Genomic DNA, 57,671 nt, shown 5'->3' with positions numbered 1-57,671 from the left:
TGCAGCGACAACCTGCGACGGTCGCGATGAGGGCTACTCTCCACTGCAGCACCAAGGCTGGAAAATGGCGCGGGCCATCGCGGCTCTCTTACAATAGAGATAGTAGGGGGTGCCTTGCCGGAAAGGAGGAACGCCGCATGCGGCACGATTTTTTTGTCGACGAAAACGGGCTGGCCGAAAGCCATGGCCAAACCAGCAATTATATTTTGATGGTCACGGATGATAAGCGCGAAATGACCGCCGTGCGCAAGCAATATGCGCTTCCTGAAGCAATTTTTCTCGGCGCCGATGCACCTGAGGAAGCCTTGCGCTACGAGGACCTGCCTGGCACCCGGTTGACGCACGCCAAGGCGCTGTTGGTCATGGATCTTGATGAAAATGAGGGTGAGCGAATCGAAAAACGCCTTCAGCCGGTGACGATGGTGGTGGCCAAGGAAGGGCTGCTCATGCATCTGGTACCAAATTCGGCGCTTGAAGGGGAGTTGCTCGCAAAAAATGACCGCCATCTGCTTCGCTCGCCAGCTCGGGTGATTGGGGCGGTACTGCAACTGATCGGCCACCATTTTGTGCATGTCTTGAAAAGTCAAAAAAAGGCGATCGACCATCTTGATCAGGCGGCGCGCAAGACCACCCGCAATCAGGAGCTGTTTCAGCTAGCCGACCTGTCCCGCGATATGGTGTATCTGGAGCACACGCTGGATGATCAGCGGGATGTGCTGGATAAATTGCTGGCGGATGCGGATTTTTCGGATGCGCTGGGTGATTCACGCCTGGCGCAAAATATTCTTCAGCGCCACCGGTACGCGGTGAAAATGGTGACCATTTACCGCGATCTGTTGGAGACCTCCAGTAGCCTGTTTTCCGCGATGATGGACAACCGGCTCAATCATCTGATGCGGTATCTGGATTCGGCAGCGCTGGTCGTGTCGGTGCCGGCGATGATCGGCGGCCTGTGGGGGATGAACGTCGGCGGTATCCCGGGCGACCGCTCCTGGTGGGGATTTTTGATCATGACGGGTTTTGCCCTCTTGATGGGCGGGTTGACCGCGCTGCATTTGATGCGGAAGGATTTTCATACGAATTAAAAGGATTTTCATACGAATTAAGATGAGGGACTGTCAGCGGCGGCCTAGGTACTGCAAGTCGGTCACAACTTGATAGTTGCAGTTTTCCTATTAAGATCGACGGCTCATGGCGCAAGAGGTAATTGAGTGCTTTTCCTGCCTGCATTTGTTATGCTTATGGCAAATAAAATAACGAGGTGATCGCGATGCAACGAGCGGCGAAACGGCATGCGACCGGGCGCACGCTTTCCTTTGGCAGTGTTTTGTTGTTAGGCATCAACGGCATTATCGGCTCGGGGATTTTCCTGTTACCAGGGACGCTTTATCAGCAAAGCGGCAAATGGAGCGTTTTGGCCCTGATCGCGGCGGGGTTGGTCACGACGATGATCGCGCTGTGTTATGCGGCTATGGCGTCAAAGATCGACGATGATGGCGGGGCGTGGGTCTACGCGGACCGCGCGTTTGGCCGCTTCCTCGGCTTTCAGACGGGCTGGTTCGGCTGGTTTCTCGGCGTCATCACCATCGCGGCTGAGATTACGGCATTTTTGACCACGCTGGGCGGGTTGGTCCCGGCGGTCAAGACGCGGCCGGTGTATCTCGCGGTTGCGCTGGGCATTTTAGCGTTATTGGCGATTCTCAACCTAGTCGGGTCATCGCTTCTGACATTTATCGATAATCTTTCCAGCGTCCTGAAAATCGGCATCATCGTCGTTTTCGTGGGGGCCGCCGGATTTTTCATCAGCCGGCATTCCTTCGAGTTGCCTTCAGCAGGGTCAAATGGCGGCGGGTTCAGTCAATCATTCGCCGCAACCTTTTACATGTACACAGGCTTTTCGTTCTTGCCGGTCGCAGCCAAAAAGATGGCGAATCCGGAGAAGACGTTGCCGCGTGCCTTACTGATCGTGATGGCGATCGTGATGGTTGTGTATACGCTGACGGATTTGGCCACGATGGCGATTCTTGGCGGGGCATTGAGCGGAAACGCCTTGCCGGTCGCGAATGCATTCGCCGCAGTGGTTGGCACTTGGGGAAAAATCGTTGTGCTGCTGGGCATGTTGGTGTCGATTCTCGGTGTCGCCATTGCCGTTTCCTTCGATACACCGGTTGAGATGGCGTCGTTGGCGACGGAAAAAGAATTGCTGCCCGCTATTTTCGGTCGCACCAACAAAAGTGGCACACCAATCATTGCTGTTTTGGTCACGATCGGTTTGGCAGCGCTCTTGATTCTTTCAGGAAGCTATTTATTCCTGGTCAATCTGATTGTCCTCGCCGCGTTTTTGCAATATATCACGACGATCTTCTCTTGGTTCAAGTTGCGCCACGATCCGACACTGCCGGCGGGAATGAAAATGCCTGGTGGGATGCTTTTTCCAATCATCGGCCTGCTTGTGATCTTGTATCTGATGACCAGCTTGGCGTGGACGACTTGGTTGATCGCCGTCGGAATGGCGGCGGTTGGGACTATTGTCTATGCGACGGATGATCGGCGGAACAAGCCGAAGAAGAAAATTGCGGGTTGATGCTGAACATGAACGCGCGGCTCCGCAGCCCTTCATAGTTGCGCTCCGCGGGGCAGGTTCGGCGCAGCTAGCTACGCCACGTCACTCGGGTCCAAAGAACGGACCCAAGCGCCATGGCTAGGCTACCTGTCCGAACCTCGCGCCCCGCTCCGCAGCCTTTTCTAGTTGCGCTCCGCCGCGCATGTTCGGAACATCTAGTCAAGCCAGCACTCGGGGCAAAAAACAGCCCCAAGCGCTGGCTTGAACTATCTGCCCGAACATGATCGCGCGGCTCCGCAGCCTTTCATTTTATGGTACACTAGCCATGCATTGTTTAAATAAATGGAGGCGTAATGCATTGGCAGATCGACCAATTCGGGTGCGGTATGCACCTAGTCCGACCGGGCATCTTCACATCGGGAATGCGCGGACGGCCCTTTTCAATTACCTTTTCGCTCGACACAACAACGGGACGATGGTGCTTCGAATCGAAGACACGGACACGAAGCGCAACATCGCCGACGGGGAAAAGAGTCAGATCGAGAACCTGCACTGGCTTGGCATCGACTGGGATGAAGGTCCCGATGTCGGTGGCGATTTTGGCCCGTACCGGCAGTCCGAGCGTAAGGATATCTATCAAAAGTATATCCAGGAGCTTGTCGAGAAAGGCGACGCCTACGAATCCTACAAGACCGAAGAGGAATTGCAGGCAGATCGTGATGCGCAAAAAGCCGCACATGAAGCCCCTCATTACGTTTATGAATATGAAGGCCTGAGCGCCGAGGACAAGCAAGCGAAGATCGACGAAGCCAAGGCAAAAGGACTCAAGCCGGTCATTCGTTTCCACATTCCGGCCGATCATACCTACGAATGGGATGACATTGTCAAAGGCGACATCTCGATCGATGGCAATACCATCGGCGGCGATTTTGTCATTCAAAAAGCGGACGGCATGCCCACGTACAACTTCGCGGTCGTCATCGATGATCATCTGATGGAGATCTCCCATGTGCTACGCGGGGATGATCATATCGCCAACACGCCAAAGCAGATTGCAATCTACGAAGCGCTCGGCTGGGATGTGCCGGTGTTTGGCCACATGACGCTGATCATCAACGGCGAGACCGGGAAGAAGTTGTCCAAGCGCGATGAGTCTGTTTTGCAGTTCATCGAACAATATCGCGAGCTCGGCTATCTGCCGGATGCGATGTTCAACTTCATCACCTTGCTTGGCTGGTCGCCGGTTGGGGAAGACGAGATCTTCACCAAGAAGGAATTCATCGAGCAATTCGACGAGAAGCGTCTGAGCAAGTCGCCGGCCCGTTTTGACAAGAAGAAGCTTGAATGGGTCAACAACCAGTATATTAAAAAGGCGGACGTCAACGAACTGACCGCGCTGTCCTTGAACAACCTGATCGAGTCTGGCCGCATCCAAAAAGATCCGGATCCAAAGACCATCGAGTGGGCACGTCAGCTGATCAGCTTGTACATCCCGCAGATGAGCTACACGGGCCAGATCAGCGAGCTCTCCGACATTTTCTTCACGGAGCCGGCACCGCTTGATGACAAGGAACAAGCCGAGCTTGAAAAAGACGGTGCGCGTCCGGTCATCGAAGCCATCCAAACAAAATTGCAGGGGCTGGACACCTTCTCTGCGTACTTCATCAACCAATTGGTCAATGACGTCCGGCAGGAGACTGGGGTCAAGGGCCGCAAGCTCTACATGCCGATTCGCATTGCGACGACGCGTGTGATGCACGGACCGCAATTGGCCGAGACCATCGAATTGATTGGCCGCGATCAGACGCTCAAAAACATCGCCTCTGTATTGAGCCAAATGAACTAACACTTGAATCATGGGAGCCGGGACACTTGTCTGCGGCTCCTTTTTTTGTTTGGCGCAGCCGGCACTCCGGGGCAGCGGCGGCCGCGTGCGCCAAGTGGCCGACCCCGCGGTGTCTTTTCCCTTCTGTTTGCGAAATCTACTCCATGGACAGCGACTCGTTTCACACGTACAATTGATAGAAGCGAATGGAGGGTGTTACATGGATGCGGCGCTTGCAGTCTTAAAGGAAAAATTCGGCTACGACAGTTTTCGGCCCGGCCAAGACACGGCGGTGAGTCGTGTGCTTCATGGCGAAAACACGCTGGTCATTATGCCCACTGGCGGCGGGAAATCGCTGTGTTACCAAATTCCGGCGATGCTTTTGGATGGATTGACGGTGGTGGTCTCGCCGCTGATCGCCCTGATGAAAGATCAAGTTGATGCACTGAATGATAATGATATTCCGGCAACTTTTATCAATTCAACGCTGGATTATCAAGATGCTGATGAGCGATTATCAATGGCGGCGCGAGGGGAAGTTAAATTGCTTTATGTTGCGCCGGAGCGCCTGGCAATGAGCGGCTTTCAGGCGGAGCTTGCGGATCTGAATGTGCAGGTCCTGGCGATCGATGAGGCGCACTGTATCTCGCAATGGGGCCATGATTTTCGCCCGAGTTACCTCGCCTTGCAGGAGGTCGCAAAAAGTCTGCCGAGTCACCCGACTGTGGTGGCGCTGACCGCAACGGCGACGGAGCGGGTGGCCGACGATATTTGCGAGCGCCTCGACATTCCGGCAGAAGGGCGCATCAACACCGGCTTTGCTCGAGAGAATCTGAGCTTTCAGGTCGTGCGGGATCAGGACAAGGACAAATTTCTGATCGACTACCTGCGCCTAAATCCGGATCAGTCGGGCATCGTCTATGCGGCGACGCGCAAGGAAGTTGACCGGCTGGATGCGCTTTTGACCAAAAAACATCTGCCGGTGACGAAATACCATGCGGGGCTTTCGGAAGAGGAACGCAGTCAAAATCAGGAGGACTTTCTGTTTGACCGCAAGCCGGTGATGATCGCGACCAACGCGTTTGGCATGGGTATCGATAAAAGTAATGTCCGGTTCGTGATTCATGATCAGGTGCCAGCGGACCTGGAAAGTTATTACCAAGAGGCTGGTCGTGCCGGGCGAGACGGCTTACCGAGTGAGGCGATTCTGCTTTTTTCTCAAGGCGACCTGCACATCCGCCGGTTCTTCATCGATCAATCGGAGGGTGACGAGGATTATAAGCAGCGCGAATATCAAAAACTCCAGGTGATGAATCAATACGCCAATACGGGGGAGTGCTTGCAGGCGTATATCCTTGCGTACTTTGGCCAGGAAAGCGTGCCGTGCCAGCGCTGCTCGAATTGTTTGGACCAGCGTGAGGCGGTGGATGTCACCACGGATGCGCAAAAGGTGCTGTCCTGTGTGGTTAGGATGCGGGAGCGTTTTGGCAAGGGGCTGGTCGCACAGGTGTTGGGCGGCTCGGCTAATCAGCGCATTCGCGAGCTCCATCTGCAGGACCTGCCGACATATGGCATCATGGCCAGCATGCCGCAGAAGCGGATCACGGAGTTCATCGATTTTCTGGTGGCCAGTGAGTACCTCGAAGCGTTGGGCGGCCAGTACCCGATCTTGCATGTGACGGCCAGCGGTGCAGCGGTGCTTCGCGGCGAGGAAAAGGTGATGCGGAAGCAGGCCATTCAGGCGCGCGCCGCGGTGCCGGTGGACGATGCCCTGTTTCAAAGACTGCGGGCGGTTCGCCGGGAGTTGGCGGAAGAGCAAGGCGTCCCGCCGTTCGTCATTTTCTCGGACAAGACGCTGCGGGCCATTTGCACGGCCCAGCCGCAGACGCTGGATGAAATGGCAGAGGTCAAAGGGATTGGCCAGGCGAAGCTGACTCGATATGGCGAGATCTTTTTGACGGCGCTGCAAGAGGCAGTGGCCTCGTGAGCGACGGGTTTGATGCAGAAAATCTGACGCAGCGGGGCAGGCGGCTGGGCGATCAGCCGCGGCCTTGGCTTTTTTCTTCTATTATAATGGGGACACGCCTCATGTTTTTTCGCCCGGAATTCGGGTATGATACAACTGATAGCACACAGAAAGGATGATGGGGATGCTTGAGATCTATAACACATTGACACGGACCAAGGAACCGTTCAAGCCGTTGGTTCCCGGTGAGGTGCATATGTATGTCTGTGGCCCCACTGTCTACAATTATATTCATATCGGCAACGCGCGGTCGGCCATCGCGTTTGACACGGTGCGCCGTTATCTTGAAGACCAGGGTTATAAGGTGACTTATGTCTCTAACTTCACGGATGTCGATGACAAGATCATTAATGCGGCCAAGGAAACAGGTGAGGCCCCGCTTGAGTTGGCGCAACGCTTCATTGATGCGTACATGGCCGACACGGCGGCGCTGAACATTGAACCGGCGTCGGCACATCCGCGGGCGTCACAGATGATTCCGGAGATTGTTGCGTTTGTCGCGGATCTGATCAAAAAGGGTTACGCATACGAGGCGGACGGGGATGTTTATTACCGGGCCCGGAAATTCAAGCATTACGGCGAGTTGTCCAACAAAAATGTGGATGAGCTGGAACTAGGCGCCAGCCAACACGTCGATGCGGCGGAAACGGCGCGCAAGGAGGATCCAATCGATTTTGCCTTGTGGAAGAACGCGAAGCCTGGCGAGATCTCTTGGCCTTCGCCTTGGGGGCAGGGACGGCCTGGCTGGCACATTGAATGCTCGGTGATGAGTACGACGCTGCTTGGCGACACGCTGGATATTCATGGCGGCGGCCAGGACCTCGAGTTCCCGCATCACGAAAACGAGATCGCGCAAAGCGAAGCGGAAACGGGCAAGCGATTCGTCAACGTGTGGATGCACAACGGGTTTGTGACGGTCGGCGAAGACGATGAAAAAATGAGCAAGAGCCTCGGCAACTTCGTGATGGTCCATGACCTGCTGAAGACGGTCGATCCCCAGGTGCTCCGCCTCTTGATGGTGGGTACCCAGTACCGCCGGCCGATTCGGTACTCGCAGGCTGGACTCGATGAGGCCAAGCGTGTGCTGGAGCGGCTTCAAACGGCGCATGATAATTTGACTTATCGCCTGAAGGACGCGCAGGCCGGCGATGATCCGGCGATCGATGCCGCACTTGATGATTTACAAGCCCGCTTTGTGGCCGCGATGGATGATGATTTTAATGTTCAAAATGGACTCGCGGTCGTTTATGAATTGATGAAGCAGATGAATACGTATGCCGCGGCTGAAACGGTTTTTGCCGGCGGGATTCAGGCGCTGCTCGCAAAGCAGGCGCGCTGGCTCGCAATCTTTGGCGTGGTGTTGAAGGCAGCGGACCAGCTGCTAGATGCGGATATCGAATCGTTGATCGCGCAGCGCAATGCGGCGCGGGCGGCCAAGGATTTTGCCCTGAGCGATCAGATTCGCGACGAGCTGGCCAGCAAGCACATTATTTTGGAAGACACAGCGCAGGGAACGAGGTGGCACCGCGATGACGAATGAGAAAACAGATCCGCAGCAAGTCAATGGCATCGCGCTGGCCTATCTTGGGGATGCGGTGTATGAAGTGTACATTCGCGAGCACCTGCTGGCCCGGGGATTGACCCGACCGGCGCAGCTGCAAAAAGCGGCGAAGAGCTTTGTATCGGCCAAGGCCCAAGCGGCATTGATCGAGGGCATGACGGAAGCGGATTTGTTGACGACGGATGAACTGGACTATTTTAAGCGTGGGCGCAATGCGAAGAGCTACACGCACGCCAAGCACACGGATGTGGTGACGTACCGCATCTCGACAGGCTTTGAGGCGCTGTTCGGCTATCTGAAGCTGACGGGTAACACCGCGCGCATCGACGACTTGGCGACCTGGTGCATCGCGTATGTTGAAAAGGGGGAGACTGGGCATGGCAAAGCCAAACACACCGAAGAATAATGATCGTGACCGAAGCGGACGGCCGACGTCAGCCCGCGGTAATCAGCAAGCAGGCGGCCGGTTCAGTGAGGCGCGAGGCGGCCAGCGGTCTGACGCCACAGGCAAGGGCGGTCGGCCTAACGATGCCCGGCGCGGCCGCCGTCCCGGCAAGGTCGCCAATGTTCAGTCAACCCCTGGGCAGCCAGAGGATACGGATGAAGATGCGAGTGAGTTTGTTTTTGGCCGGCACGCCGTTGAAGCAGCCTTGAAAAATGGCAGCAGCCAGACCATCAACAAATTTTTCGTTCAGACAAAACTGGGCGGTGAGGCGATCAACACACTGGTCGGCCTAGCCCGCAGCAAAAAGATCCTTGTGGCCGAGGTGCCAAAGACCAAGCTGGATCTTTTGTCAGATGGTGGTAATCACCAGGGCGTGATGGTCGCCATGACGCCGTATGCATACGCGAGTCTAGATGACCTGTTTGCGCATGCGGAAGAAGCCGGCCACGAGCCATTTTTCCTCATTCTTGACAATCTTGAGGATCCGCATAACCTGGGGTCGATTCTGCGGACGGCGGATGCGATCGGCGTCGATGGTGTGATCATTCCCAAGCATCGGGCGGTTGGTCTGACCAGCACGGTGGCAAAGGTGTCGACCGGCGCGATCGAGCATGTGCCGGTCGCCCGCGTCACGAATTTGGCGCAGACAATCAAGACGCTGAAGGACCGCGGACTGTGGATCTTTGGCACGGCGATGGATGGCCAGGATTTCCGCCAGTGGTCCGCGCAGGGCAAGGTGGCGCTGGTGATCGGCAACGAGGGCAAGGGCATCAGCCCAGGCGTGGCGAAATTGATGGATCAGACCTTGACGATTCCGATGGTCGGCCATGTGCAGAGCCTCAACGCCAGCGTCGCAGCCGGCATTTTGATGTATCAGGCGTTCACTAGTCGCCAGGGAGGCCACTAATGCGGCGGCATCTGACGATCGTCGATGCCTATAATGTGATCGGTAATTGGCCGGAGTTGGCGAAGCTCAAGGCGACCGGTCACTTTGATGCCGCGCGCGATCGCCTGCTGGATATTTTGGCTGAATACCGGAGCCATGAAAATGCCGAGATGCTGGTCGTTTTCGATGCGATGTATGTGCCAGGCATCGGCCAGCGCTATGATAAATGGGACTTGCAAGTCGTTTTCACCCCGCAGGATGAAACGGCCGATAGCTACATTGAGCGGCTTGCAGACCAGCTGAACACGCCGCTGGTGCAGCTGACGGTGGTCACGTCCGATCAAGCCGAGCAGTGGACCGTCTTTTCCCGCGGGGCGTTACGGATTTCCTCCCGCGAATTTTTGCAGGAGGTGCAGCGCTCGCACCGCGAATTCACGAAGGGCACCGATCCGTTCATCATGCGCGAGGCCCCGCGCAACACGCCTTGGCGCGGTGAACAGCTCGACCGGCTGGAAAAAATGCGCAAGAGTTTGGAAGCCCCCAAGCCAAAGTGGCAACGGCCCAATAAAAAATAAGTTGGTCATATTAGTCGATGTCGCCTTTCAGGCATCGACTTTTTTGTTCACTCAGGGCAGGTAGCCATTCAAATGTGGCGCACGCTGTGTCATACTTGCCACTAGTTTATTTTGTTGGAGGCGGTCGGCGTGGATGATGCGATGCGGGAAAAGGGACCCTGGCGGCGTAATTTGTCGGTCCTCTGGTTCTGTACGTTTGTGGCTGGCATGGCATTTTCCGAGATGTCGCCATTCTTGTCGCTGTTTGTCAGCCAGATGGGCGATTTTTCCAAGTCGCAACTCAGCTTGTGGAGCGGCATTATCTACGCGGTGGCGTACCTAGTGACGGCAATCGTGTCGCCGCTTTGGGGTAGGCTGGCGGATCGCACGGGGCGCAAAGTGATGCTGGTGCGGGCAAGTCTGGGCATCGGCTTTGCGACCTTATTGATGGCGCTGTGTACGAATGTTTGGGCACTGCTTGGCGCGCGCATCGTGGAAGGCATTTTCGATGGGTACATTCCAAACGCCCAAGCGCTGGTCGCCTCACAGACACCGCGTGAGCACTCCGGGGCGGCGCTGGGCACCTTGGTCACGGGCTCGGTGTCGGGCACGCTGCTTGGCCCGGTGATTGGCGGGCTATTGGCGCAGGCCTTTTCAATTCGGATGACATTTTTTATCACGACGGGCCTGTTGATGGTGGTCGCGCTGATGTCCGGGTTATTGGTTCAGGAATCCTTTGTGCGAGTCGATCCGGCTAAGCAGAAAAATCAGCCAGGGTTGTTGCGGCGCCTGGCCGACCCGAAATTGATCGTGATTCTGTTGCTCTCGACGATGGTGGTGCAGATGGGAAATTCCTCCATTTACCCGATCATCAGCCTGTACATTCAAGAGCTGATGCATGGACAAGGCGCGATCACCGTCGTGGCAGGCGTGATTGCGGCCTTGCCTGGCCTCTCGAACATCCTGGCGGCGCCGCGGCTTGGCCGTTATGGGGACCGCCGCGGGTCTGGCCGCGTTTTGATGGGCTGTTATCTCTTCGCGGTGCTCGTCTATTTGCCCCAGGGGTTCATCGGCAGTGTGATCGGCCTTGGCGTGTTGCGCTTATTGGTTGGGGTCTCCGATGCAGGACTGTTTCCGACCATTCAGACCTTGTTGACGAAAAATGCGCCGGTGGATGCCACCAGCACGATCTTTTCCTGGAATCAGAGTTTCCAGGCCCTCGGCAGTATGTTCGGTGCCTTTTTCGGGGGCTTGCTCGCTGGGTGGCTGGACTACAATGCAGTGTTTATCGCGACCGCTGTGATGCTTCTGGTGAACTTATTATTGCTCAGATTTGGCGCGCCAGAATTAATAAAAGATGAGGCGAAAAAAGCAAATTGACCGGGTCCGCAAGTGCGCGACGCCGGTTTTTTCTTACGCAAAGATTGAACCGCTGGCGTCAGGGTGTTAGAGTGGACGCTGTAAAGAATTTGTAACATGAGAAAATGGGGTGTTTCTGCACTGCCTGCGTTAGGACGGATTTTGGGTGCAGAATGACTGCATTTCGCAAAAGAGCTTTTGCGAAGTACCTATCGATTGCATGAGCCAAGTTAGCTGTCCCGCCCCTAAGCGCCCCGCTTCTCACCCTGTAGTTGGGCTCAGCCGAGCAGGGGTGGGACTTCTAGCTGACTCGTGCACTCGAGGCGAAGCCCGCCTCAAGCACCCGAGCCAAGCTAGCTGCCCACCCCTAGACGCTCGGCTTCGCACCCTGTAGTTGGGCTCAGGCCCGCATGGCGGGAACATCTAACTGTCTCCTGCGCTCGATGGCCAAGTGCGCCATCAATCGCATGAGCCAAGTTAGCTGTCCCGCCATCCCGCGGGCCTTCGCACCCTGTGTTATAATGCTTTGACGGCTTTTGTTTTGCTTAAGGAGAGATTTATTAATGACTGAATTACCCGCTTTTACCCCGATCCTGTTGGGCAGTGATATGAATGTTTATGGCATGGCGCGGTCTTTTCATGAATTGACCGGTAAGCCGGTGGCCATTTATGCCCGTGAACAGCTGGCGCCCACGCGTTTTTCCAAAATCGTCGATGTGCATCTGATCGAGCATTTCGATGCGGATCCATTTTTCATTGACGCGATGCGCAAGTTGGTGGATCAGTATGCCGCCGTGCCTGGGCCAAAGCTCCTGATCGCATGCGGGGATACTTATGCCGAGCTGGTCTCCAAGCATAAGGATGAGTTGAGCAAGACGTTCATCTGTCCGTATGTCGATTATGACCTGCTTCGGCAGTTGAATAATAAAGAGAATTTTTATAAGGTCTGTGATCAATATCATCTGCCATATCCGGACACGATGATCGTGACCCAGGCGATGTATGATAGCAAGGTGCCTGTCACCGCGCCGTTTGCGTTTCCGCTGGCCCTCAAGCCGGCGAACTCGGTCGAATGGCTAAACATCCATTTTGAGGGCCGCAAAAAGGCGTTCACGATTCACTCGCAGGTCGAGCTGAACACGATCATCGGCAAGATCTACGACAATGGGTACACGTCGGATCTAATTTTGCAGGACTTCATTCCGGGCGATGACAGTAATGACCGCGTCGTGAATGCCTATGTTGACCAATACCATCATGTGAAAATGATGTGCTTGGGCCATCCACTGCTGCAAGACCCGACGCCTTATGCGATCGGCAATTACGTCGCAATCTTGCCGGAATTTGATCAGGCGCTTTACGACCAGCTGAAGACGTTTCTTGAAGCCATTCAATTCACTGGGTTTGCCAACTTTGATCTGAAGTATGACCGCCGTGACAAGACCTTCAAGCTGTTTGAGATCAATATTCGCCAGGGCCGTAGCTCATTTTACGTGACGCTGAATGGCTACAATCTGGCGGCGTGGCCGGTGCAGGATTATATCGCTGGCACCCTGGCCGATCAGCCGACTGTTTTCGCCAATGAGGATGCGGCTAAGCGCCAACTCTGGCTGGGTGTTGGCAAATCTGTTTTCAAAAAGTACGCGGCTGAAAATCCAGCCAAAGACGAAGCGCTGGCGCTGCTTGCGAAAGGCCAGTCCGGCACGACTGTTTTTTACAAGCATGATATGTCGCCCAAGCGGTGGCTGCTGTTGCGCTATATGTGGCACAACTATGCGGTGCGGTATAAGCAGTATTTTGCGGAAAATAGTGCCAAGGCGTAGTAAACTAAAGGCGTTGGAATTGCCTCAACAGAAAGAAGGATCATCGCATGGCAGAAGAAACAGAAGAAGATTTTGTCGTCGAGTCGATGCATTATTCCCGACTGCTCCTTGCAGTTGACGATGACGACGATGATTCGTCCCACAAGGCTTTCAATTATGCATGTACCGTTGCAAAGGTCTATGAAGTCCCGTTGGGCATCGTCTCAGTCCTTGAGACCGGCGATCTGAACATCTATCAATCGCTGTCACCGGACATGCTGAGTGATCGGCGCAGCGAGATCGTGGCCCATCTGAACACATATGTTGAAAAAGCGCAGGCGTTTGGCGTCCAAGACGTGCAGCCACTGATCGGCGAGGGCAAACCGGCCCGCGTGATCTTGGAAGACATCGCGCCAAGTTTCAATCCAGATCTGATCATCGTCGGCTCGCACACAGCCCGTGGCCATTTGCATATTGGTCATGTCGCAAGCGAGATTGCACGTGAGGCCAACGCCTCGGTCATCATCGTTCGCTGATATAAGAAAAAAGTCGCTGCGGCGGCTTTTTTTAGTGAGATAGCTCCTGGTTTGCCGAGCCGAGACGAACCCGACATCGATTTAGGTCAAAACTACCAGCCGGTTTGCTTCGCATCAAGCGGTTGATATTGCTATACTTACTTATGACAAGCAATAAGTCGTTATCACATCAAAGGAGACAGCATATGACTGAATTGAATGGTATGACAGACACGTTTACCCTGAACAATGGGGTCGAGATTCCGGTCGTCGGGTTTGGCACATGGCAAACGCCAGATGGTGATGTCGCGCAAAAGAGTGTGGAAGCTGCGATCGCGGCTGGTTATCGCCACATTGACACCGCCGCCATGTACGGCAATGAGGAAACGGTTGGCGCGGGCATCCAGGCATCTGGCATCAAGCGCGACGAGCTGTTTGTGACCACCAAGCTGAATAACAACGCCCACAGTTTTGACCTGAGCCAACAAGCTATCGATACGTCCTTGACCAAGCTGGGCCTCGACTATGTGGATCTGTATCTGATCCACTGGCCGAATCCGGTGAGCGCGCGTGACAGCTATCCGGACAGTCTCGCGGACACCTGGCGCGGGATGGAAGCCATTTACAAGGCTGGCAAGGCCCGGGCAATCGGCATCTCCAATTTCCGTCAGGCGCACCTGGATGTGATCACCGCGACTGGCTCTGTGATGCCGGCGGTCAACCAGATCTTCCTGAACCCGTCTGATCTGCAGCCTGAAGTGACGGCGATGAACGACAAGAACAAGATCTTGAACGAAGCCTACAGCCCGCTTGGCACCGGCAAGTTGTTGGGCGATGAGCGCCTGGCGACAGTGGCGGGGCATTATGACAAGTCTGTGGCCCAGGTCCTGTTGCGCTGGTCCTTGCAGCACGGCTTCTTGCCACTGGCCAAGTCGGTTCATGAAGACCGCATTCGGCAAAATACGGAGTTGTTTGACTTCAGTATTTCGGCCGAAGACATGAAGACCTTGGATGGCCTGCGTGGCGTCGCGGGACTGGCCACGGATCCAGACACCACGACCTGGTGATCTTGCGGCTAACAAAAAAGCTGGGCGGAAAACTTCCGCTCAGCTTTTTTGGCAATTGGCTTGGCGAATGCCATGCAGGAGCCGCATCACCAACAGTGTGAGCAGAACGCAACCGATAATGGCCCAGAGCCACCAAGGCCCGCCAATCAGCAGGAAGAGGCCTGCATATGCGACGCCGCCCAGAAACGCAATCACAAATGTCTGGCGAATGATTCGCGGGGGATCGGGGAGGCGTCGCAACAGGCGCTCACTGCGGTCGATGTGGGCCATGATAGCTAGGTCAAGGATAATCAGCGCATCGATCAGCCACGAGCTGATCTCGCCCATTGCCATGCCCGGCCAATGCAACATGTCACCAAGAATCAAGATGAGAAAAATCAGATCGACGATAAGGCTCAACCGCGACACCTTTTTGATGCGGTGCAAAACGGCCGATTGTCTATGAATGTCTGTGACTAGGTCGGCGTCCTCATTGAGCAGCGTGTCCAACGAGAGCTGGTAAAGTCGACTCAAATCGATCAAACTGCCTGCGTCCGGATAGCTGTGGCCGGTCTCCCAACTGGAGATTGTTTGGCGGGTGACGCTTAATGAGTCGGCGACTTGTTGCTGCGTGAGTTGTTGGGTCGTGCGCGCATTTTTCAATTGTGGTCCGATCGACATGGTTGTTTCCCCTCGCTTTCGAAAATTAATTTACGCGGCGGCTGGCGGCAATGAAAGACGAGTTCCTTTGCGCGGGTTATTGCCCGGGAAATTATCCATGGTATAGTGAGGCGGGAGGTGCGTGATGCGCTATCAGAATGTTCAAGTGGGCCATGTCATCGAGCGTGTGAGCCGGTTTACGGTGATGGTCGCGCTCAACCATCAGATCGTGGCCACTCATCTTAGCAATACCGGCCGGAACAAAGAGCTTTTGCGGCCCGGTGCGCCGATCAGCGTGGCGCCCGCGGCCAACCCCGAGCGCAAGACGCATTGGGATGTGCTTGCGGTGCGCCGCGACGGCCGGTGGATCAATATCGATAGCTTAGCGCCTAATCGTGTTGTGCGGGCGGGGCTGATTGCGGGCAGCCTAAAATTGCCGGGGATGGTTTTGCCCTATGAGGTTCATCCGGAGACAGTCTTTGGCGATTCACGCATTGATTTTGCCGGTAAAGATGCTCGCGGGCGCGCGTGGCTGGCGGAAGTGAAGGGCGTCACATTGGCCAATGGCAAGCACGCCGCCTTTCCGGATGCGCCGACTGAACGCGGGCTCAAGCATGTACACACGTTGACCGGCGCGGTTCAGCAAGGTATCGCAAGCTATCTCGTGCTGGTGGTTCAACTTCCGGGTATCGCAAGCTGCACGATCTATGATCAGCGGTTCCCAGAGCTGACCACTGCCGTCGCCCAGGCGCAGGCCGCAGGGGTCAAGGTGCTGGCAATCGGTTGTCAGACGGGACCCGGCTTGATCGAGTTGGATCATCGCATCAAGTTCGATCTGGCGCGCAAGTTTATTGAAGTCGAAAAATAAGCGTCAGCGTCGCCTGTCACGCCTCAATGTGGCAGGAACGACGCTGACGCTTTTTCCTTATCGTGCCTTGACCTGGTTACCTGGCATCGTCAATCCGAGTAAAAGGCCCGCCGCGCCGACGATGGCAAAAACCAAGAAGGTGACATGAAAACCAGTGATCAAACTGCCCGACAGCGCTTGGACCTGTTGGAGAATCAGGGTCGCCACGGCCACGCCTGTTGAGCCCAGAAGCTGGCGCACGGTGGTGGTGACGGCGGTGCCATCTGAGATCAAGCCCTTGGGCAACGCGTTTGCACCTGCAGTGACGGATGGCATCATGACAAACGCGTTGCCGGCTTCGGTGATCATCGCCCCGATGATCGCCATTGGGAGGGTCATGCGCCCAGCAAGGAGGGCCATCAGCGCAAATCCAACAGTGATCAAGCCCATGCCGGTGGTCACGACGAGCCGTGGTCCCAGCCGGTCAAGCATTTTGCCCGCTCGCGGATTAAGCAAACTGAGAAGGACCGCGGCCGGCACCAGCGACAGGCCAGAGACCAGCGTGTTTTCATGAAGCACCCTCTGAAAATACAGCGGCATCACAATAGTCGTGACGATCAAGCCGATATAGGAGATGCCGGTCATCAGGACTGATTTCGTAAACATTGGCGTGGCAAAAACGCGGAGCTGAAGCAGCGGCTGTGTGGCTCGCAATTGACGCAGAATGAACCAGATGCCCGCAAGCACGGCCACGATGAGCAAAAGCGCAAGCGGCCAGGAGAACCCGCGGCTCGTCGCGACGGTCAGCACATAGAGCAAGGCCGGAAAACTGGCGGCAAGCACCACTGACAGCCAATCCAGTCGCGAGACATGAAGCGGCATGACATCGGTGATGGTCACAGTCGAGGCGAGAAAGACGCCGAGCGCGACGAGGAGAAAGACGACGAACAGCGCCTGCCACGCAAACCAGTGAAGCAACACACCCGAGATGATCGGGCCGACTGCCAGGGCCGAGCCCATGACCAGTCCCGCCGTTCCCATGACGGCCCCGCGCTTTTCCTGCGGCGTGATCGTCAACATCACCGTTTGGTAGCTGGGAAAAAGAATCCCGACCGCCAGCGCCTCCAGCAACCGGCCAACCAATAGGACGGTAAAACTGGGTGCCCAGATACAAAGGGCGGTGCCGAGGCCGAAAATGGCGACAACGATCTGAAACAACCGTTTAAAGGGCACATTGTTGAGTAGCCACGGGGAGACGGGAATCATCAGGCTCATGACTAGCATGAATCCAGTGGTCAGCCAGGCGATCGTGTCCGCCCCGAGCCCAAATGTTTTCATGAAAGTGGGATAGGCGGTGCTCAGCGATGATTGAGAAATAGACATTGAAAAAGTGCCGGTCAGTAAGGTCGCGATGAAGGCACGATGCGACGATGGTGCGTGTGTTTCGGTCAAACCACTCAACTCCTCTTAGTCATTAGGTCGCCCTAACATTAACTTTAATTATAATCATTCTAGTTTGATGCACAAGGTGGCGGTGCAATGTAACCGGTTCAAAATCAAAAATGCCAGACGCTTGTATTTAGTAAGCAAACATGCTAGTTTATAGACAACAAGGGGTACGCGAATTCCGCGTCCGAACATGGGCTACAAAGTTGTTCAAAGGCGGCCGCACGTGTACAATACATTTACGAGAGGACGGTGGCCCGGATGGTGGATCGCAAGAATAAAAAACACACGCGCGGCAAGACTTGGCTTTGGCGCACACTGCTTGTGCTGGGGCTGGTCGTTGGCCTGGCGCTGGTGTTCAACGAGCAGATCAAATTGTTTGTCGTCAACTGGATGGGCCAATCGACGATGAAGACCATTTCCAAGGAAACGGTCAAGAAGAATGAGAAAAAAGAGGGCAACTTCGATTTCAAATCGGTCAAGGCCCTCGATGTTGCCACCGTCGGCAAGGCGACGACCAGCAAGGTGAACGGCATCGGTAAGATCGCCATTCCATCCGTGAAGATGCGCCTACCGATCCTGCTTGGGCTGGCCAACGAAAACTTGTCGCAAGGGGCAGGCACGATGAACGCCGGCCAGAAAATGGGCGAAGGCAATTATGCGTTGGCGGGCCACTACATGACGGCCAGTGGCGTCCTATTTTCCCCGTTGAAAGGCGTTGAGAAAGGCGACAACATGTACATCACGGACATGTCCAAGGTCTACACGTACCGCGTGACGACGAAGACGGTGGTGTATGAGACGCAGGTCCAGTGGATCGAAGACGTGCCTGGGAAAAAGCTGTTGACGCTGATCACCTGTGCCTCGCCGACTGAAGGGGAGACGCACCGCATTGTGGTCCAAGGCGAGTTGACTAAGACGACCAAGGCCACCAGCAGTACCCTTCGCGTTTTCGATTGATGAGGCGTTCACAAATAAGCTTGGATACATCCCGCACTCCGGCGCAGGATGTATTTTTTTTGGCCGAAGCTCTGCTATAATAACCGGGTGTCAAGGGAGGAGTCCGAAATGACTTATCGCAAATTCATCAGTAATATCCCATTGCGGCGGGCGGTCGTGCTTGCTGGGGTGGCGCTGATCTTGTGGCTCGCACGCAGCGTGATGAGCATCATCTTATTGACGTTCATCTTTGCCTTTCTGTGTACCCGCTTGGTCAACGCGATTCGCCGGCACGTCCACATTCGCCCAGTCGTGGTGGTCGGGCCGCTTTATCTCGCGGTGCTGCTCGGGTTGTCGTACGCCGCGGTCCATTATGTGCCGGCGATCATCCGGCAAAGTGTGGCACTTTTCAATTCGGTGCAGAAGTTTTACTACAGCGATGAATTTGCCCATAATCAGGCGATGCAGTGGGTGTTGAAAAACGTGCAGTCACTCAATCTGCGCACCCAGCTGGAAGGCGGGGTCAAAACGGTCCTGGAATATGCTAGCAACGTTGGGGCCATGGGCGTCACGCTGTTGTTGGCCTTTTTGCTCAGCTTCTTTTTCACCGTGGAGATCGATGAGCTGAAGCGCTTCGGCAACCTCTTTATCAAATCCCCGTTTGGCTGGTTGTTCGCGGATCTGCACTATTTTGCGACGAAATTCATTGATACCTTTGGGGTGGTCATTGAGGCGCAGATCTTCATCGCCATCGTTAATACCGTCATCACAACTGTCACACTGCTGGTGATGAAGATGCCGAATGTCCCAAGTTTGGCAATCATGGTCTTCCTGCTGTCGCTGATTCCGGTGGCCGGGGCGATCATATCGGTCGTGCCGCTGGCGATCATCGCGTTCACCGTCGATGGCTTGCAAGGGGTGATCACGATCGTCATTATGATCATCGTGATTCACATTCTGGAAGCGTACGTGCTCAATCCGAAGTTCATGAGCAGCCGCACCAGCCTGCCCGTGTTTTTCACCTTCGTCATCCTGCTGGTCGCCGAGCGCTTGTTTGGCACCTGGGGCCTGATCGTGGGCATCCCAATCTTCACCTTCTTGCTTGACATCATTGGGGTGAAAAAAGCTTCAGGAAGCGAGTCACTGGTGGAGGACCTGCCGCGCCCGGCGGAGGATCCGGCCACCGAAGTGAATGCGCAGACGGAAAATGCGATCGCAACTGCCCCTGAGTCGCAGGACGTGTCGCCGGAATCAAAAACGCCCGCCTCGGCGAAACCGAAGACGGACGAAAAAGAATCAAAGTAAGTCAATCACCAGTTGGTTGGCAAAATCGGCTGAGGCAGGTGTGTTGCTGCGCTCGGCCGATTTTTTGATTCAATCGTCATGGTGCACAAATTTGCGGATGAAGTGAATGATCAAGGCGATGCCGCCGCCGATCAGCGCAAAATCAGCCGCCACATGGACCCCGGCCCACAAGCCTGTCGTATCAACGAGGGTGCGCAACGCAGGGTTATTCACGTAGATCAGAAAATAAACAATGCTGGCCAGCCACAAAACGCCGACCCCGAACCAGATTTTTCGCATAATGATCCTCCGGAAGTAACTATATCATGGAATGTTGACGGGGGGACGCGTTTTTGCGAAGCGAAGTGCGCTGTAGTGCCCAAGCCAAACTAGCCGCTCATCCCTATGCGCCCCGCTTCGCACCCTTCCCTGATTCTCAATGCAAAGTTTTCTGAAATGATGTATTATAAATAGATGTAAAACCGTCAGCAGACTGACAAATCTTAAAAGCGAGGTAATTTCTAAGATGGCAAAATTGGTACTGATCCGTCACGGCCAAAGTCAATGGAACTTGTCCAACCAGTTCACTGGCTGGGTCGATGTTGACCTGAGCGACAAGGGTGTTGAGGAAGCAAAGCACGCCGGTGAATTGATCAAGGCTGCAGGGCTTGAATTCGACCAGGCTTACACTTCTGTTTTGACCCGTGCGATCAAGACGCTGCACTATGCACTGGAAGGCTCCGGCCAGCTCTGGATTCCTGAAACGAAGACCTGGCGTTTGAACGAACGTCACTACGGCGCTCTGCAGGGTCTGAACAAGAAGGAAACTGCCGACAAGTATGGCGACGAGCAGGTTCACATCTGGCGCCGTTCGTACGATACTTTGCCGCCACTTTTGTCCGCTGACGACGAAGGTTCTGCAGCTCAGGATCGTCGTTACGCCAACTTGGACCCACGCATCATTCCTGGTGGCGAGAACCTGAAAGTCACCCTTGAACGTGTCATTCCTTTCTGGGAAGATCACATTGCGCCAGATCTGTTGGCTGGCAAGAACGTCATCATCGCCGCGCATGGTAACTCCCTGCGTGCCTTGACCAAGTACATCGAAAACATTTCTGATGATGATATCATGGATCTTGAAATGGCGACTGGCGAGCCTGTTGTTTATACCTTCGACGACAAGCTGCAGGTCACCGACAAGACCAAGCTCGACTAATTTCAGTCAAGCAAAAACGACCGCGAACTTTGGCGGTCGTTTTTTTATTCCTGAGATCAGGGCGCCTTTGGCAGATCGTTTTCCACGGCAAGCTTAAAACTGGCGGGAATCTGGTAGTCCTGCACGCGCTGTTTGCCCCATTGATACATTTGATCAATGATCGGTAGGAGCGTTTGTCCGAGGTCCGAGATACGATAGACGACCAGCTCCCGGTTGTTTTCCATGTAGGCGTCGCGTAAGATCAATTGATCGGCTGCGAGCTCCTTGAGTTGGCCGGCCAACACTTTTTTCGTCACGCCATCGATGACGCGGAACAGCTCGTTGAAGTGCATGCTTTTGACATGGCCGAGCTCCCACAGAATCACCAGCTTGTATTTGCCGCTGAACATCGCGAGCGTGAATTCCTTTTCACAGTTGTAATCGCCGTGAGTCAGCTTCGTCAGCACCTGTTTCCGTACAACATCTGTCATGAGCGTCTCCTTAAGGTATCCTGAAAGTGCCTTATTGCAATTCGTCGAGATGGTATCATAATGATACCACAGACGTGAGCGCCGGCTGCGAGAGAGCCGCGGGGTGGCCACGATTTTTGTGTCAACAGGTAGAGGAGGGACGACATGACAGAGCTATTTGCAGATGGCGCCATTAATATTCATGGCGCACGAGAAAATAATTTAAAAAATATCGACTTGGCGATTCCCAAGCATCAGACGACGGTGTTTGCGGGCTTGTCAGGCGCGGGCAAATCCTCGCTTGTTTTCGACACGCTGGCGGCGGTTTCGCGGCGTGAGCTTAACGAGACGTTTCCGAGCTTCACGCAGCAGTATTTGCCAAAATACGGTCAGCCCGATGTCGATCAGATCGATCATCTGCCTGTCGCAATCGTGGTCGAGCAAAAACCGATCGGCCGCAATGCCCGGTCGACGGTGGCGACATACACGGGCATTTACTCGGTGCTGCGCCTGATGTTTTCTCGTGTCGGAAAGCCTTGGGTCGGGTACTCCGAATGGTTCTCCTTCAATTTGCCGCAGGGGATGTGTCCAAACTGTGAGGGCTTAGGCTTTGTCGATATGGTCGACGAACGACAGCTGATCGATCCGGAGAAGTCGCTGAACGAAGGCGCGATGACGTTTGCTGGGTTTCAGCCAGGCACATGGCGCTGGAGTGAATATGGCGACAGCGGCCTTTTTGATCTCGATAAAAAGATCAAGGATTATACGAAAGAGGAATATGACCTCTTCATGCATGCCCCGCGCCAGAAACTCAAGAATCCACCGGCGGAGTGGGGCCGCACTGCGCTCTATGAGGGCCTTGTCCCGCGGATGATGCGGTCTGTGATTCACAGCGCTTCAGGTCGGCATCATCAAGCCGCGTTGGCCAAGATCGTCAGTCGGCAGCCTTGTCCCGTTTGCCACGGGTCGCGGCTCAACCAAGACGCATTAAAGGCGACGATCGAAGGCAAAAATATTGCGGAAGTGGGGGCCATGGACCTGGTCACTGTTTTGCAGTATTTGGCCACGATCAAGGACCCGGTCGCTGTGACAATGGTTCGTGAGCTTCGCAGTAAGGTCCAAGCGCTTGTGGACATTGGACTCGGCTATCTCTCGCTTGATCGCGGTACGGACACGTTGTCGGGTGGTGAGGCCCAGCGCATCAAGATCGCCAAGTTTTTGACGAGCTCGTTGTCGGATCTGGTCTATGTCCTCGACGAACCGAGTGTTGGCCTGCATCCGCATGATCTTCAGCTGATCACGCGCTCGCTGGCCAAGCTCAAGGCGCAGGGCAACACGATCGTTTTGGTTGATCATAATCCGGCGATCATTCGCGCGGCGGATTATGTCGTCGAGATCGGGCCAAAAGCCGGTCAGGGCGGCGGTGAGGTCACGTTCACCGGCACGTATCAGGCGCTATTAGCCTCGGATACTATCACCGGCCAAATGCTGCGGGAGCCCTTGACGTTACAAAAGCCGCGAGTCGCGCGGGATTGGCTTGACGTCGCACATGTGACCAACCACAATTTGCACGATGTCAGCGCCCGCATTCCTGAAGGTGTGATGACCGTGATCTCCGGGCCGGCTGGTTCTGGGAAAAGCACGCTGGTTCGGGCGATCAAAGACAAAGTCGCTGATCAAGATTATATTGACCTGAGCCAAGACGCGGTGGGCATCAACATTCGGTCGACGCCAGCCACGTATCTTGGCATCTTGAATCCGCTGCGCAAATTGTTTGCGGATGCCAATCAGGTCTCACCCCAACTTTTCAGCTATAACGGCAAAAACGCGTGTCCCCGGTGTAAGGGCAAGGGCGTGACCATCACCGAAATGGCCTTCATGGATCCGGTCATCCAGCGTTGTGAACTATGCGGCGGCAAGCGGTACAGTCAAGAAGCCTTGCAGTACAAGTATCACGGCAAGGACATTGCGGAAGTGCTGGGGATGTCGATCAGCGAAACGCTCAACTTTTTTAAGGACGTGCCGGCAATCGATAGCAAGGTTCAGCTCCTGGAGCGGGTCGGGCTTGGTTATCTGAATCTGAGCCAAGGCATGACGACGCTATCAGGGGGTGAGGTGCAGCGGGTCAAGCTGGCGATGGAGCTGGATCACCAAGGGTCGCTGTATTTTCTCGATGAGCCAACGACGGGGCTGCATTTGAACGACACCAAGCGTCTGATCGACTTGTTTGAGACATTGGTCGAACGAGGCAATACGTTGATCTTGATCGAGCACAATTTGGCGTTGATCAGTCACGCGGATTGGCTTGTGGATATGGGCCCGGACGCCGGTAAATACGGCGGGCAGATCTGTTTTGAAGGGACTCCCGAAGCCAGCATGCAGCACGAGGACTCCAGAACCGGGGTGGCGCTGCGCCAGCAGTTGGCTCAGCAGGAAGCGGACCGGGGAAATGCGGCGCGCTAATGGGCGCATCGGGCCGCGGAGGTGCCGTTCGCATGGCACGGAAAAAATGAGAGGTACTAAAAAGTCGGACCTATGCGCAACTGTTGCGCAGCGGGTCCGACTTTTTTGAATCCAGCTCGCGTTCTTGGGCGGGGCATACTTCGACGATGACCTAGTTGCGCACGCAAATAAATCAGACTATAGTGTGGGCGTTGAGAAAGGTTGTGTTTACATGCAAGAGACCGACGAGACTGCCATCAGCAAATGGCTGGTGATCGCGGGCCGGCAAATCAGCCAGCATCTTGGCCAACAATTGGCCGAACTAGGAATCAGCGCGAGCCAGTACATTTTTCTCCTGAAGATTCATGAGATGCCTGGCATCACGCAAAAAGATCTGGTCGCCAAGGAGTTTCTGGATCCCAGTAACGTCACCCGGGCAATCAAGCAACTGGAAGCGCAGGAGCTGGTCGCGCGAGTCCCCAATCCCGGCGATAAACGGGCATTTCTCCTAACGCTGACGGCGAAAGGTGAGGTGCTGTATCCCAAGATTCGGGCGCTGCTCGATGCGGAAGAACGGCTGCTTCGAGAAGAAGTTGGCCCAGCGGTGCCTGGCTTTGACGCCCAGCGCTTTTTGGCCGCGCTACAGAGCATCAGCCGTTTGCATGGCGACACAGATAAGGAGTCTTAATATGAAGATCATCACAGTTGAAGAGCATTTTGATACACAAGCCAACGTCCAGAATTTCAAGAAGTATTCCAAGGTGCCGAACAACAACCCGCACCAAGACGCGCTGAATCACGACCTGACCGATTTTGCCGGCCGTATTGCGTATATGGATAAAAATGGTATCGCGATGCAGGTCATTTCGGATGCCGGCAACTCCCCGCAAGTGTTGCCCGACAACATGGTGGTGGCGGCGAGCCGCGAGCAAAATGACACGCTGGCAGAAGGACTTGCGGCGTATCCGGATCGTCTGGCCGGGTTGGCTGTGTTGCCCGCGGCGTTGCCGGATGCGGCCGCAGACGAGCTGACCCGTGCCGTGACCAAGCTGGGGCTTAAAGGCGGACTCATCAGCGGCTCCGTGAACGGGGAGTTTCTGGATGCCCCGCGGTTTGACCCGATTTTCGCGGCAGCTGAGGCGCTGGACGTCCCGCTGTACTTGCATCCGGGCGTGATCACCGACACGCAAAAGGCGACGCTGTATGACAGCAACAGCTATTCTCCGCTGATGGCGACGATGCTGGCGGGTGCCGCGTGGGGCTGGCATCAGGAGCAGGGCATTCAGATGGTGCGGCTGATCTTCGGTGGCGTTTTGGAGAAGCATCCGAAACTGAAATTGGTGTCCGGTCACTGGGGCGAATTTGTGCCGATGTTTCTTGAGCGGCTCGACGAATTTGGCAAGGTCAGTGGCTTAAGCCAGCCATTTTCCACGTATTATAAGCGCCAGGTCTATGTGACGCCATCGGGAATGTACACCGCGCCACAACTCGCGCTCGTCAAGGCGGAAATGGGCGCTGATCATCTGCTGGATGCCGAGGATTACCCATACATCAAGCGAGAAGGCGGCGTTGCGGAATTTGTCGCGAATGCTGAACTGAGCGCGCCTGAGCGTGAGGCCTTTGCGCACGGCACCGCCGAAAAATTGTTCAAGTTATAATCCACGAGGGAGGTCCTAATTCATAAAAGCAATTGTCATTACCAACGCCGGCGGGCCAGAAGCGCTGCAGCTCAAAGACGTGCCAACACCGACCGTGAAGCCGGGCTGGAGTTTGGTTCAGATCAAAGGATTTGGCATCAACCGCTCGGAGTTTTTTACCCGCAACGGGTGGTCGCCGTCTGTCATTTTTCCGCGGATTCTGGGCATCGAGGGGGTCGGTCTCATCGCGGCGACTAGCGATCCCGCGCACTTGCCGATCGGTCAAAAAGTGATCTCGCTGATGGGCGGCATGGGGCGCGACTTCGACGGCAGTTACGCGGAATATGCGCTACTGCCAAACAAGCAGCTCTATCCAGTTCAGACGAATCTGCCTTGGCCAGAGCTGGCGGCGATTCCTGAGACCTTTTTCACCGCGTACGGGTCGCTGTTGAATATGAAGATCACGCAGGCGAAAACGCTGCTGGTGCGGGCGGCCACAAGCGGTGTTGGCGTGGCGGCCTTGAAGCTAGCCAAAGCGATGAACCCGGGAATCGTTGTGACTGGGTCGACCCGCAAGCCCGAGAAGCTGGCAAGGTTGCGTGAGGTCGGCTTTGATGACGCAATCTTGGAAACGGCGGGGCAGCTGGCCACAGATGGGCACTTTGATGCGATTCTTGAGTTGGTCGGCCCGAAGACCTTGATGAACTCCTTGCCACTGCTCACGGTTGGCGGCATTTGCTGCATGACCGGTGAGCTGGGCGGCGAGTGGACAGTGCCAGATTTTGAGGTCTTCTCGATTCCAAGTGGTGCCTATTTGACCAATTTCAGCTCGAACTCGGCCAATGCCGAAAATGTACAGGCGATGCTGGACGTGATCGCGACACACCACATCGACACGACGCCGACCAAAGTCTTTGACCTGGCCCATACAGGCGAGGCACAAGCATTTTTGGACAGTCAGGAGAGCTTTGGGAAAGTTGTTGTTTTGCCTTGAATAATTGTTGGCCGTGGCGCCTGCGAAGACTGACGCGACAGCCTTGATCTCTGTGCAATCAATAAGATAGTTTTTTTCTCCGGGCACAAATCCTCTGCTGACCTTTGTGTCGAGGCGTTGAAAAATTGGAAAGTCCGCTGAATTTTCAATGTGTCAGCGGTCGCCTTGCTTTCGGTATCTGTTCATGGCCAGCTTCAAGCATTTGTTGAGGGCTGTTGGATCTGCCCAGTAGTGTTGAATAGTTGTTGAAACAGCGCAAAAAAGCAGGCCCCTCAAATGAGGCGCCTGCCTAACAATGAGACAATCATTCAGCACTACTTGGCCCAGAGCCACAAAGCTGTGATCTAACCGTATTGATTGTCACCAAAGCTTTCTTGAACGATAAAGAATCGCTTGAGTGTCTTGGACTGTAGTGTTCAATGATAGGTTCCGAGAATCACGGCCTTGAGTGCGCGATGCCACCGCCCTTTTTTCTCCATATCCAGTCTGGCGCGTATAACAACCTCCCCTATCGCAACGAAGCCGTCAAAGTCTATGAAGAAAGCGCCTATGACGACGATAAAGCCCGCTACATACCATTTAATCAAATTCATAGTGCCCCTCCTTTCGTTATTACCCATCTACGCGACATTGAGCACCCTTATAATGCTCTCACAAGAAAAGGCTTACAACGGACGGCGGCATTTGTCTTTCCAAGATTGTTGGTTTCTTTAACGGGACATGATTCGCAAGGCAAACGAACGGAGACGTTCTACGCGCAATTGCACAATTTACCTAGTCATCCCAAATTGGCCAGGCTTCTGAAACAGAAGGCGTTATCTGCGGTCGATTTGACGCAGGCAGCGCCTTTCGCGTATCGTAAAGATAATTAACTGCCTGAGGAGGCGCACGCAAGATGGAATACCTCAAACTACTCGGCATTGTGATCATCGTCGTCGGTTTTGCCCTGAAATGGGATACAACGGCGGTGGTCGTGGTGTCGGCGATCGTCACGGCCCTTTTTTCCGGGATGAGCGTGATGGAGCTGCTCAATACCCTAGGGACCGCGTTTATGACGAACCGGCCCGTGTCATTATTTTTCCTGACGCTGCCGATGATTGGGTTGGCGGAGCGTTATGGGCTCAAGGAAGTGGCTGTCAACGGCATTCGCAAGCTGAAAAAAATGACGCCGAGCCGGATCCTCAATTTGTATCTGGCGGTTCGCGAACTCGGTGGGGTGTTTGGCATCTCGCTGTCTGGCCAGGTGCAGTTCGTCCGGCCGCTGATCACGCCGATGGTGACGGCCGCCGCTGAAGTTCGGCGGAAGCTGACGCCAAAAGACATCGACCTGATCAAGGGGCGTGCGGCAGCGGTCGATAATTTCGGGAACTTTTTTGCCCAGAACCTGTTCGTGGCGTCGGGGTCGGTCCTGTTGATCTCGAGCACGATGGAATCGTTGAAATACACGGTCACGCCGATTCAGGTCGTGACGCGGTCGATTCCGGTGGCCTTGGTCACTTTGGTCATTGTCTATATTTATAACGTCTTATTCGATCGGCGTTTTAAAGCGACGAAGGGGGCGGCATAATGGTCGACAACTTATTGATCGTTTTGTATGCCCTCATTGGGATCTTGATGGCTGTCGCCGGTACCGAGGCGTTCAAGGCCAAAGATAATCCAACCCGCTATGGGACTGGCACATTTTGGTGGCTACTGGCGCTGATCTTTGCGCTGGGCAATTTCATGCCGCATTGGCTGATCGGCGCGATGATCATTGTGATCGGGGCGCTCGCGCTGTTCAAACAGATTCAGGTCGGCAAGTTGCCGCAGATCGATGATGAAAAGGCGGAGGCGGCTGCCAAACAGTTTGGTTGGCGCATTTTTCTGCCCAGCATCGTGATGGCGGTCGTCTCGATCTGCGTCGCCCAGTTCACGGCGCTCGGCGGCCAGGTCGGCATCGGGATCGGTGCGATCACGGCGCTTTTGCTTGTGATCGTGATGACCAAGGCGCCGGCCAAAATGGTGTACACGGACACGCAACGGATGGTGCGCTCAGTGGGGGCCCCTGGGATCTTGCCACAGCTACTCGCGACGTTGGGGGCGGTGTTCACCGCGGCCGGCGTTGGCGATTTGACCGCGAAGCTGATTGCCGGGATCTTACCGGCCGGCAATCATTTGGTCGGGGTCGTGTTATACTGTGTCGCGATGGCACTGTTCACAATGATCATGGGCAACGCGTTTGCGGCGTTTGCCGTGATCACCGCGGCGATCGGGATTCCGTTTGTCATCGCGCAAGGCGGCGACCCGGCGACTGTTGCGGCGATCGGCATGACCGCGGGCTATTGCGGGACGCTGCTGACTCCGATGGCGGCGAATTTCAACAGCCTGCCTGTCGCGCTTCAGGAAATGGAAGATCCGATGGGCGTCATCAAGCAACAGGCGCCAATTGCGATCATTTTACTGGTGGTGCAGATCGCGCTGATGTATTTCCTGGCATTTTAACGAAAAGAGGACATGATCATGAAAATTCTTGTGACGGGATTCGATCCGTTTGGCACGGATAAAATCAATCCGGCGATCGAGGCTGTCAAACGCCTGCCCGATGAGATTCACGGCGCCCAGATCGTGAAGCTCGAGATTCCCACCAAGTTCAACATTTCGGCCGATGTGGTAAAGGCGGCAATCGAAAAAGAGCAGCCGGATTACGTGCTGGATGTTGGCCAGGCAGGCGGGCGGTTTGGCCTTACGCCGGAGCGGGTGGCAATCAACCTCGACGACGGGCGCATCGCTGACAACGCGGGCTATCAGCCATTCAATCACACGATTCACGAGGATGGAGACACGGCCTATTTCACCCAGCTGCCGATCAAGGCGATGGCCAAAGCAATTCGCGAAGCTGGCGTGCCATCTGCGGTGTCGAACACGGCGGGAACGTATGTCTGCAACCACATCATGTATCAGGTCCAGTACATGCGCGACAAGTTCTTCCCAGGCATCAAGGCGGGCTTCATCCACATTCCATTCTTGCCGGAACAGGTCGTGGCTCGGCCCGAGACGCCTTCGATGGCGCTTGAAGACATGGTGCGCGGGCTGACCGCAGCAATCGGCGCCATTGTGGACCGCGATGGCAAAGGCGACATCGAGACCGTTGAAGGGACTATCGCATAGGACCCGGACCCGAGATCCATTCAGCTCAAAAAAACGCGCACCCCCAAATGAGGATGCGCGCTTTTATTTGCCCAGCCGTGCAAATTGCTGGTGAAATAGAAAATATTTCCAGCCTGCATATTTCTTGGTCAGGTCACGATATTCATCTGGACTGACCCGACCCGGCCGACACATCAGTTCATAATCGACCCCGAACTCTGTCACCTGCCAGCCGCTGGAGACAAAACCATTATTTTCATAAAATTCCCGGCGGCGCTGGCGCGTCAACGCGTTTGGCGCATCCGCATCGAGCACCTCAGTATTGAGCAAGAGGCGGGCAGTGGGACGACCAGCCGCCACGGCCTCTAAGATCTGACTGCCATAGCCTTTGCCGCGCAGTTTGTCATCCACAGCCAAAAACATCAGGTAAGCCAGATCGCCAGATGTGACCAGATAACTGAAACCCACAAACTGATGGTCGTGGTAATAGGCGAAAAATTCTTTGCCGGGCCGTTGCGCCGCTCGCAACAAGCTGCGCAGAGGGGCGCGCTCCGCCGCGGGGAAAGCGCTGAAGTACAGCCGCTTGATCAGCGGATAATCCTTCATTTGCCGAATGACTGGTGCGTATGTCAGCCGCATTCTCCCACGTCCTTTCTCACGGCACATATTGGCTTTATTATAAACGATTCCAGAGCCGCGATACAAAGTTCCTTGATATCTGGGTACTTTTGACAAGCCAGCGTGTAGAGAGCAGTGCAAGCACGCGCATGTCTTTTTTCGCCAGGACAAGGGTAAGCGATGAGCGGATCGCCGCCCCCGCGCCGGCTGCCTCCCATCAGGGAAACCTCGGCTCAAACTAATGGCGGTTTCCGCAGCGAAAGGCTATACTTTGTTTGCTTTTTCAGTTCATTTCACATTGATACTAGGTTATAATCATTATGAATGCGGTTTCGTGTTTCGTGAAATGGAAGGGATCAACGTCGTGAGTCTACCAAAATATCAACAGCTCGCTGCCACCATGCGCAAGCGAATCAAAGAGCATGCGTATGCGCCGAAGAGCCTGTTGCCGGATCAAAATACATTAGCCAAGGAATTTGGCGTCAGCCGCCTGACAATCAAAAAGGCGCTGGACGGCTTGGCTCAGGAGGGCTTGATCTACAAGCAATCCGGAGTCGGGACTGTGGTGCTTGGTATCGCCCTGGAAAATGGGGAAGACTCGCCGGCCGAGCGGTTTGATGGCCTGACCAAGTTGGTGGGAAGCGCCCATGTCCGTTCGAAAATCTTGAAGTTCGACATCACTTTTCCTTCGCCGAAGGTTCAAAAACAGTTGGTGATCGGCCCGGATGATCCTGTGTATGACATTCGCCGGTTGCGCCTGATCGATGGTGAGCCGTGGATCATTGAGCACACCTATTTTCGCGTGAAAATGGTGCCTAATCTTACCCACAAGATTCTCGAGCACTCGATCTATGCCTACATCAATAACGACCTGCACCTCAAATTTGGCGGCGCCTATCGCCGAATTGGCGCGACTCTGACGACCCAAGAGGATATCGATAATCTGGGCGGCAAAGCAGGCGAGCCGGTCCTTCAAGTGGAACAGGTGGTCTGGTTGACGACGGGACAAAACATCGAGTATTCGATCAGCCGCAATCTGGCGCGAAACCGCTCGTACACGGTGCTGGATATCAATCAGAACTAAAATGAGAGCTGGCGGCGCCGAACCCCGGCTTTTTTTGCTGGACATTATTCGAAAGGAGGCGCGCGGTGAATATCTTTGTGTGTTGTGCAGGAGGCGGCTCATCTAGCCTATTTTGCCAGCGAATGGCGACGGGGTTTCAGCAGCATGACCCCAATCTCTCAGCTAGTTTTACCGATGCGCAGGCGATGTTGACGCGGCCGACGGATTTTCGCGCCGACCTCAACTTTGCGTATGGTGGAGAAGGGGCGATTCGCCCTGACACGGCGTTTGAGATGGGGACGGTGTTTGATGCGGTGCTTGTGGCGCCACAGGTCCGCTACCGCACGCCGTTTTTGAAGCAGATGCTCCATGATTATCCCATTGTGGTCGCGGATATTCCCGGCCGCCTGTTTGGCATGATGGATGCGGTCAAGGGCGCCGATCTGTTGCGCGGGGTGCTGATCACGCTGGATCTGATGCACGGCTATCAGTCCGGTTTCGCGTTTGGCAGCAAGCGCGGTGATAAGGACCTGGAGCTGCTGGTGTACGGCACCGCGAGCCAAAGCAAGAAGCTCCAGCAGGCCCTCACCCTGTTGAAAAATCGTGGGATCATGCCGCTTTGTGAGCGATTTGATATTGATGCACTGTATGATTTTCACCCGCAACGTGACTTTGACGTGCGGATGCTGTTTGGCGCGGTCTTCAAAAATGATGCGATCGCCAAAGTCGCGCGGCGCGTTGATGGCGTCGTGCTGTTTGAGCAAAATCCGCACGCGCGCCGGCAGCCGCAATGGTATGACGATTACCGCATTCCCAGTCGGCGGTTGGCCATGGACTTGTTGAACGACAAAGCGGATCCACATGTGTTGGCTGATCAGCTGCTGGATTTTCTGCTAGAGGTGGACCTTGTCGCCGAGGCGACCTCTGGCGTTTCGGTGGCGCGCTTTGAGACGCCACCGCCGCCGCGGGTGCGCAAGCATTTTGGCATTTTCAGCTGGTATGCCTGATGCGAGTATTGATTGGTGTTTTTCCCGGCGTCCTCAGCTATACTGAAAGAGAAAGGAAGCCGCGAAGATGAGCAAGCGAAATGATGAGCGAATGGCACTGGTCCAAGATGTGTTGGACCGGCTTTGCGAAAAAATGCGTGTCCATTCCAGCTCGCTGGTGTACTTGGACTATGATTTCACGGCCGATGAGATCGACCAGCTCAACCAGTTCATGCTTGGTCAGACCGTGGCTGAACATGCGGTCTCGGTGCGGACGCTGGGGCGGTTGATCCAGACGGTGAAGCCCGCGCTGGACACTGATTCGGGTCAGCTGGTCGCCGGACGGTTGATTGCGGCCTGGCTTGAAGAAGGCATGTTTCAAGGCATTTTGGGCTAACGCAAACCAAGTGACTCTTTTTTTCCGGCATGCGCCAGACAATTTTCTGGCGTATGGCGGCTTTTTTTGCGCTTTGCCAGGCCGTTGTGCCAAAGCCAAAGTCGGGCGATGCGCAGGGCCAACGTTTGGTATAGTAGAGATAACGAAACGGGGGCACGCTGATGAAAAAACGACTCACTTGGCTAATGGCAGCAGTCTTGCTGCTACTCTTGACCGCATGCGGCGATCCGCAAGCCCAAAACGGCAAAATGACCGTCGTCGCTACGCTGGATTTTTATGGTGAGGTTGCAAAAGCGGTTGGCGGCGATCATGTGCGCGTGGTCTCAGTGATCGATGACCCGGCCATCGACCCGCATGATTACGAACCGACAACGGCGGTGGCCAAAGAGGTTGCCGGCGCGAAGTTGATCTTGGCAAATGGGCTGGGTTATGACAGCTGGATGGACCGGGTCGTGGCAGGGGGCGATAAAACCGCCGATTATCTGAAAGTCGGCGAGCAGCTGCTCAAGAAAAAAGACGGCGCCAACGAGCATTTGTGGTACGACCCGACCACGATGCCGAAACTGGCAAACGCGCTGGCCGCCCGTTTTGCGAAGCTGGACCCCACGCATGCCAATGATTATGCGGCCAACGCCAAGGCGTATCTGAAAAAATTGGCTCCGCTTACGGCCTTGGTGGCGCGTCTGAAAACACAATTGAGCGGACAGGCTGCGGCGCAGTCGGAACCGGTTTTGGGCTACAGCCTGGACGCCCTCGGTATTCGCGAGGTCGCCGGCCATTTTGCCAAAGCAATCGAGGATGGCACCGACCCGTCGCCGCAGGATGTCGAAGGGCTTCAACGCGCGTTTACCCAGCATCGCGTCGCCTTTTTTGTCATCAATACCCAAGCCGACAGCCGCGTGGTCGATGAAGCGACCGCCAGCGCCAAAAAAGCGGGCGTGCCGGTCCTCAAAGTGACCGAGACATTGCCCGCCGGAAAAACTTATATCAGTTGGATGATGAGCCAGTACGACGCATTGGCTGATCTGAAACTTCTTTGAGGCCGGCAAAAGCGTGGCCTTTTTTCCTGTGGCGCGTCACAGCCCCAGCACTTGCATCATGTCGCTGAGTACGCCTTGATCCTGATTTGACGGGGCGATCACATCGGCGTGGCGCTTGACCGTTTCGCTACCATTGGCCATCACCACCGCCCGGCCAGCGGCATCGAGCATGGAAATGTCATTGCCGCCATCGCCGTATGTGCACATCTCGGCCTCGCGGATGCCGAGCGCCCGCCCCAGCTCCCGCAGTCCGCTTGCCTTGTCGACGCCTTTGGGGATGATGTCGATGTCGCCGCGCCCGCTTGAGGTGGGATTGGCAAACGCCGCCATTTCGCGCTGCCATCGCGCCATCAGCGGCTCCGTGTCTTCTGCGCGGCAGTTGACCATCACCTTGACCACTTGATGCGCGACGGGGAGGAAATCATCGACCACCGTCAAATGCGGGCACCATTCATGTTGCCCCGCGATCACCTCTTCCGGCTCGCGGCTGAGCATATAACTCATGTCCGGCGTCGCCAGCAGTAAATGGCAATCCGGCAGCGGCATCACGATCTCGATCAGTTTTTTCGCGATGTCGTCGGAAAACGCGTTGATGGCAAAGGTTCGCTCAGGCCCGGCAACCACCCCGCCATTTTCGGCCACGAAGTAAGTCGCCGGAAAGTTTTTGAAAATACGTTGAAGCCGCGGCTTTTGATTGCCACTGGCGGCGACGAAGATCTGTCCGTTTTTGCGCATCGCGTCTTGAATGCGGGCAAAGCGGGCCTCGTCGAAGTCCTGGCTGGGGCGCAAAAAGGTGCCGTCCATGTCAGCCGCAAATAATTTGATCATTGGTTTCACCTCGGGCACGATGATACCACAAGGCGAGAGCGGTTTCATCATTAGTGATAGAATAGCAGTCAAAGTCAAACACAAATTGAGGAGCTGATAAGGTGGATGCACTTGAGCGGATTCTGAACCAGGCGGCACTGGATGAGAACGTGGTGGCGGTGGGCACGGAAGGGTCGACCAATGATGGCCAGGTGGCTGGCGACCGCTGGACGGATCTGGATGTGACGGTGTTTGTCGACAAGTTGGACTCAACGGCTGGCTGGCAGTGGCTCACGCTGCTTGGCGAGCCGACAAATGTGCAGTATCTGAAAGATGAGGCCATTTTTGGACCCAACACGAGCACCTGGTATAGCTGGCTGACGCGTTATTCCGGAACCATGCGCATGGACTTTAAGATGGCCCCGGCCGAAGACGAGGCGGCGTATTTGGCAGATGACACGCTGAACGCGATCGTCTGGCGGCGCGGGTTGGGCAAAGTTGCCCCGCGGCCGACCAGCGCGGCGAGTCATTTTATCGGCCTGCCGGATCAGGCGCTGTTCACCGACCGCATCATCGAGTTTTATTGGTGCGCCGGGAATGTGATCAAGGGCCTGTCCCGAGGCAACTTGATGTACGCCAACGAACAATTCAACCACTATGTGCGCCCAGAGCTCATTCGGCTGTTTGCCTGGCGCGCCAGTCTTGCCCGCGGGGGACGCTTCGATGCGGGGGTCTCTGGAAAATTCGTGTGGCACAGCCTGAGTCTTGCGGAGCAAAAAGCGGTGGCTGCCACGTATCATCAGAACAGTCTGGCCAACGCGCGCGCCAGCTTGATCCACGCCATCGCGCTGTACAACAGCGAATTGCCGGATCTGGCCGCAGGTTTGGCGCTGGACCTGCCAGAACGGCTGCCCGCGACCCAGCATCAATTTGTCGATTGGCTTGCGGACGAGACACTGTGGGAGAAGTTGAATGGTTGAAATCGAGATCAAGGAAACGGCGGTCCTGACGCCGGCGGAATTATTGACCATCATGGCCGCGCGGGTACGTGTTTTTGTTGTAGAGCAAAACTGTCCGTATCAGGAAGTCGATGACAAAGACTACCGGGCGGTCCATGTCATGCTGCGCGAAAATGGGGCGCTGGTCGCTTATGGCCGCATCGTGCCACATGACGATGCGGAGGCCATTTCGTTTGGTCGGGTGCTGGTGGTACGTTCGGCGCGCGGTCGCGGGCTTGGTCGCTTGCTTGTGGGGACGCTACTCAGTGAGCTCGCGACACGCTATCCCGCGCGGCCGGTCAAGATTCAGGCCCAGGCGTATCTGCAAGCCTTCTATGGCTCATTTGGCTTCAGGGCCGTTTCCGATGTTTATCTGGAAGACGGTATTCCGCATGTGGATATGGTGCTGGACAAAACAGCGGCCGCAGGATGACGGCAGGGCGACGCGCTATTTTTCGCGCGCAATGCGGACTTCATTCAGCCGATTTTTCCGCAACTGGTAAAGCGGCGCCATCTCACGTATAATCGGTTTGTATCCGGCGCTCGGATGCCGGGAAGGAGCATGTCGATGTTCATGTATTTTTCTGGGCTGGGACATGCCCTCGTAATGCCGCTTCCGCCGCCTGTAGTGGGCAGTGTGTGCGGACAAGACAAGTGAACGTGGGCGCGGCCCACAAGAAAGGAAGTTTCATCCAATGACGACAGCAATCGACCTGCGTGCAGGCATGACTTATGAAAAAGACGGTAAATTGATCAAGGTCCTTGAAAGCAATCACCACAAGCCAGGCAAAGGCAACACCTTGATGCAGCTCAAGCTTTACGATATTCGCAGCGGCTCCACCGTGCAGACCACGATGCGTCCAAGCGAAAAGATCGAGCTGGCCGAAATGGTCACCAAGACTGTTCAGTACCTGTATACCCAAGATGACCTGGCCTATTTCATGGACATGGAATCTTTTGAGCAATATGAACTGCCAACCGCCAGCATCGAGCACGAGGCAAAATACCTGCTGGAAAATATGCAGGTGGAAATCGAATTCTACGGCACCGAAGTCATCGGCATCATTTTGCCGGGCACGGTCAACCTGAAAGTCACCGAGACCCAGCCAAGCATCAAAGGCGGCTCCGTGACAGGCGGCGGCAAGCCAGCCACCCTTGAGACTGGCCTGGTCGTCAACGTGCCAGACTTCATCTCAAACGGCGAGACCATCACCGTCTCAACCGCAAACGGCACCTACCAAAAGCGCGCATAAGAGACTGGTTTTGCAAAAGAGCTGCCAAGTGCGGCTCTTTTTTTGTAGGGTGCGCAGTGCCCCCGGGGAACTCGCCACGCAAGTCTTTCGCTGCGGTATAATTGGCGTCAGGAGGCATGATATGACTGAATTTTATTTTGTGCGACACGGCCAAACCACGATCAATCGGCGTAAGGCATTCAACGGTGGCCTCAGCGACTCGCCGCTCACCAAACTTGGCGTCACCGCGGCGCAGGAAGTCGGTCAGGCGCTTTCGTCTGTCCAGTTTACCCAGGTGTTAGCTTCGAGCATGCCGCGTGCGGTGGCGACCGCCAATTGGATCATGGCCAGCAATCAATTTCGCGCGCGGACCCCGCTTCAGCCAGTTGCAGGCCTGCGCGAGATGAAACTCGGGCAATGGGATGGTCGGACTGTCGCAGAAGTCAATGATGACGCGCGCGTTGCGATCTACATGACCGATACCGTGCGCTTTGATGCGGAGGTCGCTTCGGTGATCGGCAGCGAGACCTATCGCGCCGCCTTGACGCGGAGCCTGGCCGTGATTCAAACGGCGTGCGCGACCTATCCGACTGGCAAGATTCTGGTCGTGGGCCACGGCATCATCTTTTTGCTGCTACTTAACACGCTGGTCGGGGTCCCATTTGCCGACCTACGCCACCACAAGATCGTGAAAAATGCGACCGTCACGAAACTCGTCACGCTGGACGGGAAAAATTTTGAAAGGCGCTACTGGGGCCTGCCTGCCGCGGATTTGTCTGATTTTATTCAAAATAATTCGAAAAAGTGAGTTGACAGTGGGCGAAGGTCCGTGTATCTTAGTCCACATACCAGCGCAACAGCGCATGGCAAGGAGTGTTGATGATGAAAAACATGAAACCAACACAGTTGAATTCCGTTTATTACTACGGCTATTACGGATAGCGGCTTGCATTCGCCGATTGGATGCAAACCGCGCGCAGGTTTGCATCCATGATGGTCGTAGCATTTAACATGCATACGAAGGCCACATGGATGAGGATTTCACCCATGTGGCCATTTTCTTTCCGGAAAGAATCTGTTGGCCAGCTGCAGGGGTGAAACCTTGCAACTGGCCTTTTCTGTTGCCACAGACATTTTTGGAGGAAAAAATCATGAAGTTAACTCACCTTTTGACCACTTTGACCGCATTGTCCCTCGCCGTTGTGTTGGGGGCCTGCTCAAGCAGTAGCGCCACCGCCGCCAAGAAAGACGGCACCGTCAAGATCGGCATTCTGCAATTGATCAATCAAAGCGCACTGAATGATGCGCGCAAGGGTTTTGAAGAAGAGCTCGCGGCAAATGGCTACAAGGGTAGCAAGATCAAGATCGATTACGTCAATGCCCAAGGCGATCAGTCAAATCTCCAGTCGATGAGCCAGCGCCTTGCCGCCGACAAGAATGACTTGAACCTCGCCATCGCGACCCCAGCGGCTCAGGCTCTGGCCAAGGCTGATTCAAAAACGCCACTCCTGTTCACCGCGATCACCGATCCAACCTCGGCCGGCCTGGTGACCGACACGAAGGCCCCAGATAAAAACGCAACGGGCGTGACCGACATGGTGGACGTGAAGGGCCAGATCGATTTCACCCACAAGCTGTTCCCAAAGGCTAAGAAAATCGGGTTGCTCTACAATGCGGCGGAGCAGAACTCTGTTTTCCAGATCAAACTTGCGGAAGCTGAGATCAAAAAGTTGGGGCTGACGGCCGTTGTGAAGACCGCGGCGACCACCAATGATGTGCAGCAGGCGACTGAAGCGTTGGCTGCCCAGGCGGATGCCATCTACATTCCGACCGACAACAACGCCGCAGCCGCGATGCCGACGATCGGCAAGATCTCCCAGAAGCTCGCGGTGCCAGTCGTCAACGCCGACGCCACGATGATTCCGATTGCCGGCGTCGCCACACAGGGCATCAACTACGAAGACCTCGGCCGGCAGACGGCGAAAATGGCGATCAAGATCCTCAAGGGCAAGAAGGTCTCCGAGTTGCCAGTTGAGGCGCCGGCGAAAGTGCGCCTGGTCACCAACAAGACGCGCATGGCCCAGTTCAACCTGACAGAGGCTGATGTGACGGCCGCCGCCAATTAATTTTTCCAGGCGGAGGCGAACGCTGGCGCCCGCGTCTGCACTGGAAAAGTTCCTCCTGACCGAACAAGTTTCGCGGAAAAAGTTGTGTGGTTCCTCAAAGTTAAGGTTGACATGAGAAAACAGTCACGTTATTCTCATTCATGAACACCGCTATTGGTGTAAAGGAGTGCTGTTCATGAGAAACCTAATGTCAACACAACTAAATCACAACTTTTTCGCCGGCTTTTTCGGATAGCGGTTTGCATCGTGGGATGCAAGCCGCGGCTTGCATCCATGATGGCCGGCACTCATTAAAGTGCAATCAACTCGCCACATGGACAGGGAATGTTCCATGTGGCCTTTTCTTTTTCCGGAAGAAGATCAATTGGCCAGCCACATGGGCGCATTTCCCCCAGTGGCTGGCTTTTTGCCATTCTCAGGAGGAAAAATAATGAAAACAAAGCTTTTGACACTGGCAGTTGCGGCGGCGGCCGCACTAAGTTTATCAGCCTGCAGCAAAACGGCTCAGGCTAAGGATGACACGGTGAAGGTCGGTATTTTGCAATTGATCGACCAGACGGCGTTGACCCAGGCGCGCAAGGGGTTTGAGGACGGGCTGGCGCAGGCTGGCTACAAGGGCAACAAGATCAAGATCGATTACCTGAACGCGCAAGGCGACCAGGCGAACCTGCAGACGATGAGTCAGCGGCTCAAAAGCGATCAAAACGATCTGAACCTCGCGATCGCCACCCCGGCTGCCCAGGCGTTGCAGAAAGACGATCCCGACACGCCACTGCTTTTCACGGCGGTCACGGATCCAGTTTCCGCGAACCTGACCAAATCAAAGGCGGATCCTAGTAGCAACGCCACTGGTACCATCGATATGGTGGATATTCCGGAACAGATCGGGTACATGCACCGTCTTTTTCCTAAGGCCAAAACAGTCGGCATGATCTATAACGCCGCTGAACAGAACTCGGTTGTGCAGATCAAATTGGCCAAAGCCGCGGTGAAAAAACTCGGCCTGAAAGTCACGACGACGACGGTGGCCAGCACCAACGATGTGCAGTCGGCGACCGAAGCACTGATGAACCGCTGCGACGTCGTGTATGCGCCGACGGACAACACGGTGGCCGCCGCGATGAAGACCGTTGCCAAAGTGTCCTTGAAGATGAAGGTGCCGGTCGTTCCAGCGGCGTCCACGATGGTCGAGGACGGCGGGGTCGCCAGCATCGGCATCGATTATTACAAATTGGGTGTGCAGACCGCGAAGATGGCCGTGAAAATTCTGCAGGGCAAAAAGGTCCAAGACTTGCCTGTTGAAAGTCCGGCGCAGACCTCAGTGATCAAAAACAAGACGATGATGAAGGCGTTTGGCCTGACAGAGGCCGATGTCGCAAATGACTGAGCGAAACTTGGGCACTGACTGAGTGCGCAATGGTGACTGATCAATGCGATCGCCGCATGACGCGGTCGCGAATCGGCCCAGCCGGTTGACCGCAAACGGCTTTTGCTACGCACCACATCTGGGCTAGGGGCTGTCTTTTTTCACCCACAAGCCTGACAAATTATTGGAGGATCGAACATGACCGTAGAGACACTGGTTTCAAGTTTATCGCAGGGGATGCTGTGGTCGCTGATGGCGATCGGCGTTTATCTGACATTTCGCATCTTGGATATTGCCGACATGACGGCAGAAGGGAGTTTTCCCTTTGGCGCCGCCATCACAGTCCGGGCGCTGGCCGGCGGGACCAACCCGCTGATCGCCACACTGTATGGCTTTCTCGGCGGGGCACTGGCTGGACTGGTTTCCGGCCTGCTGCACACGAAGCTGAAAATTCCGGACCTACTCACCGGTATTTTGACGATGACGGGCCTGTATTCGGTCAACCTCTTTGTGATGAAGGGCGCTGCCAACATGCCAATCAGCGTGAAGACAGTGTTCAATATGGTCACCTTCGCCAATAGCGACTTGGATGTGATCGTGGTTGGCGGGCTCCTGCTGGCCGTTGTGATCGCGCTGCTGGTCCTGTTTTTCCACACGGAGATGGGGCTGTCTGCGCGGGCGGTTGGCGACAACCAGGCAATGAGCGCGGCCAACGGGATCAATGCCGATAACATGAAGATCATTGTGTACATGGTCTCAAATGGCTTGATCGCAATGTCTGGGAGCTTGATGGCGCAGATGAACGGATACGCCGATGTTTCGATGGGGGTCGGCACCTTGGTCATTGCGCTGTCCGCCATCATCATTGCGGAGCTCTTGCTTCGCCATTTGACGTTTGGCCAGCGCCTGCTGACGATCATTCTGGGCGCGTTCATCTACCGGCTGATCATTGCGTGGGTCCTGTCGATGGGCGTCGATCCAAGTTATCTGCGGCTTTTCTACTCGCTGATGCTCGTCTTGTTCCTGGCGCTGCCGCTGATCAAGAAAGAAACAGTCGGCGTCCGTCAACGCCGCGCCAATCGCAAACATATCGCGGAGGACAAATAAATGCCAGCACTTGAGATCAAGGAACTCGATCAATATTTTGAACAAGGCACCGTCAATGAAACGCGCGCCTTGCGCAACATCAATTTGACGCTTGAAGAAGGCGAGTTCGTCGCCATCATTGGGGGCAACGGCGCCGGTAAATCGACGCTGCTCAACAGTGTCGCCGGCTCCTTGCCGGTCGTGCACGGCCAGATCAAGATCGCAGGCGAAGACGTGACGTATCTGCCGGTCGCCAAGCGCGCCAAGTTGATCTCACGGGTCTTTCAGGATCCGCGCTCCGGCACGGCCCCGCGGCTTTCGGTCGAAGAAAATCTATCCCTGGCGATGCAGCGTGGGCGCTGGCGCAATTTTTGGAGCAGTGGGGTGCGCCACAGCGACCGCCAGCTGTTTAAGGAAAAATTGGCGAGTCTCAACCTGGATCTGGAGACCCGGCTCAACACCGAGATCGGCTTGTTATCCGGTGGGCAGCGGCAGGCAATCACCTTGTTGATGGCGACGCTCAAGGCGCCGGAATTGCTCCTGCTGGATGAGCACACGGCGGCGCTCGATCCGAAGACTTCAGCGACGGTGATGGCCCTGACTGCGCAGTTGGTGGCCGCCCAAAAGATCACCACGCTGATGATCACCCATGATATGAATGACGCGCTGAAATACGGCGATCGCTTGATCATGCTGGATCACGGCCAGATCGCTGTTGATATTCGCGGCGATGAAAAAGCGTCGATGACCGTGCCGGACCTGCTCGCCTTGTTCCAAAAACGCAGTGGGACGGCGCTGGTCGATGATGCGGTTCTGCTGAGTTGAATTTTTCCTTCTATTAATATGGGACTTCCGAGAGCTTATCTCGGAGGCCCTTTTTGTTATTTTCCCCACGCCGCCAAATTGCTGGTTAAAAAACTGAAACCGGGGCAACACCAATACTCGCGAAACCATCTGAAAGGGTATAAAATTACGAAAAATGATTTTCGCCGCGCTTTTTTGTTGGGTATACTCGAAAGGTGGCATCAGGAAAGGGAGCGAGTGCGATGGACACGGAATTATTTTTGACCAAACAAGAACGCGAGCAGCTGGCACTTTACCGGGAGATCATCAGCGAAGCCCAGGCTGTCTTGCCGGTCGCTGAGCGGGTCGCGAAACGGGCTGCCGGCGCGCCATTGGTGGATGCCGTGAATCTCAAGCGCATCTCGCTTTTGACGGGCCGCAACTACACCTCGGTCTATCGGACTTACACCGCGCTGGTCGCGACATTGACGCAGATGACTGGCGGGGATTCCGCGATTCAGGCCATGTTTGCCTTTGACAGCGGCCAGGTGCGGATGGCGCTGATCGAGCAAAACATCGTGTTCAACACGCTGCGGGCGATGCTGACGGATCAATATGCGCGCTTTGCGGATTTTGCGGCGGCGACAAATTTTTCCAAGACGACGGTGTCACGGCACATCAAGCCGCTGGCCGGGCTCGCCAATTTCATGGGCGTCAGGCTGCGGCTTGAGACGTTGCAGGTCTCTGGGCCAGAAGCCAACATTCGGCTCTTCTTCACGGCCAGGTTTTGGCTGGCCACGGATGGGGCGGCCTGGCCGTTTGTCACGATCGACCGCAAAGAGGCGACGGTGCTGCTGAATCACGGGCTGGCGAGCTTTGATTTTGCCTTCAGCAATCCAGTCGTCAAGGAGCTTGGCTTATACGCGCTGGCCGTGGTGAAAAATCGCCTGCATCAGGGGTTTGTGCTCAACACGCCTGGTGGGGCGATGGTGTCGTTTCCGGTGCCGAATCTGTTTGCGGACAAGTCGTCGCCGTTTCAGAAGTTTGGCATCCACCTCACGCGCGAGCAGCAGTTTGCGGAGTCGCATTTTCTGTTTGACCTGGATTATCAGCTACCGCTTTATCAGACAGCGGACGATCCGCGGCTGGAACAGGTGGTCTTGCGATTCAAGCGCTATCAAAACGGCTTGTATCGCCTGGTCACCGGCACCATCGACCAATTGCCGAGCGAGTGGGTGCCGGCGATCATTCCGCTGAAAAGCAAAATGGTGCTGGCCAACATGTTGGCGATTGCGTCCTCCACGATTCTGTACGGGTTTGATATCGCCGGGTTGACCCATCTGTCCGGGGTACCCACAAAGACGCAGGACGACCCGCAGGCCAATGAGGTGCGCCAGGTGCTCGAAAATAGCTTGCGCGCGACGATCGCGCTGAATGATCTGACGGACTTTACCCCAGCCGTGCCGACGCTGGTGAACAGCCTGAGCGCTTTGTTCGGCCATTTGGTCCATGTCCTCACGCCGCCGCAAAAGGTCAAAGTGGCCCTGATGATCACCCCGACATTGGCCGATTATCTGGATCTCTCACTCTTTTTGACCCAGCAGGCCTTCGTGGAAGTGGTCGGGGAGCGCTATGAAGACGCTGATCTGATCATCAGCTCAACGGGGCTGCCTGTGCCGAGCCATGTCCGGCCTGAGACACAGATCTTTCAGTGGCAGGCTGATGCGTCAAGCGACTTATTCGGCGCGCTGTATGCGGTACTTCACGCACTGCATCGACGGTCGCCAGCACTGGTTTTGGTGTGAGCTGGATGACGGGTGGAAAAGCAGATAGAGGCGTTTGACATTGCTGAGGGGAAGCCCTCAGCTTTTTTTTTAAAAGTCTTAGCACTCTCATTGACAGAGTGCCAAAACGGCGTATAATGAATTATGTAAACAAGAGGTGCGGCGATGCACCGATCATAGACCGTGTAGGCATCGCTGGCTGGCGGTGTCTTTTTTCTGCCGTTTACGTCAGGGCGATCGCGGTGATCGCACCAAAAATCGCAGCCTAGCGCTGCCTGAGGAGGAATGGACAATGGCAAATGATTCTTTTTTTAATGATGACATGGATGACTTCTTTGACCAGCTCTTTCACCAAATGAATGGACGCCCGCGCTATGTCGTGAACGGCCACGAGCTGTCCGCGGAGGAAGTCGCGCAGCTCAAGCAGGCACAACAAGCACAAACTGCCAGCGAGATTCCGATCGACGGGCAGCAGGCGCCTGCGTCTGACGCCAAGGCGACCTCGCCCATGGCCAAGTTTGGGCGCAACCTCACGGAAGAGGCCAAACAGGGGTTGCTTGATCCGGTGATCGGGCGCGAGAAGGAGATTCAGGAGACGGCCGAGATCTTGAGCAGGCGCACGAAGAACAATCCAATCTTGGTCGGTGACGCCGGGGTCGGTAAGACTGCGGTCGTCGAAGGGCTGGCACAGGCAATCGTCAAGGGCGATGTGCCCGCGGCGATTCAGGACAAGGAGATCTGGTCCATTGACCTTGCCAGTCTGGAAGCTGGCACGCAATACCGCGGCCCCTTTGAAGAAAACATTCAGAATCTACTCAAGGCTGTGAAAAAGGTGGGCAACGTGATTCTGTTTTTCGACGAGATTCACCAGATTCTGCATACTGGCTCGACCGGCGAGGCAGGGGCAAAAGGTCTTGGCGATATGATCAAGCCGGCTTTGTCGCGTGGGGAGTTGACCGTGATCGGCGCGACCACCCAGGACGAATACCGCAACACCATCATGAAGGACGCGGCGTTGGCCCGGCGGTTCAATGACGTGACTGTCGGGGAACCTTCTAAGGCCGCGACGCTTAAGATCTTGCAAGGCGTGCGCGGGTTGTATGAGCAGCATCATCATGTCACCTTGCCGGATGAGGTGCTCTAGGCGACGGTCGATTACGCGGTGCAGTACATTCCGCAACGCGCCCTGCCGGATAAGGCGATCGACCTGCTCGATATGACCGCGGCGCATTTGGCTGCGCAGCATCCGGTCACCGACAAAGTGGCATTGACCGAGCACATCAAGCAATTGACCCACGACAAGGAAGCCGCGGCGAAGGCCGAACAGTTCGAAGAGGCCGCCAAGCTCAAGGCTGAATTGGCCAAGGCCCAAGCGGAATTGGCAGGGGCCGATGATGAGGCCCGGCCGGTGGTTGCGACGGTGAATGATGTGGCGGCTTCGGTCGAGCGGTTGACCGGCATTCCGGTGACCAAGCTCGGCGCAAGCGACATCGAGCGCTTGCAGGGGCTGGCTGGCAGACTGAAGGGCAAGGTGATCGGCCAGGATGAAGCTGTAGAATTGGTCGCGCGGGCGATTCGGCGGAACCGGGCCGGTTTTGACGACAGCGATAAGCCAATCGGGAGTTTCCTGTTTGTCGGGCCGACCGGTGTTGGGAAAACAGAGCTGGCCAAGCAGCTGGCCTTGGATCTTTTTGGCCGCAAAGAGGCGATCATCCGGCTCGACATGTCCGAATACGCCGATCGCACCGCGGTGTCCAAGCTGATCGGCACTTCGGCGGGGTATGTCGGCTATGAGGATAATGGCAATACGTTGACGGAAAAGGTGCGCCGCGATCCTTATGCGATCGTGCTGCTCGACGAGATCGAAAAGGCGGATCCGCAAGTGTTGACGTTGTTGCTTCAGGTCCTCGATGATGGGCGGTTGACGGATGGACAAGGCAATGTGGTCGATTTCAAAAATACGATCATCATCGCGACATCCAATGCGGGCTTTGGCAACGAGGCGTTGACGGGCAAGCAGGATGAAGACATCGCGTTGATGACCCGGCTGGCCCCCTATTTCAGCCCCGAGTTTCTCAACCGGTTCGATGGCATCGTCGAATTCAGTCATCTGACTAAGACTGACTTGGCGCAGATCGTTGATTTGATGCTTGCGGACGTGAACCAGACCCTGGCGAAAAAGCAGTTGACACTGACCGTCAGCGATGACGCCAAGAATTGGCTGATCGCGCAAGGCTACGATGAGGCAATGGGCGCACGGCCATTGCGGCGCGTGATCGAGGCCAGCATCCGCGATCAAGTTACCGATTTTTACTTGGCGCATCTTGATGTGAAGCACCTCGAAGCAACTCTGGTTGACGGCGCGATCGTGATCAGTGAAAAAGTAGCAGTCGCTGCGTGATTGATTGGCTGAAACGGTCATTGTGGTCCGTCCAGGTCGAGTACGAAAAAAAGCTGAGTCCCCACAATTTTCATTGCAGGGGCTCAGCTTTGTTGATTCGGCAAATGAATCGGGTGGCAATTAGTCGAGGGTCACGCCGGCTTCATCCAGGAAGTATTGAAGCGGCTTGAGGATGTCCTCACCTTCGTAATGCTTGAAGAAGTCGGGCAGGGTGGTGATGTGGGTCTCGGCCTGGTTGGCGTTGAAGGCGGGGTCGATGGTTTCTTCGATCTTGCCATCGACGATCTTGACCTTCAGCGCTTCAACGGCGAACCCGCGCTTCATGGTGATTTTGGCATTCAGGACGAATGGGCGACCACTTGCCATGACTTCAGCGGCCTTGGCAAAAGCGGCTGGCAATTCGCTGCTCTTGGTGACCGTTGCCGCTTCGATGCCCATGCCATTGGCGATCATCGCAAAATCCTGGTCTTCCAAGTCGATGCCGGAGTAATCGTGCATGCTTGGGATGTCGGCCTGCTCATCACGAATGAAGCCGAGCGTGGTGTTCGAGGTCACAATGTTCAAGATCGGCAGATGGTATTTCTTTTCCGTGATCAGGTCCTGCATCACCATGGAAAACGCGCCATCGCCGGAGATCGAGACCACTTGGCGATCCGGGTAGGACAATTGTGCGGCGATCGCCCCTGGAATGCCGGCACCCATGGAGGCAAACAGCGCGGAGATCACCCATTTGTTGGTTGGCTTGACATCCAAGAAGCGGAGCGTGTCGACCGTGTTGTTGCCGACGTCGAGCGCAACGACTGTTTCCGGGTTCGCGATCTTGTTGAGCTCGCGATAGACCTGCTCATATTGCAGCGGATCTGTTTCGCGGTTGGTCAACTTCTTGAGGTAATCTTTCCAGTTGTTGTTGTCCAATACCGCCGCCTTGAAAAAGTTGCTTGGCGCCGCTTCTTCACTGCGCGCGAGCATTTTTTCAACAAAGCCGGTGGCGTCAGACCAGATGCCAAGATCAAGGTAGTGATGGCGGCCAAATTGCGCGTCATCGTTATCGACCTGGACGAAGGTAAAATCATGGCGTGTGTAGACGTTGTTGGCAAATGGGAAGTCGGCGCCGATCGCGATCACAAGGTCGGCGATGTCGATGATCTCATTGGCGGACTTGGAGCCGGCCCGGTTAACAAAGCCGATATTGCCTTCATAACGCTCGTCGATCAGCCCTTTGGCCAAGCCGGTCATGATGATCGGAATCTGCAGCTTTTTCGACAGCTCGATCAGCTTGTCGCCGCCTTCGCGAATGCCGCGGCCAACATGGAACACAGGGCGCTTGGCCTTTTTGAGCAGCGCGAGGACCTGATCGACTTCTTCGTCGGTCGCCTGTGGCTGCGGCGCTGGTTTGTTGTCGGAAGGCGAGGTGCTCTTGTACGGCACATCCGGAATCTCGGCGAAGCCAAAATCGTTTGGAATGATCACGACTGCGACGCCGCGGTACTTGTACGCCTCACGAATCGCCTTGTCGACCACATACGGCAGGCTTTCAGGCGTCATCACTGTCCGGCAGTACACGGACACGTCGGCGAACATCGGATTTTCGTCAAATTCCTGGAAGAAATTGTAATTCATGTTCGTGTGCGGCACCTGGCCAACTAGCGCCAAGACTGGGGCGTGATCCTCGCGGGCATCATAAAGCCCCGTGAGCAGGTTCGTGGCACCAGGGCCGGCTGAGCCGAACGTGACGGCGATCTTGCCAGTCAATTTGGCATCAGCCGCAGCGGCCAATGCGCCAACTTGTTCGTGTCGCACTTGAATATAGTCGATGCGCTCCTTTTCTTTTTCAAGGGCAGACATCGTGGAGTTGAATGAACCACCTGGATAACCGAAGACGTGCTTGACGCCCCAGGCTTCGAGGACCCGCAGCATCGCGACGCTGGCTGGTACAGTGGATGGATTAGACATGAGACAGGACCTTCCTTTTGTCGTTTTTCGCAGAACGTGTTGTCTACGATTTTCACGTTTACAATGTATCATGAAACGAAAGCGGTTGCAACACGACTGGCAAAAATTCTCCCTGTCACTGACACAGAAATATGTTGCTGTGTGCATCGGGGTGGTACAGCGCGAAGGAGGGGACGCAAAAACGGGGCGCTGATGCGCGAATGCGTGTGGTGGGCTATTTGGTCGGTTGTCGAGTGACGGCGGAATGGGGGCATCCTGTATTTTTTTTACCCAGAAAAAAAGAGCCACACCAAAAAGTCCCTCGAAGCACATATGATACACTGAAAGTAAGACAAACCAGATGGAGGGACCCATATGCGCCTAAAACTGCCGCCCCAGCTGACAAAACTCGTGACCATGATCTTCGCCCTGACGCTGATCGCGATCAGCATCAATCTCTTTTATGCCCCGCATGAAGTGGCGCCAGGCGGGGCGACCGGCATTGCCATTCTCGTGCAGGCCGCCTTCAACATTCCGACCGCGGTGACCACGCTGGCCGTGAATGCCCTCATGCTGATTTTGGCCTGGTGGTTGCTCGACAAGCAGACCGCGCGCCGCATTTTGGCCGGCAGCTTGCTACTGCCGGCGCTGTTGGCGATCATTCCTGAACAAATGGTGGTCAAAGATCGCTTACTGGCGGTGATCGCGGGCAGCGCGATCTTCGCGCTTGGCGTGGCGTTAAATTACCGCATCAACGCGTCGAGCGGCGGGACCACGGTGCCACCGATGATCATGCAAAAATACTGGCGCGTGAAGCCGGCAGTGGGGCTTTTGATCGTTGACATGATCGTGACGCTGTTCAACATTCCCGTGGCCGGATTTGAAGCCTTTATTCTCGCGACGTTTGCAATCGTTTTGACCTCGCTGACGATGAGTGCGCTTGAGACTGGCTGGGACCGGAAAAAGATCGTCTACATCATGTCACCGCTCGCGTTGCCTGCGATCAAACAGACGCTGCGCGACCAAACGGACCACGGGCTGACCGTCCATCATGTGACCGGCGGCTATTCTGGCAAGGCCCAGGAGATGCTGATGGTGGTGGTCGAGCAGAGTGATTTTCAAAGCCTGGTCGACCGGGTGCAGGCCGTCGATCCGCATGCCTTTATCCTCGCGGCGGCGGCCGTCGAGGTGCATGGCGGGACACTGAATTGATTTTGAGCGAAAGAAAAGACGTCGAGAAATTGATCTCGGCGCCTTTTTGATTCATTTTTTAGTATTCGACAGGCACGACCCAGCCAGCCGGCGCGGCCACGTCGCCAAACTGGATGCCGGTCAATTCGTTGTACAGCCGCTGGGTGAGTGGACCGGTGGTGCCATCACCGAAGACATGCTCATGCCCTTCGAAGGTGATGCTTTGAATCGGTGTGATCACCGCGGCGGTCCCGCATGCCCCGGCCTCACTGAACGCGTCGAGGTCGTGAATGTCGATCTGGGTCTCGACCGGTGTCAAGTTGAAGCGGTCCTTGGCAAGCGCCAAGATCGAGTATTTCGTGATACTTGGGAGAATCGAGGGCGACTTTGGCGTCTGCAGCTGCGTGCCGTCCTTGGTGATGGCAAAAAAGTTGGCCGATCCGACTTCTTCAATGTAGCGATGGACCAGCGGGTCGAGGTAAATGGCATCGCCAAACCCATTTTCATGGGCAAACTTGCCGGCTTGCAGGCTGGCCGCATAGTTGCCGCCGACCTTCGCCTGGCCGGTGCCATAATGCGCGGCGCGGTCGAAGGTGTCGGCCACCACGAAGCGCGTCGGCACCATGCCGCCTTTGAAGTAGGGGCCAACGGGCATGGCAAAAACGGTGAAGAGGTATTCCGGCGCGGGATTAACGCCAATGTTGTCGCCGATGCCGATCAAAAGTGGCCGGACGTACAGCGTCGCGCCGGTGCCATAGGGTGGGACATACTCGTTGTTGGCGGCCACGACCTGCTGCACCGCATCGAGGAACATCTCAGTCGGCACGGCTGGCATCAACAGTTTTTCCGCTGACTGCTGCATGCGCTTGGCGTTTTGATCCGGCCGGAACAGCTGAATCGCGCCAGACTGGGTGCGATAGGCCTTCAAGCCTTCAAACGCGCCTTGGCCATAGTGCAAGATCGGCGACCCTTCACTCATGGTGATCTGGTTGTCTTGGGTCAGTTGCCCGGCCTCCCACGCCCCATTTTTCCAGGTGGCACGGTAGCGGTAAGGCAGATTCATGTAGTCAAAGCCAAGGTTGTTCCAATCGATATTGACGCTCATAAGCAGTCTCCTTTGCAAACAGGTTTGACAAGCATTGTAGGCGTCCTCACAACGAAACGCAAGCACCGAAACGCGCGCATTTGCCCACGGATTCACCTGGAAAAAGCCGCCGCCACGGCCTTTCATGGCGCCTATCCTAATGATTAAAAAATCACAAGCATATCATTAGGAAAAGACAATATTGCTCGCTACACTCAAAAGTGAGGATGGAGGTGGTGGCATGGCGATGGCGATCACGAACGCTTTTTTGAGTGGGGAGAGTTTGGACGCCTACCAACGAATGGGCGCACATGAGCTCAGCCGGGGCCTGTGGCAGTTTCGCATTTGGGCGCCGCATGCGCAGGCGGTGGCGATCGAAGGTAGCTTTTCCAATTGGCAGCCGGTGGCCCTTGCGCCTGACCCTGAAGCAGCTGGCTTGTGGGCCGGCACATTGGCTGCCCGCCGTGGCGCGCTTTACAAGGTCGTGGTCACCGGCGCGGATGGCCAGGTGCGGGAAAAGATCGACCCGTTTGCCTTTGCCTTTGAACCCAAGCCAGGGACGGCGGCGGTCTTGATGGATATCCCGACCCATCATTGGCAGGACAAGGTCTGGCTCAAACGGCGGCGTCATCATCCGCCATATGCGCGGCCGCTCAGCATTTATGAGGTGCATCTCGGCTCGTTCATGCGGCCGGGCGGTAGGTATCTGACCTACCGTGAAGCAATCATGGACCTGTTGCCGTATGTCAAGGAACAAGGCTACACGCATCTGGAGTTTATGCCGCTGATGGAACATCCGCTCGATGCCAGTTGGGGGTATCAGTTGATGGGCTATTTTGCCCCCACCAGCCGCTTTGGCCCGCCGGAAGATTTTCTCGCGCTGGTCGATGCCGCGCATCAGATGGGGCTGGGCGTCATCATGGACTGGGTGCCAGGGCATTTTATTCAAAATACGGATGCTTTGGCCCGCTATGACGGCACGGCCCAATTTGAATACCAGGAGGCCCATCGTGCGGCAAATGAGCGGTGGGGCACGCTGAATTTTGACCTCGGCTCGCCGCCGGTGCAAAGTTTCCTGCTGTCAAGCGCCAATTTCTGGCTGAGCTGGGCGCACCTGGACGGCCTGCGTGTTGACGCGGTGTCGAACATGCTGTACCTGGATTATGACAGCGGCAAGGACACCACCCGCAACGAGCTGGGCGGCTGCGAAGATCTGGCCGGCATCGCGTTTTTGAAGCGGCTGAACACGGCAATCTTTGCCCAGCATCCAGATGTGTTGATGATCGCGGAGGAAAGTTCGTCGTACCCCGGGGTGACCAAACCGGTGGCGGACGGTTGGCTCGGCTTCAATTACAAATGGAACATGGGCTGGATGAATGACACGCTGCGCTATTTTGCCATGGATCCATACGCGCGGCAGGCACACATCGACTGGCTGACGTTCAGCTTTGTTTACCTATTTGATGAGCAATTCATCTTGCCGTTTTCCCATGATGAGGTGGTGCATGGCAAGCGCTCCTTGATGAACAAGATGCCGGGGGACCGGTACAACCAGTTTGCCAATCTGCGCGTGATGGTCACGTGGCTGATGACACATCCGGGCAAGAAGCTCCTATTCATGGGCGGTGAATTCGGTCAGTACCTAGAATGGCGAGACTGGAGCGCGCTGGAATGGGCGGCGCTGAGCGATCGGCTGAACCGCGGCATGCAGACCTTTACCCGGACGCTGGCGCAACTGTATCGCACGCTGCCTGCGCTGTTTGAACAGTACCACGTGCCGGCGGGGCTCACGGTGACGATCGGCGATCAAGCGGATGTGCTCAGCTATATTCGCTGGGGGAAAAAACGGGGAGACGCGGCCGTGATCGTGCTTAATTTGTTGCCGGAGGAGCGGCGCGGCTTTTTTGTACCGGTGCCGACATCTTCGATCTATGAGGTGGTGCTCAACTCGGAAAGTCTCGTGTTTGGCGGGACCTGGACGCGCCTGCAGCGCCGCCTCAAGCCGACGGGCAAGCCGCTGCGAGGCCAGCCCGACAGCGTGCGGGTGACATTGCCGGCCATGGGCGCGTTGATCTTGGTGCCGCATCGCGTCGGTGGGGCAGGCATGAATGGAAAATGACAGGGGGAACCGGCGGCGGGTCAGTCGCCAGCGAAAAGAGGGGTCTATATGGCAACAGAAATGTTGGGGATGATCTTGGCGGGCGGTCAGGGACGCGGCTCGGCAAGTTGACAAAAAGCACGGCCAAACCGTCCGTTCCGTTTGGCGGCCGGTATCGGATCATCGATTTTACCTTGAGCAATCTGAGCAATTCCGGCGTGGACACAGTAGGGGTGATCACGCAGTACCAGCCGCTGGAACTCAACCGGCATGTGCAAAACGGGGCGAGTTGGGGGCTCAATGAGCGCGGCGCCGGCGTTACGATCTTGCAACCTTATGCGTCCAGCGAAGGCGAAAAATTTTTCGAAGGCACCGCCCATGCGATCTATCAAAATATTGCCTACATCGATTCATATGCCCCAGAGTATTTGCTCATTCTTTCGGGGGATCATATTTACAAAATGGATTATGAGCAGATGTTGGCGCAGCACAAGGCCAAAAAGGCGGCGCTGACGGTGGGGGTGATGCCGGTGTCGATGGATGAGGCGACTCGGTTTGGCATCATGAACACCGATGACACCGAGCGCATCATCGAGTTTGAGGAAAAGCCGGCCAAGCCAAAAAGCAACTTGGCGTCGATGGGCATCTATATTTTCAACTGGGACACGCTTCGCCGTTATCTGACGGAAAGTTATGCGACCGGCAGCGGCCTTGAGGATTTTGGTAAGGACGTGATTCCTGCCTATTTGGCGCACAACGAGCCGACTTATGCCTACGCCTTTCACGGCTACTGGAAGGATGTCGGCACGATTCACTCGCTGTGGGAGGCGAACATGGAATTTTTGTCTCCGCACAACTCGCTGAATATCGCGGATCGCAGCTGGCGCATTTACTCGCAAGCCGATGCCAATCCACCGCTTTTTGTCACCACCTCTGCGACGCTTGACCGGGCGATGGTGGTCGATGGCGCCTTCATCGCGGGCACCATCATCCACAGCATTATTTCACGCAACGTCAAGGTCGGCGAAGGGGCGGTGATCAAGGACACCATGGTGATGCCGGATGCGGTGATCGGCAAGAATGTCCACATCGACCATGCGATCATCGGTGAAAATGCGGTGGTGGGGGATGGCGGCGAGGTGATCGGCACGGAAAACGAGATCGCGGTCGTCGGCTATGGCGAAGTGGTCGGACGGAGGGAAAAGGAATGAAAAAAGGTGAAATTGCGGCGATCATCGATCTCAACGAAGACGGCGCGCTGGGGTCGTTGACGGCGGCGCGGCCCATTGGGACATTGCCGTTTGCCGGGCGCTACCGCCTGATCGATTTTCCGCTGTCGGCGGTGGCCCGGGCCAATGTGTATAGTGTCGGGCTGTTCATGCCGCGCTCCAGCCGCTCTGTGCAAGATCATGTGCGCAGCGGCGAGGCGTGGAATCTGGACCTTATTCAAGGCGGCGCTTTTCTCTTTCCGTATGTGGCGACGCGCGATTACGCGAATGCGGAGCTGCGCACCCGCTATTATGACAACTACAGCCAGTTTCTGCGGCGGTCCGGCGCGCCTTACACCGTGGTGATGGGCGCGCGCAACGTGGCCAACATCGACTTGGCGGCGGTGCTCGCTTACCACAAACTGGGCTCCAGCTCGATCACCGCGTTGTATAAAAATGTGACGCCGAATCGCGTCCGCGCCGATGATCCGCTGCTGACGCTGTCCGAGCTAAGCACCGCCAGCGCCGTGCTGAATGCCTCCCAGCAGAGCCTCTCTGGCCATGAAGAAAAATTGCCACGCTTCATGGAAGTGTATCTGCTGGACACAGTCTATCTGCTGGATCTTTTGGATCAGGCCAGTGCCGCCGGTGAATTCGCGCGCCTGCCTGAATTGTTGCGCGATGCGGTGCTGGAGCAAAATGCCAACGCCTTTGAATACACGGGGTACCTGGCCTTGATCAATGCGGTCGATCGGTATTATCAGGCGAATATGAGAATGCTGCAGGAGCGCAATTTTCAATCGCTGCTCTACAGCTCCATTCCTATTTTGACCAAAAGTAAAAACGAGGTGCCGACCTTTTTTGCCCATGAGTCAAAGGTGAGTGGCAGCCTGCTTGGGACCGGCGGATTCATCGAAGGGAGCGTCGCCCGCAGCGTGATCTCGCGTAACGTCACCGTGCATCGCGGCGCCGTGGTGGAAGACAGCGTGGTGATGCAAGGGAGCAAGATCTCCAATGGCTCCTTGGTGCGCCATGCGATCTTGGATAAGGGCGTGGTGATCGGACCCAATCTGGTGATCGAAGGCACGGCGGAGGCGCCGCTAGTGTTAAGTAAAAATCAGACCGTGTTCAAGCCGCTTGATCAGGAGGCGAACACCCATGCTTAAAGTGCTGTTTGCGGCGGCGGAAAGCGCACCGTTTTATAAAACAGGCGGCTTGGGGGATGTCGCCTATGCGTTGCCACAAGCTTTGGCCAAGACCGGCGTCGACGTGCGGGTGGTGCTCCCCTATTACGGGCAACTGATGCCGCCCCTTTTTCAAAAAGAGGTCCAGGAGCTGGCTCATTTCACGCTTCGGTTTGGCCAGCGCGATGTGTTTGTCGGCATCAAGTGCCTGAAGCTCGGGGCGGTGCCCGTGTATTTGATCGACAACGAGGAATTCTTCGGCCGGGACCACATTTACGGCGATTGGGACGACGGCGGCCGGTTCGGCTTTTTCTCGCTGGCCGTGATCGAGATGCTGCAGGTGCTGGATTTCATTCCAGATATTTTGCATGTCAACGATTGGCACACCGCGATGATTCCGGTGCTGCTCAAGGACAAATACAGTTGGGTCCAGCCACTGGCCAAGATCAAAACTCAGCTAACCATTCACAACCTGCAGTTTCAGGGGTGGTTTGGCGCCGCAGTGCTCGATGATGTGTTTGGCATCGGCCGCCAATTTTTCAACGACGATGGCTTTGCACAGGATGGACAGGTCAATTACCTGAAGGGCGGCATCAATTTTGCCGACCGGGTGTCCACGGTGTCGCCGAGTTATGCCGCCGAGATCCTGACGCCGGCATTTGGCGAGCATCTGGATGGCACCCTGCGCCGCCAGCGGGGCAAACTGATCGGCATTTTGAACGGCATCGACACGGCGCTGTACGATCCGCTCACGGATCCGGCGTTGGCCGCGCCGTTTGACCGCTTCAATCTCAGCGGCAAAGCGGCGGATAAATTGGCGCTGCAACAACGCGTCGATCTGCCGGCCAGCGAGGCGCCGTTGTTTGGGGTGGTCAGTCGGTTGACCGACCAAAAAGGCATGGGCTTGCTGGTCCAGGCGCTTGGCACCTTACTGGCCGGCAGCCACGCGCAAGTTGTGTTGCTGGGCACCGGTGAGCCAGGGCTGGAATCGGCGTTTCAGGCGCTTGCCCATCAGTTTCCGGCGCAAATGGCGACGGTGATCGGGTTTGACGTCACGCTTGCGCAGCAGATCTACGGCGGGGCGGATTATTTTGTGATGCCAAGCGCCTTTGAACCCAGCGGCCTTGCCCAGATGATGGCGATGCGGTACGGCACGATTCCGATCGTGCATGAAACAGGCGGCCTGCGCGATTCGGTCCGGCCGTTTGATCCGCGCGATGGGAGCGGCACCGGTTTTTCCTTCGCCGATTTCGCCCCAGCGACCTTAGGCAAAATGTTGCTGTGGGCGGCGGCCATTTACCGCGACCAGCCGCTGGTGTACCAGGGGTTGCAACACCACGCGATGGCAGAGGACTTTGATTGGGCGATCGCGGCCCAAGAATATCTTGTGGGTTACCGCGAGCTGACCGGACAGGAGTGACTTCATGAATCTGACAAAAGACCAAGTGAGTCAATTATTGCATGAGGCAGCCATCACGCTATTTGCGGATTCGCTGGAGGAGCTGCCGCCGCGCCAGCAATATCAAGCCCTGGCGTTTGTGGTGAAAGGGCTGGCCGGACCGACATGGGCGGCGGCCAAACACGGGGCCGACGAGCGGGGTCAAAAGCAGGTCTATTATTTTGCCATCGAGTTTATGCCGGGGCGCCTGCTTGCGTCCAATTTGTTGAACCTAGGGATTCTCGAACCCGTTGAGGCGGGGCTGCGCGCGCTTGGTCTTGACCCCGCCGCGTTATATGCCGAAGAGACCGAACCGGGCCTTGGCAACGGCGGTTTGGGGCGGCTAGGATCCGCCTTTTTGGACGCGATGGCGGCGGTGGGCATTGTCGGCAATGGCAATGGCATTCGCTATGATCAAGGCTTGTTCGAACAGCGCTTTGTGGATGGCTATCAAGTCGAGCTGCCGGATGACTGGCTGCGCGATGCGGATGTGTGGAAGACGCGCAAGGCCGACCGGGCAGTGATCGTGCGCTTCGGCGGGGAGGTGTTACTCGACCGCGACCGGCTCGGCCAGATCACGCCGGTCTATCGCGGGGTCGAGGAAGTCTTTGCGGTGCCTTATGACACGGCGATCATCGGCTATCACCAGCCGCGCATCAACACCATGCGGCTGTGGCACGCCGAGCCCGTTCCGGATGCGCCGGAAGTGCTGACCGCGGCGGCGCGGGCGCGCATCACCGCGATCACCGAGACGCTCTATCCGGACGATTCCAATCTTGCCGGCCAGGAGCTGCGCCTGCGCCAGGAATATTTTTTCGTGTCGGCTGGGCTGCAGAGCATTGTCGCGCATTTTCTCAAATATCATAAAAGCGTGCTGCAGCTGCCAAAATATGTTGCGGTCCACATCAATGATACGCATCCGGCGCTGGCGGTGGCTGAGCTGATGCGCCTGCTTTTGGATGAGCATCATCTCAGTTGGGAAAGCGCCTGGCAGACCACGGTCGCAACGCTGTCCTACACCAACCACACGCTGTTGCCCGAGGCGCTGGAACAATGGCCGGTGGATCTGCTTGCGGCGCAGTTGCCAAGGCTTTGGCAATTGATTCAAGAGATCGACCGCCGCTTTCGCCTGCGCTACACGGGGCCGTTTGGGCAGTTGTTGGTGGATCGCGCCGCGCCAATCATCGATGGGCAGATCAAAATGGCGGCGCTGGCCGTGATCGGCAG

Annotated in this window: 49 protein-coding genes and 3 pseudogenes (1 of these 52 only partly in view); 43 read left to right on the top strand and 9 right to left on the bottom strand. The window is 55.9% G+C overall.

Annotated elements, in window-relative coordinates; all coding sequences use genetic code 11:
• Window positions 1-137: 137 nt before the first annotated feature.
• From EKM95_RS00485 to EKM95_RS00430, 12 genes are all read left to right on the top strand, one after another.
• Entirely contained in the window at window positions 138-1,085 is a 948-nt protein-coding gene (locus EKM95_RS00485) for a magnesium transporter CorA family protein (protein WP_164510028.1), read from the top strand.
• Window positions 1,086-1,270: 185 nt separating this feature from the next.
• On the top strand, window positions 1,271-2,584 hold the full coding sequence (locus tag EKM95_RS00480) for an APC family permease (protein ID WP_125695869.1): 1,314 nt from the start codon (window positions 1,271-1,273) through the stop codon (window positions 2,582-2,584).
• 337 nt (window positions 2,585-2,921) lie between these two features.
• Entirely contained in the window at window positions 2,922-4,409 is a 1,488-nt protein-coding gene (gene gltX, locus EKM95_RS00475) for a glutamate--tRNA ligase (RefSeq protein WP_125695868.1), read from the top strand.
• 199 nt (window positions 4,410-4,608) lie between these two features.
• On the top strand, window positions 4,609-6,375 hold the full coding sequence (recQ, locus tag EKM95_RS00470; protein ID WP_125695867.1) for a DNA helicase RecQ: 1,767 nt from the start codon (window positions 4,609-4,611) through the stop codon (window positions 6,373-6,375).
• 163 nt (window positions 6,376-6,538) lie between these two features.
• Window positions 6,539-7,954 (top strand): cysteine--tRNA ligase, encoded by a 1,416-nt coding sequence (gene cysS, locus EKM95_RS00465; RefSeq protein ID WP_125695866.1) that lies wholly within the window; start codon window positions 6,539-6,541, stop codon window positions 7,952-7,954.
• Window positions 7,944-8,381, top strand: a complete 438-nt coding sequence (locus EKM95_RS00460) for a Mini-ribonuclease 3 (protein WP_125695865.1) — start codon at window positions 7,944-7,946, stop codon at window positions 8,379-8,381. The genes cysS and EKM95_RS00460 overlap by 11 nt, the downstream gene beginning before the upstream one ends.
• Window positions 8,353-9,327, top strand: a complete 975-nt coding sequence (gene rlmB / locus EKM95_RS00455; protein ID WP_125695864.1) for a 23S rRNA (guanosine(2251)-2'-O)-methyltransferase RlmB — start codon at window positions 8,353-8,355, stop codon at window positions 9,325-9,327. The genes EKM95_RS00460 and rlmB overlap by 29 nt, the downstream gene beginning before the upstream one ends.
• Entirely contained in the window at window positions 9,327-9,881 is a 555-nt protein-coding gene (locus tag EKM95_RS00450) for an NYN domain-containing protein (protein ID WP_125695863.1), read from the top strand. Before rlmB ends, EKM95_RS00450 begins: the two co-directional genes overlap by 1 nt.
• Before the next feature lie 129 nt (window positions 9,882-10,010).
• Window positions 10,011-11,240 carry an MFS transporter gene (locus EKM95_RS00445; RefSeq protein WP_125695862.1) on the top strand — a complete coding sequence of 410 codons (1,230 nt, stop codon included), beginning with the start codon at window positions 10,011-10,013 and terminating at the stop codon, window positions 11,238-11,240.
• Window positions 11,241-11,782: 542 nt separating this feature from the next.
• Entirely contained in the window at window positions 11,783-13,042 is a 1,260-nt protein-coding gene (locus EKM95_RS00440; protein WP_125695861.1) for a carboxylate--amine ligase, read from the top strand.
• Between the two features lie 47 nt (window positions 13,043-13,089).
• Window positions 13,090-13,557 carry a universal stress protein gene (locus tag EKM95_RS00435; RefSeq protein WP_225423095.1) on the top strand — a complete coding sequence of 156 codons (468 nt, stop codon included), beginning with the start codon at window positions 13,090-13,092 and terminating at the stop codon, window positions 13,555-13,557.
• Between the two features lie 185 nt (window positions 13,558-13,742).
• Complete coding sequence (locus EKM95_RS00430) at window positions 13,743-14,603, top strand: aldo/keto reductase (protein ID WP_125695860.1); 861 nt, start codon at window positions 13,743-13,745, stop codon at window positions 14,601-14,603.
• 39 nt (window positions 14,604-14,642) lie between these two features.
• On the opposite strand, the gene EKM95_RS00425 is transcribed toward EKM95_RS00430, so the two are convergent.
• Complete coding sequence (locus tag EKM95_RS00425; RefSeq protein WP_125695859.1) at window positions 14,643-15,263, bottom strand: helix-turn-helix domain-containing protein; 621 nt, start codon at window positions 15,261-15,263, stop codon at window positions 14,643-14,645.
• A gap of 124 nt (window positions 15,264-15,387) precedes the next feature.
• On the opposite strand from EKM95_RS00425, the gene sfsA reads away from it, so the two are divergent.
• Window positions 15,388-16,110: a DNA/RNA nuclease SfsA gene (gene sfsA / locus EKM95_RS00420; protein ID WP_125695858.1), complete on the top strand. Its 723-nt coding sequence runs from the start codon at window positions 15,388-15,390 to the stop codon at window positions 16,108-16,110.
• Window positions 16,111-16,167: 57 nt separating this feature from the next.
• On the opposite strand, the gene EKM95_RS00415 is transcribed toward sfsA, so the two are convergent.
• A complete protein-coding gene (locus EKM95_RS00415) occupies window positions 16,168-17,541 on the bottom strand; it encodes an MFS transporter (RefSeq protein ID WP_225423093.1) in 1,374 nt (457 codons plus the stop codon).
• A gap of 255 nt (window positions 17,542-17,796) precedes the next feature.
• Here EKM95_RS00415 and EKM95_RS00410 point away from each other — a divergent pair, with 255 nt between their 5' ends.
• Both EKM95_RS00410 and EKM95_RS00405 read left to right on the top strand, forming a co-directional pair.
• Complete coding sequence (locus tag EKM95_RS00410) at window positions 17,797-18,495, top strand: class A sortase (protein WP_125695857.1); 699 nt, start codon at window positions 17,797-17,799, stop codon at window positions 18,493-18,495.
• A gap of 108 nt (window positions 18,496-18,603) precedes the next feature.
• A pseudogene (locus tag EKM95_RS00405) lies at window positions 18,604-19,647 on the top strand (AI-2E family transporter); the annotation flags it as partial.
• 201 nt (window positions 19,648-19,848) lie between these two features.
• On the opposite strand, the gene EKM95_RS00400 reads toward EKM95_RS00405, so the two are convergent.
• Window positions 19,849-20,058, bottom strand: coding sequence for a hypothetical protein (locus EKM95_RS00400; RefSeq protein ID WP_125695855.1), 210 nt, complete (start codon window positions 20,056-20,058; stop codon window positions 19,849-19,851).
• Window positions 20,059-20,284: 226 nt separating this feature from the next.
• Between EKM95_RS00400 and EKM95_RS00395 the strand changes: the two genes are divergently transcribed.
• Window positions 20,285-20,974 (top strand): 2,3-diphosphoglycerate-dependent phosphoglycerate mutase, encoded by a 690-nt coding sequence (locus EKM95_RS00395; RefSeq protein WP_125695854.1) that lies wholly within the window; start codon window positions 20,285-20,287, stop codon window positions 20,972-20,974.
• Between the two features lie 56 nt (window positions 20,975-21,030).
• Here the strand turns inward: EKM95_RS00395 and EKM95_RS00390 are convergent, their stop codons facing one another.
• The gene (locus tag EKM95_RS00390) at window positions 21,031-21,444 is read right to left on the bottom strand and encodes a winged helix-turn-helix transcriptional regulator (RefSeq protein WP_125695853.1); all 414 of its coding nucleotides are present in this window, start codon (window positions 21,442-21,444) and stop codon (window positions 21,031-21,033) included.
• A gap of 144 nt (window positions 21,445-21,588) precedes the next feature.
• Here EKM95_RS00390 and EKM95_RS00385 point away from each other — a divergent pair, with 144 nt between their 5' ends.
• The 4 genes from EKM95_RS00385 (at window position 21,589) to EKM95_RS00370 (ending at window position 26,496) form a co-directional block, all read left to right on the top strand.
• A complete protein-coding gene (locus EKM95_RS00385) occupies window positions 21,589-23,886 on the top strand; it encodes an ATP-binding cassette domain-containing protein (protein ID WP_125695852.1) in 2,298 nt (765 codons plus the stop codon).
• Between the two features lie 211 nt (window positions 23,887-24,097).
• Window positions 24,098-24,553, top strand: a complete 456-nt coding sequence (locus EKM95_RS00380; protein WP_125695851.1) for a MarR family winged helix-turn-helix transcriptional regulator — start codon at window positions 24,098-24,100, stop codon at window positions 24,551-24,553.
• Window position 24,554: 1 nt separating this feature from the next.
• Complete coding sequence (locus tag EKM95_RS00375; protein ID WP_164510027.1) at window positions 24,555-25,523, top strand: amidohydrolase family protein; 969 nt, start codon at window positions 24,555-24,557, stop codon at window positions 25,521-25,523.
• A 22-nt stretch (window positions 25,524-25,545) separates the two neighbouring features.
• Entirely contained in the window at window positions 25,546-26,496 is a 951-nt protein-coding gene (locus EKM95_RS00370) for a zinc-binding dehydrogenase (RefSeq protein ID WP_125695849.1), read from the top strand.
• A gap of 416 nt (window positions 26,497-26,912) precedes the next feature.
• Here EKM95_RS00370 and EKM95_RS11580 read toward each other — a convergent pair whose 3' ends face one another.
• Complete coding sequence (locus EKM95_RS11580) at window positions 26,913-27,089, bottom strand: hypothetical protein (protein WP_164510026.1); 177 nt, start codon at window positions 27,087-27,089, stop codon at window positions 26,913-26,915.
• Window positions 27,090-27,391: 302 nt separating this feature from the next.
• On the opposite strand from EKM95_RS11580, the gene EKM95_RS00365 reads away from it, so the two are divergent.
• From EKM95_RS00365 to pcp, 3 genes are read left to right on the top strand one after another with little or no spacing between them, the layout of a single operon-like run.
• Window positions 27,392-28,063 carry a DUF969 domain-containing protein gene (locus tag EKM95_RS00365; protein WP_125695848.1) on the top strand — a complete coding sequence of 224 codons (672 nt, stop codon included), beginning with the start codon at window positions 27,392-27,394 and terminating at the stop codon, window positions 28,061-28,063.
• Window positions 28,063-28,977: a DUF979 domain-containing protein gene (locus EKM95_RS00360; protein ID WP_125695847.1), complete on the top strand. Its 915-nt coding sequence runs from the start codon at window positions 28,063-28,065 to the stop codon at window positions 28,975-28,977. The genes EKM95_RS00365 and EKM95_RS00360 overlap by 1 nt, the downstream gene beginning before the upstream one ends.
• Before the next feature lie 18 nt (window positions 28,978-28,995).
• A complete protein-coding gene (gene pcp, locus EKM95_RS00355) occupies window positions 28,996-29,643 on the top strand; it encodes a pyroglutamyl-peptidase I (RefSeq protein WP_125695846.1) in 648 nt (215 codons plus the stop codon).
• Window positions 29,644-29,706: 63 nt separating this feature from the next.
• Here the strand turns inward: pcp and EKM95_RS00350 are convergent, their stop codons facing one another.
• The gene (locus EKM95_RS00350; RefSeq protein WP_164510025.1) at window positions 29,707-30,261 is read right to left on the bottom strand and encodes a GNAT family N-acetyltransferase; all 555 of its coding nucleotides are present in this window, start codon (window positions 30,259-30,261) and stop codon (window positions 29,707-29,709) included.
• A gap of 325 nt (window positions 30,262-30,586) precedes the next feature.
• Between EKM95_RS00350 and EKM95_RS00345 the strand changes: the two genes are divergently transcribed.
• The 4 genes from EKM95_RS00345 to EKM95_RS00330 all read left to right on the top strand — a co-directional run bounded on the left by EKM95_RS00345 (window position 30,587) and on the right by EKM95_RS00330 (window position 33,726).
• Window positions 30,587-31,324, top strand: coding sequence for a GntR family transcriptional regulator (locus EKM95_RS00345; RefSeq protein WP_225423091.1), 738 nt, complete (start codon window positions 30,587-30,589; stop codon window positions 31,322-31,324).
• Between the two features lie 122 nt (window positions 31,325-31,446).
• On the top strand, window positions 31,447-32,310 hold the full coding sequence (locus tag EKM95_RS00340; protein ID WP_164510024.1) for a PTS sugar transporter subunit IIB: 864 nt from the start codon (window positions 31,447-31,449) through the stop codon (window positions 32,308-32,310).
• Between the two features lie 67 nt (window positions 32,311-32,377).
• The gene (locus EKM95_RS00335; protein WP_125695842.1) at window positions 32,378-32,686 is read left to right on the top strand and encodes a hypothetical protein; all 309 of its coding nucleotides are present in this window, start codon (window positions 32,378-32,380) and stop codon (window positions 32,684-32,686) included.
• A gap of 158 nt (window positions 32,687-32,844) precedes the next feature.
• Window positions 32,845-33,726, top strand: a complete 882-nt coding sequence (locus tag EKM95_RS00330; protein ID WP_125695841.1) for a metal ABC transporter solute-binding protein, Zn/Mn family — start codon at window positions 32,845-32,847, stop codon at window positions 33,724-33,726.
• 36 nt (window positions 33,727-33,762) lie between these two features.
• Here EKM95_RS00330 and EKM95_RS00325 read toward each other — a convergent pair whose 3' ends face one another.
• The gene (locus tag EKM95_RS00325; protein WP_164510023.1) at window positions 33,763-34,554 is read right to left on the bottom strand and encodes a Cof-type HAD-IIB family hydrolase; all 792 of its coding nucleotides are present in this window, start codon (window positions 34,552-34,554) and stop codon (window positions 33,763-33,765) included.
• A gap of 101 nt (window positions 34,555-34,655) precedes the next feature.
• Here EKM95_RS00325 and EKM95_RS00320 point away from each other — a divergent pair, with 101 nt between their 5' ends.
• From EKM95_RS00320 to EKM95_RS00275, 10 genes and pseudogenes are all read left to right on the top strand, one after another.
• On the top strand, window positions 34,656-35,513 hold the full coding sequence (locus EKM95_RS00320; RefSeq protein ID WP_125695839.1) for an aminoglycoside 6-adenylyltransferase: 858 nt from the start codon (window positions 34,656-34,658) through the stop codon (window positions 35,511-35,513).
• Window positions 35,506-35,964, top strand: a complete 459-nt coding sequence (locus EKM95_RS00315) for a GNAT family N-acetyltransferase (protein ID WP_125695838.1) — start codon at window positions 35,506-35,508, stop codon at window positions 35,962-35,964. Before EKM95_RS00320 ends, EKM95_RS00315 begins: the two co-directional genes overlap by 8 nt.
• A gap of 262 nt (window positions 35,965-36,226) precedes the next feature.
• Window positions 36,227-36,784: an elongation factor P gene (efp, locus tag EKM95_RS00310; protein WP_125695837.1), complete on the top strand. Its 558-nt coding sequence runs from the start codon at window positions 36,227-36,229 to the stop codon at window positions 36,782-36,784.
• 121 nt (window positions 36,785-36,905) lie between these two features.
• Entirely contained in the window at window positions 36,906-37,571 is a 666-nt protein-coding gene (locus EKM95_RS00305; protein ID WP_125695836.1) for a histidine phosphatase family protein, read from the top strand.
• Window positions 37,572-37,914: 343 nt separating this feature from the next.
• Complete coding sequence (locus tag EKM95_RS00300; RefSeq protein ID WP_125695835.1) at window positions 37,915-38,889, top strand: ABC transporter substrate-binding protein; 975 nt, start codon at window positions 37,915-37,917, stop codon at window positions 38,887-38,889.
• Between the two features lie 430 nt (window positions 38,890-39,319).
• Window positions 39,320-40,276 (top strand): ABC transporter substrate-binding protein, encoded by a 957-nt coding sequence (locus EKM95_RS00295; RefSeq protein ID WP_125695834.1) that lies wholly within the window; start codon window positions 39,320-39,322, stop codon window positions 40,274-40,276.
• Between the two features lie 177 nt (window positions 40,277-40,453).
• Window positions 40,454-41,362 carry an ABC transporter permease gene (locus EKM95_RS00290; protein ID WP_125695833.1) on the top strand — a complete coding sequence of 303 codons (909 nt, stop codon included), beginning with the start codon at window positions 40,454-40,456 and terminating at the stop codon, window positions 41,360-41,362.
• A complete protein-coding gene (locus tag EKM95_RS00285) occupies window positions 41,363-42,166 on the top strand; it encodes an ABC transporter ATP-binding protein (protein ID WP_125695832.1) in 804 nt (267 codons plus the stop codon). It abuts the gene before it with no gap.
• Window positions 42,167-42,387: 221 nt separating this feature from the next.
• Window positions 42,388-43,929: a helix-turn-helix domain-containing protein gene (locus EKM95_RS00280; protein ID WP_125695831.1), complete on the top strand. Its 1,542-nt coding sequence runs from the start codon at window positions 42,388-42,390 to the stop codon at window positions 43,927-43,929.
• A gap of 271 nt (window positions 43,930-44,200) precedes the next feature.
• A pseudogene (locus EKM95_RS00275) lies at window positions 44,201-46,309 on the top strand (AAA family ATPase).
• A 120-nt stretch (window positions 46,310-46,429) separates the two neighbouring features.
• Here the strand turns inward: EKM95_RS00275 and spxB are convergent.
• Window positions 46,430-48,262 carry a pyruvate oxidase gene (spxB, locus tag EKM95_RS00270; protein ID WP_125695830.1) on the bottom strand — a complete coding sequence of 611 codons (1,833 nt, stop codon included), beginning with the start codon at window positions 48,260-48,262 and terminating at the stop codon, window positions 46,430-46,432.
• A gap of 354 nt (window positions 48,263-48,616) precedes the next feature.
• On the opposite strand from spxB, the gene EKM95_RS00265 reads away from it, so the two are divergent.
• Window positions 48,617-49,453: a YitT family protein gene (locus tag EKM95_RS00265; protein ID WP_125695829.1), complete on the top strand. Its 837-nt coding sequence runs from the start codon at window positions 48,617-48,619 to the stop codon at window positions 49,451-49,453.
• A 58-nt stretch (window positions 49,454-49,511) separates the two neighbouring features.
• Here the strand turns inward: EKM95_RS00265 and EKM95_RS00260 are convergent, their stop codons facing one another.
• Window positions 49,512-50,537 (bottom strand): branched-chain amino acid aminotransferase, encoded by a 1,026-nt coding sequence (locus tag EKM95_RS00260; protein WP_125695828.1) that lies wholly within the window; start codon window positions 50,535-50,537, stop codon window positions 49,512-49,514.
• A 220-nt stretch (window positions 50,538-50,757) separates the two neighbouring features.
• Here EKM95_RS00260 and glgB point away from each other — a divergent pair, with 220 nt between their 5' ends.
• The 5 genes and pseudogenes from glgB to glgP all read left to right on the top strand — a co-directional run.
• A complete protein-coding gene (gene glgB / locus EKM95_RS00255; protein ID WP_125695827.1) occupies window positions 50,758-52,635 on the top strand; it encodes a 1,4-alpha-glucan branching protein GlgB in 1,878 nt (625 codons plus the stop codon).
• Window positions 52,636-52,683: 48 nt separating this feature from the next.
• A pseudogene (locus tag EKM95_RS00250) lies at window positions 52,684-53,825 on the top strand (glucose-1-phosphate adenylyltransferase).
• Window positions 53,822-54,988 carry a glucose-1-phosphate adenylyltransferase subunit GlgD gene (gene glgD / locus EKM95_RS00245; protein ID WP_125695826.1) on the top strand — a complete coding sequence of 389 codons (1,167 nt, stop codon included), beginning with the start codon at window positions 53,822-53,824 and terminating at the stop codon, window positions 54,986-54,988. Before EKM95_RS00250 ends, glgD begins: the two are co-directional and overlap by 4 nt.
• Window positions 54,981-56,426 (top strand): glycogen synthase GlgA, encoded by a 1,446-nt coding sequence (gene glgA / locus EKM95_RS00240; RefSeq protein WP_125695825.1) that lies wholly within the window; start codon window positions 54,981-54,983, stop codon window positions 56,424-56,426. The genes glgD and glgA overlap by 8 nt, the downstream gene beginning before the upstream one ends.
• Window positions 56,427-56,430: 4 nt before the next feature.
• Window positions 56,431-57,671, top strand: partial view of a glycogen/starch/alpha-glucan family phosphorylase gene (gene glgP / locus EKM95_RS00235; protein ID WP_125695824.1) — the 5' portion only. 1,156 nt of this gene lie beyond the right edge of the window; the window shows 1,241 of its 2,397 coding nt (coding positions 1-1,241); its start codon is at window positions 56,431-56,433; its stop codon lies beyond the right edge, outside the window.

Source organism: Lacticaseibacillus yichunensis, assembly GCF_003946405.1.
Lineage (GTDB): Bacteria > Bacillota > Bacilli > Lactobacillales > Lactobacillaceae > Lacticaseibacillus > Lacticaseibacillus yichunensis.
Note: the sequence above shows the minus strand (reverse complement) of the source record. Positions and strands in the feature narration are given on the sequence as shown.

Bases quoted from the DNA above. Each gene is read 5' to 3' on its own strand.
- EKM95_RS00485 (WP_164510028.1), top strand. From the start codon at position 138: ATGCGGCACGATTTTTTTGTCGACGAAAACGGGCTGGCCGAAAGCCAT.
- EKM95_RS00480 (WP_125695869.1), top strand. From the start codon at position 1,271: ATGCAACGAGCGGCGAAACGGCATGCGACCGGGCGCACGCTTTCCTTT.
- recQ (WP_125695867.1), top strand. From the start codon at position 4,609: ATGGATGCGGCGCTTGCAGTCTTAAAGGAAAAATTCGGCTACGACAGT.
- cysS (WP_125695866.1), top strand. From the start codon at position 6,539: ATGCTTGAGATCTATAACACATTGACACGGACCAAGGAACCGTTCAAG.
- EKM95_RS00460 (WP_125695865.1), top strand. From the start codon at position 7,944: ATGACGAATGAGAAAACAGATCCGCAGCAAGTCAATGGCATCGCGCTG.
- rlmB (WP_125695864.1), top strand. From the start codon at position 8,353: ATGGCAAAGCCAAACACACCGAAGAATAATGATCGTGACCGAAGCGGA.
- EKM95_RS00450 (WP_125695863.1), top strand. From the start codon at position 9,327: ATGCGGCGGCATCTGACGATCGTCGATGCCTATAATGTGATCGGTAAT.
- EKM95_RS00440 (WP_125695861.1), top strand. From the start codon at position 11,783: ATGACTGAATTACCCGCTTTTACCCCGATCCTGTTGGGCAGTGATATG.
- EKM95_RS00435 (WP_225423095.1), top strand. From the start codon at position 13,090: ATGGCAGAAGAAACAGAAGAAGATTTTGTCGTCGAGTCGATGCATTAT.
- EKM95_RS00430 (WP_125695860.1), top strand. From the start codon at position 13,743: ATGACTGAATTGAATGGTATGACAGACACGTTTACCCTGAACAATGGG.
- EKM95_RS00425 (WP_125695859.1), bottom strand. From the start codon at position 15,263: ATGTCGATCGGACCACAATTGAAAAATGCGCGCACGACCCAACAACTC.
- sfsA (WP_125695858.1), top strand. From the start codon at position 15,388: ATGCGCTATCAGAATGTTCAAGTGGGCCATGTCATCGAGCGTGTGAGC.
- EKM95_RS00410 (WP_125695857.1), top strand. From the start codon at position 17,797: ATGGTGGATCGCAAGAATAAAAAACACACGCGCGGCAAGACTTGGCTT.
- EKM95_RS00400 (WP_125695855.1), bottom strand. From the start codon at position 20,058: ATGCGAAAAATCTGGTTCGGGGTCGGCGTTTTGTGGCTGGCCAGCATT.
- EKM95_RS00395 (WP_125695854.1), top strand. From the start codon at position 20,285: ATGGCAAAATTGGTACTGATCCGTCACGGCCAAAGTCAATGGAACTTG.
- EKM95_RS00390 (WP_125695853.1), bottom strand. From the start codon at position 21,444: ATGACAGATGTTGTACGGAAACAGGTGCTGACGAAGCTGACTCACGGC.
- EKM95_RS00385 (WP_125695852.1), top strand. From the start codon at position 21,589: ATGACAGAGCTATTTGCAGATGGCGCCATTAATATTCATGGCGCACGA.
- EKM95_RS00380 (WP_125695851.1), top strand. From the start codon at position 24,098: ATGCAAGAGACCGACGAGACTGCCATCAGCAAATGGCTGGTGATCGCG.
- EKM95_RS00375 (WP_164510027.1), top strand. From the start codon at position 24,555: ATGAAGATCATCACAGTTGAAGAGCATTTTGATACACAAGCCAACGTC.
- EKM95_RS11580 (WP_164510026.1), bottom strand. From the start codon at position 27,089: ATGAATTTGATTAAATGGTATGTAGCGGGCTTTATCGTCGTCATAGGC.
- EKM95_RS00365 (WP_125695848.1), top strand. From the start codon at position 27,392: ATGGAATACCTCAAACTACTCGGCATTGTGATCATCGTCGTCGGTTTT.
- EKM95_RS00360 (WP_125695847.1), top strand. From the start codon at position 28,063: ATGGTCGACAACTTATTGATCGTTTTGTATGCCCTCATTGGGATCTTG.
- pcp (WP_125695846.1), top strand. From the start codon at position 28,996: ATGAAAATTCTTGTGACGGGATTCGATCCGTTTGGCACGGATAAAATC.
- EKM95_RS00350 (WP_164510025.1), bottom strand. From the start codon at position 30,261: ATGCGGCTGACATACGCACCAGTCATTCGGCAAATGAAGGATTATCCG.
- EKM95_RS00345 (WP_225423091.1), top strand. From the start codon at position 30,587: ATGGAAGGGATCAACGTCGTGAGTCTACCAAAATATCAACAGCTCGCT.
- EKM95_RS00340 (WP_164510024.1), top strand. From the start codon at position 31,447: ATGGCGACGGGGTTTCAGCAGCATGACCCCAATCTCTCAGCTAGTTTT.
- EKM95_RS00335 (WP_125695842.1), top strand. From the start codon at position 32,378: ATGAGCAAGCGAAATGATGAGCGAATGGCACTGGTCCAAGATGTGTTG.
- EKM95_RS00325 (WP_164510023.1), bottom strand. From the start codon at position 34,554: ATGATCAAATTATTTGCGGCTGACATGGACGGCACCTTTTTGCGCCCC.
- EKM95_RS00315 (WP_125695838.1), top strand. From the start codon at position 35,506: ATGGTTGAAATCGAGATCAAGGAAACGGCGGTCCTGACGCCGGCGGAA.
- efp (WP_125695837.1), top strand. From the start codon at position 36,227: ATGACGACAGCAATCGACCTGCGTGCAGGCATGACTTATGAAAAAGAC.
- EKM95_RS00305 (WP_125695836.1), top strand. From the start codon at position 36,906: ATGACTGAATTTTATTTTGTGCGACACGGCCAAACCACGATCAATCGG.
- EKM95_RS00300 (WP_125695835.1), top strand. From the start codon at position 37,915: ATGAAGTTAACTCACCTTTTGACCACTTTGACCGCATTGTCCCTCGCC.
- EKM95_RS00295 (WP_125695834.1), top strand. From the start codon at position 39,320: ATGAAAACAAAGCTTTTGACACTGGCAGTTGCGGCGGCGGCCGCACTA.
- EKM95_RS00290 (WP_125695833.1), top strand. From the start codon at position 40,454: ATGACCGTAGAGACACTGGTTTCAAGTTTATCGCAGGGGATGCTGTGG.
- EKM95_RS00285 (WP_125695832.1), top strand. From the start codon at position 41,363: ATGCCAGCACTTGAGATCAAGGAACTCGATCAATATTTTGAACAAGGC.
- EKM95_RS00280 (WP_125695831.1), top strand. From the start codon at position 42,388: ATGGACACGGAATTATTTTTGACCAAACAAGAACGCGAGCAGCTGGCA.
- spxB (WP_125695830.1), bottom strand. From the start codon at position 48,262: ATGTCTAATCCATCCACTGTACCAGCCAGCGTCGCGATGCTGCGGGTC.
- EKM95_RS00265 (WP_125695829.1), top strand. From the start codon at position 48,617: ATGCGCCTAAAACTGCCGCCCCAGCTGACAAAACTCGTGACCATGATC.
- EKM95_RS00260 (WP_125695828.1), bottom strand. From the start codon at position 50,537: ATGAGCGTCAATATCGATTGGAACAACCTTGGCTTTGACTACATGAAT.
- glgB (WP_125695827.1), top strand. From the start codon at position 50,758: ATGGCGATGGCGATCACGAACGCTTTTTTGAGTGGGGAGAGTTTGGAC.
- glgD (WP_125695826.1), top strand. From the start codon at position 53,822: ATGAAAAAAGGTGAAATTGCGGCGATCATCGATCTCAACGAAGACGGC.
- glgA (WP_125695825.1), top strand. From the start codon at position 54,981: ATGCTTAAAGTGCTGTTTGCGGCGGCGGAAAGCGCACCGTTTTATAAA.